The organism is Caballeronia glebae (genome assembly GCF_001545035.1).
GTDB classification, from domain to species: domain Bacteria; phylum Pseudomonadota; class Gammaproteobacteria; order Burkholderiales; family Burkholderiaceae; genus Caballeronia; species Caballeronia glebae.
The window spans coordinates 56250-112253 of sequence record NZ_FCOJ02000016.1 but is presented as its reverse complement, the minus strand read 5'-3'; the positions used below and the strand labels follow the sequence as shown (position 1 = coordinate 112253).

General features: G+C 61.0%; 56 protein-coding genes (2 of these 56 running past the window's edge). 27 read left to right on the top strand and 29 right to left on the bottom strand.

All coding sequences use genetic code 11. From position 1 onward, the window contains the following. Positions 1–173, bottom strand: the start of a protein-coding gene (locus tag AWB82_RS13720; protein ID WP_086967921.1) for a zinc-dependent alcohol dehydrogenase. Its footprint begins 1036 nt before the window's first position; the window shows 173 of its 1209 coding nt (coding positions 1–173); its start codon is at positions 171–173; its stop codon lies beyond the left edge, outside the window. A gap of 334 nt (positions 174–507) precedes the next feature. Between AWB82_RS13720 and AWB82_RS13715 the strand changes: the two genes are divergently transcribed. From AWB82_RS13715 to AWB82_RS37640, 7 genes are all read left to right on the top strand, one after another. Then, the gene (locus tag AWB82_RS13715) at positions 508–1311 is read left to right on the top strand and encodes an alpha/beta fold hydrolase (RefSeq protein ID WP_086967875.1); all 804 of its coding nucleotides are present in this window, start codon (positions 508–510) and stop codon (positions 1309–1311) included. Positions 1312–1321: 10 nt separating this feature from the next. Continuing rightward, on the top strand, positions 1322–2860 hold the full coding sequence (locus AWB82_RS13710) for a hybrid sensor histidine kinase/response regulator (protein ID WP_086967873.1): 1539 nt from the start codon (positions 1322–1324) through the stop codon (positions 2858–2860). Between the two features lie 508 nt (positions 2861–3368). Beyond that, a complete protein-coding gene (locus tag AWB82_RS13705; RefSeq protein ID WP_086967871.1) occupies positions 3369–3794 on the top strand; it encodes a response regulator in 426 nt (141 codons plus the stop codon). A gap of 1380 nt (positions 3795–5174) precedes the next feature. Next, complete coding sequence (locus AWB82_RS13700; RefSeq protein WP_086967869.1) at positions 5175–5891, top strand: YrzE family protein; 717 nt, start codon at positions 5175–5177, stop codon at positions 5889–5891. Positions 5892–5950: 59 nt separating this feature from the next. Then, the gene (locus tag AWB82_RS13695; RefSeq protein WP_235023276.1) at positions 5951–6397 is read left to right on the top strand and encodes a YsnF/AvaK domain-containing protein; all 447 of its coding nucleotides are present in this window, start codon (positions 5951–5953) and stop codon (positions 6395–6397) included. Positions 6398–6482: 85 nt separating this feature from the next. Beyond that, on the top strand, positions 6483–7349 hold the full coding sequence (locus AWB82_RS13690) for a YsnF/AvaK domain-containing protein (RefSeq protein WP_086967865.1): 867 nt from the start codon (positions 6483–6485) through the stop codon (positions 7347–7349). A 179-nt stretch (positions 7350–7528) separates the two neighbouring features. Next, a complete protein-coding gene (locus AWB82_RS37640; protein ID WP_159462587.1) occupies positions 7529–7687 on the top strand; it encodes a hypothetical protein in 159 nt (52 codons plus the stop codon). Positions 7688–8020: 333 nt separating this feature from the next. Here AWB82_RS37640 and AWB82_RS13680 read toward each other — a convergent pair whose 3' ends face one another. Both AWB82_RS13680 and AWB82_RS13675 read right to left on the bottom strand, forming a co-directional pair. Continuing rightward, positions 8021–8770 carry a glutathione S-transferase family protein gene (locus AWB82_RS13680; protein WP_086967919.1) on the bottom strand — a complete coding sequence of 250 codons (750 nt, stop codon included), beginning with the start codon at positions 8768–8770 and terminating at the stop codon, positions 8021–8023. A gap of 550 nt (positions 8771–9320) precedes the next feature. Continuing rightward, the gene (locus AWB82_RS13675; protein WP_086967863.1) at positions 9321–10433 is read right to left on the bottom strand and encodes a LacI family DNA-binding transcriptional regulator; all 1113 of its coding nucleotides are present in this window, start codon (positions 10431–10433) and stop codon (positions 9321–9323) included. 329 nt (positions 10434–10762) lie between these two features. Between AWB82_RS13675 and AWB82_RS13670 the strand changes: the two genes are divergently transcribed. Genes AWB82_RS13670 through AWB82_RS13655 form a run of 4 tightly spaced genes read left to right on the top strand, consistent with a single transcriptional unit; the run spans position 10763 to position 15208 of the window. Continuing rightward, on the top strand, positions 10763–12091 hold the full coding sequence (locus AWB82_RS13670) for an MFS transporter (protein WP_086967861.1): 1329 nt from the start codon (positions 10763–10765) through the stop codon (positions 12089–12091). 58 nt (positions 12092–12149) lie between these two features. Then, complete coding sequence (locus AWB82_RS13665; RefSeq protein WP_268811025.1) at positions 12150–13094, top strand: dihydrodipicolinate synthase family protein; 945 nt, start codon at positions 12150–12152, stop codon at positions 13092–13094. A gap of 54 nt (positions 13095–13148) precedes the next feature. Then, entirely contained in the window at positions 13149–14261 is a 1113-nt protein-coding gene (aroB, locus tag AWB82_RS13660) for a 3-dehydroquinate synthase (RefSeq protein WP_086967857.1), read from the top strand. A 14-nt stretch (positions 14262–14275) separates the two neighbouring features. Then, positions 14276–15208, top strand: coding sequence for a PfkB family carbohydrate kinase (locus AWB82_RS13655; protein ID WP_086967916.1), 933 nt, complete (start codon positions 14276–14278; stop codon positions 15206–15208). Here AWB82_RS13655 and tnpB read toward each other — a convergent pair. After that, positions 15163–15468, bottom strand: a complete 306-nt coding sequence (gene tnpB / locus AWB82_RS39170; RefSeq protein ID WP_096031431.1) for an IS66 family insertion sequence element accessory protein TnpB — start codon at positions 15466–15468, stop codon at positions 15163–15165. The genes AWB82_RS13655 and tnpB overlap by 46 nt on opposite strands. A gap of 157 nt (positions 15469–15625) precedes the next feature. Between tnpB and tcuC the strand changes: the two genes are divergently transcribed. Next, positions 15626–16924, top strand: a complete 1299-nt coding sequence (gene tcuC / locus AWB82_RS13645; protein WP_086967853.1) for an MFS transporter — start codon at positions 15626–15628, stop codon at positions 16922–16924. Between the two features lie 26 nt (positions 16925–16950). After that, a complete protein-coding gene (locus AWB82_RS13640; RefSeq protein WP_086967851.1) occupies positions 16951–17733 on the top strand; it encodes a substrate-binding domain-containing protein in 783 nt (260 codons plus the stop codon). Between the two features lie 3 nt (positions 17734–17736). On the opposite strand, the gene dctA is transcribed toward AWB82_RS13640, so the two are convergent. The 5 genes from dctA to AWB82_RS13615 form a co-directional block, all read right to left on the bottom strand. Next, positions 17737–19035 (bottom strand): C4-dicarboxylate transporter DctA, encoded by a 1299-nt coding sequence (dctA, locus tag AWB82_RS13635; protein ID WP_086967849.1) that lies wholly within the window; start codon positions 19033–19035, stop codon positions 17737–17739. Continuing rightward, positions 19032–19973, bottom strand: a complete 942-nt coding sequence (locus tag AWB82_RS13630; RefSeq protein WP_086967847.1) for a LysR family transcriptional regulator — start codon at positions 19971–19973, stop codon at positions 19032–19034. The genes dctA and AWB82_RS13630 overlap by 4 nt, the downstream gene beginning before the upstream one ends. A 241-nt stretch (positions 19974–20214) precedes the next feature. Beyond that, positions 20215–20463, bottom strand: coding sequence for a pentapeptide MXKDX repeat protein (locus tag AWB82_RS13625; RefSeq protein WP_086967845.1), 249 nt, complete (start codon positions 20461–20463; stop codon positions 20215–20217). A 66-nt stretch (positions 20464–20529) separates the two neighbouring features. Beyond that, entirely contained in the window at positions 20530–21306 is a 777-nt protein-coding gene (locus AWB82_RS13620) for a molybdopterin-dependent oxidoreductase (protein WP_086967843.1), read from the bottom strand. A gap of 19 nt (positions 21307–21325) precedes the next feature. Beyond that, positions 21326–21964 (bottom strand): cytochrome b/b6 domain-containing protein, encoded by a 639-nt coding sequence (locus tag AWB82_RS13615; protein ID WP_086967841.1) that lies wholly within the window; start codon positions 21962–21964, stop codon positions 21326–21328. 342 nt (positions 21965–22306) lie between these two features. On the opposite strand from AWB82_RS13615, the gene AWB82_RS13610 reads away from it, so the two are divergent. Both AWB82_RS13610 and AWB82_RS13605 read left to right on the top strand, forming a co-directional pair. After that, positions 22307–22855 (top strand): sigma-70 family RNA polymerase sigma factor, encoded by a 549-nt coding sequence (locus AWB82_RS13610; protein WP_086967839.1) that lies wholly within the window; start codon positions 22307–22309, stop codon positions 22853–22855. After that, positions 22852–23493 carry a DUF1109 domain-containing protein gene (locus AWB82_RS13605; protein WP_086967837.1) on the top strand — a complete coding sequence of 214 codons (642 nt, stop codon included), beginning with the start codon at positions 22852–22854 and terminating at the stop codon, positions 23491–23493. The genes AWB82_RS13610 and AWB82_RS13605 overlap by 4 nt, the downstream gene beginning before the upstream one ends. A 48-nt stretch (positions 23494–23541) precedes the next feature. Here the strand turns inward: AWB82_RS13605 and AWB82_RS37635 are convergent, their stop codons facing one another. Beyond that, the gene (locus tag AWB82_RS37635; protein WP_159462586.1) at positions 23542–23688 is read right to left on the bottom strand and encodes a hypothetical protein; all 147 of its coding nucleotides are present in this window, start codon (positions 23686–23688) and stop codon (positions 23542–23544) included. A gap of 329 nt (positions 23689–24017) precedes the next feature. On the opposite strand from AWB82_RS37635, the gene AWB82_RS13600 reads away from it, so the two are divergent. Beyond that, positions 24018–24293, top strand: coding sequence for a DUF3303 domain-containing protein (locus tag AWB82_RS13600; protein WP_086967914.1), 276 nt, complete (start codon positions 24018–24020; stop codon positions 24291–24293). Positions 24294–24313: 20 nt separating this feature from the next. On the opposite strand, the gene AWB82_RS13595 is transcribed toward AWB82_RS13600, so the two are convergent. After that, entirely contained in the window at positions 24314–24862 is a 549-nt protein-coding gene (locus AWB82_RS13595; protein WP_086967835.1) for an SRPBCC family protein, read from the bottom strand. 438 nt (positions 24863–25300) lie between these two features. On the opposite strand from AWB82_RS13595, the gene AWB82_RS13590 reads away from it, so the two are divergent. Continuing rightward, on the top strand, positions 25301–26776 hold the full coding sequence (locus AWB82_RS13590; protein ID WP_086967833.1) for an outer membrane protein assembly factor BamB family protein: 1476 nt from the start codon (positions 25301–25303) through the stop codon (positions 26774–26776). A gap of 46 nt (positions 26777–26822) precedes the next feature. Here AWB82_RS13590 and AWB82_RS13585 read toward each other — a convergent pair whose 3' ends face one another. Together AWB82_RS13585 and AWB82_RS37945 are read right to left on the bottom strand one after the other, a co-directional pair. Then, positions 26823–27869: an MBL fold metallo-hydrolase gene (locus AWB82_RS13585; protein ID WP_235023275.1), complete on the bottom strand. Its 1047-nt coding sequence runs from the start codon at positions 27867–27869 to the stop codon at positions 26823–26825. 25 nt (positions 27870–27894) lie between these two features. Then, complete coding sequence (locus AWB82_RS37945; protein WP_200818103.1) at positions 27895–28158, bottom strand: hypothetical protein; 264 nt, start codon at positions 28156–28158, stop codon at positions 27895–27897. 368 nt (positions 28159–28526) lie between these two features. On the opposite strand from AWB82_RS37945, the gene AWB82_RS13580 reads away from it, so the two are divergent. The 3 genes from AWB82_RS13580 to istB all read left to right on the top strand — a co-directional run bounded on the left by AWB82_RS13580 (position 28527) and on the right by istB (position 31356). Continuing rightward, positions 28527–28835, top strand: coding sequence for a hypothetical protein (locus AWB82_RS13580; protein ID WP_086967831.1), 309 nt, complete (start codon positions 28527–28529; stop codon positions 28833–28835). 196 nt (positions 28836–29031) lie between these two features. Beyond that, a complete protein-coding gene (gene istA / locus AWB82_RS13575; RefSeq protein WP_086967829.1) occupies positions 29032–30579 on the top strand; it encodes an IS21 family transposase in 1548 nt (515 codons plus the stop codon). A gap of 18 nt (positions 30580–30597) precedes the next feature. Continuing rightward, the gene (istB, locus tag AWB82_RS13570) at positions 30598–31356 is read left to right on the top strand and encodes an IS21-like element helper ATPase IstB (protein ID WP_086967827.1); all 759 of its coding nucleotides are present in this window, start codon (positions 30598–30600) and stop codon (positions 31354–31356) included. A gap of 701 nt (positions 31357–32057) precedes the next feature. On the opposite strand, the gene AWB82_RS37065 is transcribed toward istB, so the two are convergent. The 5 genes from AWB82_RS37065 to AWB82_RS39160 all read right to left on the bottom strand — a co-directional run bounded on the left by AWB82_RS37065 (position 32058) and on the right by AWB82_RS39160 (position 36966). Continuing rightward, on the bottom strand, positions 32058–32240 hold the full coding sequence (locus tag AWB82_RS37065) for a hypothetical protein (protein WP_143756719.1): 183 nt from the start codon (positions 32238–32240) through the stop codon (positions 32058–32060). A gap of 284 nt (positions 32241–32524) precedes the next feature. After that, positions 32525–34591 (bottom strand): PAS domain-containing hybrid sensor histidine kinase/response regulator, encoded by a 2067-nt coding sequence (locus AWB82_RS13565; protein ID WP_086967825.1) that lies wholly within the window; start codon positions 34589–34591, stop codon positions 32525–32527. Between the two features lies 1 nt (position 34592). Continuing rightward, positions 34593–36092, bottom strand: coding sequence for an ATPase domain-containing protein (locus tag AWB82_RS13560; RefSeq protein ID WP_086967823.1), 1500 nt, complete (start codon positions 36090–36092; stop codon positions 34593–34595). Then, positions 36073–36483 carry a HigA family addiction module antitoxin gene (locus tag AWB82_RS39165; protein WP_086967821.1) on the bottom strand — a complete coding sequence of 137 codons (411 nt, stop codon included), beginning with the start codon at positions 36481–36483 and terminating at the stop codon, positions 36073–36075. Before AWB82_RS39165 ends, AWB82_RS13560 begins: the two co-directional genes overlap by 20 nt. A 93-nt stretch (positions 36484–36576) precedes the next feature. After that, positions 36577–36966, bottom strand: a complete 390-nt coding sequence (locus tag AWB82_RS39160) for a response regulator transcription factor (RefSeq protein WP_086967820.1) — start codon at positions 36964–36966, stop codon at positions 36577–36579. A 942-nt stretch (positions 36967–37908) separates the two neighbouring features. Here AWB82_RS39160 and AWB82_RS13545 point away from each other — a divergent pair. Continuing rightward, positions 37909–38277 carry a DUF883 family protein gene (locus AWB82_RS13545; protein WP_159462585.1) on the top strand — a complete coding sequence of 123 codons (369 nt, stop codon included), beginning with the start codon at positions 37909–37911 and terminating at the stop codon, positions 38275–38277. A 319-nt stretch (positions 38278–38596) separates the two neighbouring features. Here AWB82_RS13545 and AWB82_RS13540 read toward each other — a convergent pair whose 3' ends face one another. The 4 genes from AWB82_RS13540 to AWB82_RS13525 form a co-directional block, all read right to left on the bottom strand. Beyond that, complete coding sequence (locus AWB82_RS13540; protein ID WP_143756717.1) at positions 38597–38815, bottom strand: hypothetical protein; 219 nt, start codon at positions 38813–38815, stop codon at positions 38597–38599. Positions 38816–38930: 115 nt separating this feature from the next. Then, entirely contained in the window at positions 38931–39275 is a 345-nt protein-coding gene (locus tag AWB82_RS13535; RefSeq protein WP_086967814.1) for a response regulator, read from the bottom strand. 89 nt (positions 39276–39364) lie between these two features. Then, entirely contained in the window at positions 39365–40396 is a 1032-nt protein-coding gene (locus AWB82_RS13530; protein ID WP_086967911.1) for an SDR family oxidoreductase, read from the bottom strand. Between the two features lie 328 nt (positions 40397–40724). After that, the gene (locus AWB82_RS13525; protein ID WP_086967812.1) at positions 40725–41837 is read right to left on the bottom strand and encodes a YihY/virulence factor BrkB family protein; all 1113 of its coding nucleotides are present in this window, start codon (positions 41835–41837) and stop codon (positions 40725–40727) included. Positions 41838–42272: 435 nt separating this feature from the next. Here AWB82_RS13525 and AWB82_RS13520 point away from each other — a divergent pair, with 435 nt between their 5' ends. Together AWB82_RS13520 and AWB82_RS38825 are read left to right on the top strand one after the other, a co-directional pair. Then, positions 42273–44078 (top strand): RecQ family ATP-dependent DNA helicase, encoded by a 1806-nt coding sequence (locus AWB82_RS13520; protein ID WP_086967810.1) that lies wholly within the window; start codon positions 42273–42275, stop codon positions 44076–44078. A 377-nt stretch (positions 44079–44455) separates the two neighbouring features. Beyond that, on the top strand, positions 44456–44641 hold the full coding sequence (locus tag AWB82_RS38825; protein WP_086967808.1) for a DUF2934 domain-containing protein: 186 nt from the start codon (positions 44456–44458) through the stop codon (positions 44639–44641). Positions 44642–44704: 63 nt separating this feature from the next. Here AWB82_RS38825 and AWB82_RS13510 read toward each other — a convergent pair whose 3' ends face one another. The 7 genes from AWB82_RS13510 to AWB82_RS37060 all read right to left on the bottom strand — a co-directional run bounded on the left by AWB82_RS13510 (position 44705) and on the right by AWB82_RS37060 (position 51424). Next, a complete protein-coding gene (locus AWB82_RS13510; RefSeq protein ID WP_086967806.1) occupies positions 44705–45940 on the bottom strand; it encodes a M20 family metallo-hydrolase in 1236 nt (411 codons plus the stop codon). Continuing rightward, complete coding sequence (locus AWB82_RS13505) at positions 45937–46818, bottom strand: alpha/beta fold hydrolase (protein ID WP_086967804.1); 882 nt, start codon at positions 46816–46818, stop codon at positions 45937–45939. Before AWB82_RS13505 ends, AWB82_RS13510 begins: the two co-directional genes overlap by 4 nt. A gap of 19 nt (positions 46819–46837) precedes the next feature. After that, positions 46838–47971, bottom strand: coding sequence for a pyridoxal phosphate-dependent aminotransferase (locus AWB82_RS13500; RefSeq protein ID WP_086967802.1), 1134 nt, complete (start codon positions 47969–47971; stop codon positions 46838–46840). A 13-nt stretch (positions 47972–47984) separates the two neighbouring features. Next, a complete protein-coding gene (locus AWB82_RS13495) occupies positions 47985–48770 on the bottom strand; it encodes a short-chain dehydrogenase/reductase (protein ID WP_086967800.1) in 786 nt (261 codons plus the stop codon). A 146-nt stretch (positions 48771–48916) separates the two neighbouring features. Continuing rightward, positions 48917–50233: an MFS transporter gene (locus AWB82_RS13490; protein ID WP_086967798.1), complete on the bottom strand. Its 1317-nt coding sequence runs from the start codon at positions 50231–50233 to the stop codon at positions 48917–48919. 197 nt (positions 50234–50430) lie between these two features. Then, complete coding sequence (locus tag AWB82_RS13485) at positions 50431–51093, bottom strand: GntR family transcriptional regulator (protein ID WP_086967796.1); 663 nt, start codon at positions 51091–51093, stop codon at positions 50431–50433. Continuing rightward, entirely contained in the window at positions 51074–51424 is a 351-nt protein-coding gene (locus tag AWB82_RS37060) for a hypothetical protein (RefSeq protein WP_143756715.1), read from the bottom strand. The genes AWB82_RS13485 and AWB82_RS37060 overlap by 20 nt, the downstream gene beginning before the upstream one ends. A 746-nt stretch (positions 51425–52170) precedes the next feature. Between AWB82_RS37060 and AWB82_RS13480 the strand changes: the two genes are divergently transcribed. The 4 genes from AWB82_RS13480 to mdcA form a co-directional block, all read left to right on the top strand. Next, positions 52171–52410, top strand: a complete 240-nt coding sequence (locus AWB82_RS13480) for a hypothetical protein (protein WP_086967793.1) — start codon at positions 52171–52173, stop codon at positions 52408–52410. A 53-nt stretch (positions 52411–52463) separates the two neighbouring features. After that, on the top strand, positions 52464–52826 hold the full coding sequence (locus tag AWB82_RS38270; protein WP_235023274.1) for a hypothetical protein: 363 nt from the start codon (positions 52464–52466) through the stop codon (positions 52824–52826). 244 nt (positions 52827–53070) lie between these two features. Beyond that, positions 53071–54198, top strand: coding sequence for an L-dopachrome tautomerase-related protein (locus AWB82_RS13470; RefSeq protein ID WP_086967907.1), 1128 nt, complete (start codon positions 53071–53073; stop codon positions 54196–54198). A 243-nt stretch (positions 54199–54441) separates the two neighbouring features. Next, positions 54442–56004, top strand: partial view of a malonate decarboxylase subunit alpha gene (gene mdcA, locus AWB82_RS13465; protein ID WP_086967791.1) — the 5' portion only. Its footprint extends 99 nt past the window's final position; only the first 1563 of its 1662 coding nucleotides appear in the window; the start codon lies at positions 54442–54444; its stop codon lies off the right edge, out of view.

The window sequence follows — 56004 nt, the reverse complement described above, 5'->3', positions numbered from 1 at the left end:
AGAATCGTTCCGGGAACCATTCCGGAGAGCGTGCCGCGCACCATGTGCAGATCGGTCCCGCAGATGGCACTCGCCGTCAGGCGAACGATGGCATCCTGATCGTGCTGGATTGCTGGGTCGGCTACGTTGTCGAGCGAGATGTTGCCGATGCCGTGAAAAACGACTGCTTTCATCGCGGGCTCCGTTTTGACATGGCGGAATGCATAGACAGCGAGCAATCGATGCGCCACCTATATAGCGAACCAGTTGATAGATTTGGATAATTGATGGCTGACTCGTCAATTCGGTCATTCGGAGGTGTGGCAATCACCGGCGTGCTTGTGGCTAATCGGCTCGGCGGGCGCTTCACCAATTTTTCACCCGCTTACCGTTGCCAACTTATGGTGTTCGGCTCGACGCCGGAAGACGCTTGCGCGACGTGCTTTTCTACCGCACACGAAGTAAGCCGCGCTCGCGAAAAACGGCCGTCCAAATATATGAAACAATGGGGTTTTATTGGTCCATCGCATGAGCGTCAGAACTCGGAATAACGTCCACATACAAGGCAATGGATCTTCGACGGTCGTGTTTGCCCACGGATTTGGCTGCGACCAAAATATGTGGCGCCTCTTTGCGCCAAGCTTTGCTGAGCGGTATCAGACGATCCTGTTCGACTTGGTCGGAGCCGGCGATTCCGATCTCACCGCTTACGACCGCGTGAAATATAGCTCGCTCCACGGTTACGCAGCAGACGTATTGGAGATCGTGGACGAGTTCGCCACCGGGCCGGTGATCTACGTGGGTCATTCCGTGAGCGCAATGATCGGCATGCTCGCGGCGATCAAGCATCCATGCCGATTTGCAGCCAACGTCATGATCGCCCCATCGCCCTTCTTCATCAACGACAGGCCTTACGAAGGCGGCTTTACCCGCGCGGACATCGACGAGATGCTGCGCACGCTTGAGAGCAACTATTTAGGGTGGTCGAGCGCAATGGCGCCGCCCATCATGGGGGCGCCAAATGGCCCCGAGTTGGGTGAAGAGCTTACCAACAGCTTCTGCCGCACTAACCCCGAGATTGCCAAGCACTTCGCGAGAGTGACATTCCTGGCGGACCACAGAGCGGACCTCGTGCAAGTCACCACGCCAACTTTAATTGTCCAGTCCGACGACGACGTTCTCGCACCGGTAGGGGTTGGGCATTACATGCATGCGCGGATGCCGACCAGCACCTTAGCCATTGTGAAGAACGTTGGTCATTGCCCGCACCTGACAGCGCCGGGACCGAGCAGACAGGCCACGGAAGCCTTCCTCGATAATCTCGGGCTGTGACGACGAAATTATGCAGGCATTCGACTCGAATACTGATGCTTACGATCGGGCCCCCTGCGGTCTCGTCACCACAAAGGTCGATGGAACGATCGTTCGCGCCAATACCACGTTTTACAGGTGGTGCGGGTTTGACGCCGCTGAACTGATCGGCGCTCGTCGGATTCAGGACTTACTCACGGTGGGCGGAAGAGTCTTCCATCAAACGCACTTGGCCCCTCTGTTGCTCATGCAACGCGCGGTGTCCGAGGTCAAACTTGATATTCGCCACAGGGCCGGTCACAAGGTGCCGATGTTGATCAATGCGATGCGCCACGGCGAAGGTGATGCGCAACTCGACGACTTCGCTTTTTTCATCGTCACCGACCGTGACAAATACGAGCAAGAGCTCCTAACAATGCGTCTGAGGGCTGAGGAGTCGCTCGAAGCCAAGCAACAGGCTGAGCTGGCGCTTCAAGCGATCGATCGTCGTAAGGACGAATTTCTTGCGACCCTCGCGCACGAACTGCGCAACCCACTTGCTCCTATCCAGGCGGTTGTAGCGTTACTCCGGAAGGAAGAATTGTTAAATCCTCAGGCGGTCTGGTCTCGCGGCGTGCTCGAACGCCAAGTCCGACAGATTGCGAGGCTCGTCGATGACTTGCTGGAAGTATCGCGCGTGGCCGAGGGAAAGCTCGAACTGCGACGGGAGCGCGTCGATCTGAATGCGGTGATCCGGCAGTCGATCGAGGGCTCGCGAAACCTCATTAACGCTTCATCGCATACGCTGCGGCTGACGTTGCCCGACAGCCCCATCCTGCTAACCGCCGACCCCGCGCGGCTGACCCAAGTCATTCAGAACCTGATCAACAATGCGGCCAAGTACACGCCAACGGGAGGCATGATCGAAGTCGCCGCTGCACGTCAAGGAGATGAGGCCTTGATCACCGTCCGAGACAATGGCATCGGGATTTCTGCCGAGCATCTGCCGACGATCTTTGGGATCTTTGCACAACTTGCGCCTGCGATATCGCGCGCCCAGGGAGGCCTGGGAATTGGACTGTCTTTGGTGCGCGCTTTGGTCGAGCGCCACCGGGGCACCGTTTCAGTGACAAGCGAAGGCATCGGTCAGGGAAGCGAATTTGTAGTCCGCCTCCCGATCTCGCTCGATCAAACCGATTACGCGCTTCCCTCCACAAGCCGTTCGGCCTCAGTTGTCCAAAGTCGCCGCATCTTGGTCATCGACGACAACGAAGATGCGGCTCTCAGCCTCGCCATGCTTTTGGACAGTGATGGCCATGACGTTCACACTGCACACGACGGCGCATCAGGACTCAAACAGCTGTTGGAGTCAGTCCCGGAAGTCGTTCTGCTCGACATCGGCCTCCCCGATGTCAATGGCTATGAATTAGCGAAGCGGATCCGCCAGCTTCCAGAGGGCCGCGATGCGCTCCTTATTGCATTGACAGGTTGGGGACAGGAGCAGGACAAGCTCGACGCTCTTGCGGCTGGCTTCGACAAGCATCTCATCAAGCCCGTCGACTATCCGATGTTGCTGGATTTTCTCCGTTAGCGGCGAACGCTTGCTGTGCGCTCGTGACGCGCCAGAGCCGCGAGGGACAAGCACACTGCCTCGAAGCGCGCGATATGCGGCTACCAGCGCGTTGATTTCGAAGGCGTGGCTGAGCCGGTCGTCCACATGGTGACGGGCGACTTCATTGAAGTTCGAATCGGCGTCAGGATGCTGGCCGACCGACTTCGCCTGTTGCTGTGCGCCGGACTGTGTCCCACGCATGTCGGCCGCGATGCCCCGAAGCAACTCGCGCGCTGAATTGCGCAACTTGTGCTCGGTGAGACGACTATCCGCTTCGCTAAGCACGCCCGCATACGGGGTCCAGTCGTTGATTATCAGGAAGGTTGGCTTCGATGAAATCCGACAGCGTCATATGTCCTCGCGACGCTGGTTCCCCAACGATGTCCGGCAATGGGCAGTGCCGCATTACGTTGTGTTCGTTGCGCCGCGAAGCGACTCCGGGAATACACGGTGCTGATAGATCGAAGCACAACATCGCGAAACGAACATGCCATTATCGCTCCACCACGCGCGCTGGACGTCACGCACGCTGCTTCCGCCGGCGAACGCCCGCCGCCGGCTCCTTGTCGTCGACGACTACCGCAGCGGCGCAGAAGCCATTTCTGATTTTCTCTCTCTGTCCGGCTACGACGCCCGTTTTGTGACGAGCGGCGCCGAAGTCTGGGGCGCAGTCACTGCCCATGTGCCCGAGATTGCAGTACTTGACATCAATATGCCTGGCATGGATGGATTCGCCGTTGCGCAACGCCTGCGTCGGGATCCGCGCACGCAGCTTATTGTGATTGTCGCCTTCACCGCTCAGGAGGAACTCGACGTTCGAAGAGACGGGATCGCGGCCGGTTTTGATGGCTACTGCAAGAAGCATGGTAATCCAGGGCTACTCCTCGATCTGCTCGTTCAAATGAACCAGTAAGCCTTGGTCGATTTTGCGTCGTCGCTTGTCGGCACGCAGAACCAATTCGTCGGTAACGGGTGTTGGCTAGCCGCGCGAGCTCGTCGGTGTTCAACTCGCGAACCGCCGCTTACCGAAATCCGCCCGCGCTGACAACAACAACCCCCACGTCGCCATTAGCGTCGGGCAACCGCGATACCGACCAGGGGCGTCTTCTGCCGCATCACGATGTCGCTGGGAGGCAGTCTCCATGAAAATGCGGTCACGATGAGGACGCTCACGGCCTTGGCCGACCGCCTTACTGGTCCTTCACTCGGAGGCCCGGAAGTCGGAACGGAACACGATCAATGCAGTGCCAATTGACGCTATCGGTATGCACCGGACGACTCTCCGCCGAGGCGTCTCCGCACAGACTCGGTCGGGATGGAGGCCGATTTCCTCGGCAAACTGCTCGACTTCTCGCACCGACTTAAATAGGCCGAAAACGATCTCCTCTGATCCGATACCCAGAACATTGCCCTTTAGACGCGCTGGTGATGCGTAACGTCTTCAGCTCTCTTTCCATCATTGCTGTCCTTGAACCCTTCGCTTCGGTGGACTTTCAACCAACCCGCATTATCGACACCGCGCGGCCAGCATCCAAACAGTAGCCCATCGTCTCGCGCGCGCCATTGCTTCTGGGGTCTTTGCGACCATGAAGCGCTCGATCGCGGAAATCATTCGACGCCTAGCGTACGCCTTAGCTTGCTCAGGAGTTTTCATAAGCCTCTGCTCGGCCAGATCGCGGAAGCAGGCCGAAAAATCGTCTTTACCTCGCGGTCCAGCTGAGGCATCGATTCCATATGCAGCAAAAACAAATCCTGGGCGCGCTCAAATAAGAGTCATTACTTTAACCGCCGGTTTTCAAATTCAAGGGGCGTACTACCCCCAGAATCAATGTCAGCGGTCGCGGCTCTTCAACACTACGAACGCATTTCGCGACTTATTCAAGCGCCCGCAAGCAACGCCGACCGGAGACCGTGGCTAACGCGGCGCACACCGCACATGCGCGACTGACGAATCGGAAGCAGCGCACGGCGTCGCGGCAGGCCATGGGCCATGCGGCCGGCTTGGCACGCGACGAAGTCGAGAGTTCATCCGAGGCGTTCGACATTGTGTTTTGTGTCGATTCCCTCGTCCGAACGACAACCGTACGACGATATTCCAAGGTTGACAACAACTTCGGTCTCCAATACATCCGATTTTCATTCACGCGAGCCGACGTGGAAGGTCCGCTTGAGACTTCATCTCGACGAAGCTCGAATCAGGTATCCCTAATCCCGACGACAGGCACAACGCTTGCGCTGGTTGCAAGGACGGCCGGGGGCGGCCGGACACGTTCTTTACTAATTGGATGACCCTATGAAACTTCTATCCACTCAAGATGGTCTCCCACGACTGTCATGGGCTTCGATAATCGCTGGCGTCATTATTTCGATGATCGTCTATCTGATCATGACCGTGCTCGGTACGGCCATTGGCACATCACTGCTGTCCCCTATGTCGAAGCCGGATCCGTTGCACGGGTTTGGCTTCGGGTCTGGGGTCTGGGTGATCGTTACCACCGTACTGGCGGTCTTCGTCGGCTCTTACTACGCAGGCCGCTGCGCACCGGTGCTCGGATGGCTTCACGGTCTCTTGTCGTGGGCCGTGATGACGCTGCTCGTCGTGTACGGCATGACCTCACTGATTACTGGCGCGGTGAGCACAGCGGGTAGTGTCGCGGCGACGACGGCGCAGGTAAGCGCGACCGCCGCAGATCGATCTGGCACGACCCCGTCGGTCGTTGACACCGCCAAGCAGCAATTACAGGCGGCGGCCGCATCAGCAGCGTCGGCCGCTTCAAGTCCGCAGGCCGAACAGACGGCGCGTGAGACGGCCGACACAGCCGCGCGGGGCGTGGCGCGTGCTAGCTGGTTCTCCTTTGCCGCGCTCATCGTGGGGGCAATCATCGCCATCGTCTCAGGCGGTGCCGGCTTTCGCCATCAGCCGCCAATCGAAGAAAGCGGGGGTACGGCAAACGGCGCCAATACGCCGCCGGTACGCAGCCGTGCAGCGCCTGCAGGCGGCCGTCTCTGAAGAGCGGCTTTCTGACAGCCGGCGCAGAACTGGCCAACGTGGTGATGAGGGAGGAACCAATGCGTGAGGAAAAGACTTCTGGTGCGATACCGGCGCCCGATCCGTCGGACGCCGTACGCGTGTCCGCGGTCAAGGAAGAGATGTCGGTCGGAATCACAACGGTGGAAACGGGCGCCGTGCGGGTGCGCAAAGTTATTCATGAAGAAATGCATCCTGTCTCGTTGCGCCTGCACTGCCAGCAGGTCGACGTGCAGCGCATACCAGTGAACCGGGCTGTTGAGGAGCGCGACGGGCCGCGGCGCGAGGGCGACACGCTCATCATTCCCGTCTACGAGTACGTCCCGGTGGTACGAATGCAACTGACTTTGAAGGAAGAAGTGCACGTCAAGACGACCGAGATGCAAAAAGATGTGACACATCGCGTGCTGACGAACTCGGAGGAGCTCGTCGTCGAGCGTCGCGAAGGCCCTGAGGGTCCCTGGAAGCAGGAGCCTGCCGCCGACTGACGCTCACGAGACGTCCGAACGCTCATTGAGTGACAGTTTGCGCAGCGTCCATCGATCCGTTTAACTTCATTTTGGAGAATCAAAAATGGTACAGACAGTCATCGGTGTGTTTAATTCGTTCGAAGACGCCGAGCGCGCTCGAAGCCGCCTGGAATCAGAAGGAATCTCCCGCTCGGACATCGAAGTTCATAGCTCTGGTCCCCGCGATGGCCTGGGACTGAGCGGCGATGCTACGGCGCGGTCCGCTACGCGCGAGACTGAAGTAGATCGTCCTCACGAAGGGCCGTTGGGCGGCATTGAACACTTCTTCAAAAGGTTGTTCGGGAGCAGCGACGAGCCTGAGGAGGTGGGTAACTATCATGAAGCGGTTCGTCGCGGGGGTGCGTTGCTCTCCGTCGACGTCGATGACGAGACCTCGATCGAGCGCGTCCGGGACGCACTGTATGCAGAAGGCGCCGTTGACATCGACTCGCGTGTGGCGCAGTGGCGCAGTGGCGGATACACAGGGTATGACCGAAATGCACCCGCCTATACTGCGGACGAGATAACCGCTGAACGCAAGGCGTTTCCGGTTGTTCAGGAATCGCTGGAAGTTGGCAAACGCGAGGTGCTGACGGGCGGCGTTCGCGTTTATTCACGCGTGACGGAAACGCCGGTCAGCGAATCCGTCAATCTGCGTGAAGAACACGCGACCATTGAGCGCAGAGTCGTGGACCGCCCGGCGACAGCGGTCGATCTGAAGGAAGGCTCTGTAGAGATCCGCGAGACCGCAGAAGAGCCCGTGATCGCGAAGACCGCGCGCGTCGTCGAAGAGGTGGTGGTCGGCAAGGAAGCATCTACCAAAACCCAGACCGTCAACGATACGGTACGTGGCACCGAAGTTGACGTCGAAAGAACGGCTGGAACCGGCGACAGTCCTGCTGCCCGAAGCGTCGATAAGCCGCCTCTTTAAAGCTATGGGGGTGGGGGCAACGCGACGGATCCGCACAGTCCCCCCTCGTTTGGTTCTCATCTGCACGATGCTCACGCTGCCTGATCGCGATTGCGGCGCGCAGCGGCCGTCGTGCTGGATCGATGACACAGCACGACTTGCTTGGCTTAGTTTCCGAACTCAACCTGTAGCAGGAACTCATGGCGAACACCGACGGTCTCGAACCGGTCAATTCCCTCATCACGGAGAAGGCTGACAATCCCTGTGAATTTCCCGCCAGCGCGAATCACGGCATTTCGGAAGAACAAACTAAGCCGCCCGCGACCGCCGGGGAAGGCGATTTTCGTAAAGCTTCTTAGTCGTGGGACACTAAATCATCCGGTGGTGACGCGCGCGCGAGCGCAAAAAGACTGACGCTAAACAATTTCGAGGTCTCGCTGACGGATTACGTCACGCCCGACTTGCTGCTCGGCGCGGCGTATATCTGCACGACGGGCCAGTACCATCCGCAGGACGCTTCGCCCGCGTGGCGCCAGGTCAACGCGGGCCTCAACTACTTTTCTGAGCGAGGGAACAGACCCGTTCCTCGTCGGGATCTATCAGCACGCGGCGAAGGATGCGCCGCATGCGCAGATCTTGCCCAACCGGTCCGGTTCAAGGGCTGAAGATTCGATCGCCCGTCGAAGCGTCACCTACCCCGCGGACTGCGATGCCCAGTCGCTGAAACCCGGCCCCTCGTAAATTGTTTTATGGCTGGCCCATTCCACTTCAGCGGCCGTTGCATACGTCACGCCTGGTTCCCACCAAAGCGCGCCCTCCTGCCGGAAAGACGGTCGTCTTTCCATTCGCGCCACCAACGACTCGAGCCTGGGTCGGCCTGGCGCCCGCCATGATAGTCGCAGTGGCCGACGCTCGATGAAGTGACAGAAACAAGCGAGCAGGATGTCCTGAGCGGAAACCACGCCGGGGACGAAAGCGCCGTCGGCACCGACGAGCTGAGCCTCAAACCAATCGAGAAGATGCTGATTGCGAATGGCACATCGCGCGGCATGTCCATTCTCCTCATGCCGGACTCCGGACCATTGCAGTTGCGATACCGTCGTCGTCGACACGCCGAAGGTTTGCAACGTCGCCAGGACGAGCTTGTCGTGCCAGATGTGGGTCGCGCGCACGTAGTCAGCCGCCAGCGGCGCCATGCCTTGTGGCGCAGGACAGCCTGCATAGCTGGACATGAGGTAGTCGATGATCACGGCGGAATCCCACAAGGTCATGCCGCCGTCAACCAGGGTAGGAACTTGCAGCGTGGGCGCCACCTTCGCACGCTCTTCGGCGCTGGGTGTCGTAAAGGTCTCCACGCGCTCGAAGTCGAGTCCTTTTTCGACAAGCACGATGCGTACGGCACGCGCGAATGGCGATCCTGTCGTGAAGAACAGCTTGCGCATGTTTTCCTCCATGACTGACGATCTCGTTGAACTCACCGACGGATGCCCTGCTCCTTCACGCCCGGCAACCGACTGATCGACGACCCAATTTCACGAGTCTGAACCTTTCGACGACAGCACACCACAGGCAAACAATAAATTTCGAACGTCTTGCGCGCCTCTCTTTGCGGCGGTTTTCCGGAGAAGAGGCGTTTGAGCGCCGCACCGGCCTTAACGCGTAAGAATCCGACCCAGCCGGCCAACCCCGTTTCGAGCTCGCGTCGAAGTGCGCCACGCGTACCCGCTGACGCGCCTATGACGGCGCGATGCCCTCGAGCAAGCCCCTCAACCGCCTCACCGCCTCGTCGGATTCGGATTGGATCGTGCCCTTCAGCAGGATCCAGTTCGAGAGCGCAACCATAGCGAGGGCGCGCGATAAGTGAACTCGCGAACGAAGCGTGTACCGTTCGCTTCCGGCGTGAGTGTATAGGTGACGGTGCCGGCGGCTCGGCCATCGATCAGCCCGTCGATCGACCAGGCTGCGGGATAGGTTGCCCTGCTTGCCGCGCATTCATTGAGTGGGTACAGGCCCGGTTGATTCCCGCTCAATCAGTGAGACATCGAGCATCGCCGGATACCCAGGAGATTTCCCAGCTATTCGATCGATGAGATATTCGGCGGCCAATTCACCCATCTCCCGGTCTGGAACCCGGATGGTGGTCAAGGGCGGCTGGAACTGCGCGGCAAGTTCGATGTCATCGCAGCCCGATATCGACACTACGCCAGGCACGTCCAGGCCCATCGCGTTTGCCTCAAGCAGCGCGCCAATCGCCAAGGTATCGTTTCCGCACATGATGGCCGTGGGGACAGGCGCCTCGCTCATCAACTGCCGGAAGGCCTTCCTTGCAAAGGGAATACGAACAATCGAGTTATCGGGAATGACGGCGAGATGCTGCGGTCGGATTGCGAAGCCATTTCTTGCGAGCGTCGCGTGGATCGCCTTCAGGCGTGCCTGCACGCGACTATTGTCCTTCTGCGATTGAAAGATCACGCCAAAGCGCTGGTGACCGAGCGCGAGCAAACGCTGCGTCATCAATTCATACGCGCGAGCATGTTCGATGCCGACGCAGGGATGATGACTGTCCTCGCGTTTGCCGAACGTGACCACATACGGAATACCCTTGGCCGCGAGCAGTTCGAACAGCGCATCAGGATAGTCGTCACCCACCAGCGCGAGCGCGTCGACGCCACGCGCGATCATTCCGCGCGCCTGCCGGTACCCTTCCGCGGGATCGTACGACGAACAGGCGACGAATACGGCCAGCCCTTCCACACCGAGACGCGACTGGAAAGCCTGAAGCTGCTGATGAAACTTCTCGTGTTCGAGCGTAGGCACGATTGCGCCAACTGCATATGACCTGCGCGAAACGAGCGAACGGGCTGCCGCATTTGGCACCCAGTCCAGTTGGTCGACTGCGGCCTGTACCTTCGCGCGCGTCCGCGCCGTGACCTTCGATGGCTCGTTCAAAAACCGGGACACGGTGGCAGTTGAAACGCCGGCCAGACGTGCCACGTCGGCGAGAAGCGGCTGTCCAGCGGATGCAATGTTCTCGAACGTCAATGGTTCAGATCGAGGCTCGTTGAAGGCAGTGGATTTGTCCGCTGCGCCATCGGAGGCTTCCATCGTTCTCGGATCTCAATGTAAGCGATACGCTTACGATAAGTGTTTCCCCTTAAAGACGCAACCGTCTAGCACGGTCATCATCCTTTCTAGGCCCAAAATGTAAGCGTTAATCATCGTATTAAACGTATTTAATTGGGCAATTTAACCGTTCCGCTGGCTCATCCCCGACCGATACGAAGTAACTTGATTTTCGCTTACATTTTTTCGTCGCGGCGCTGTTTGCTCGTTTGCAAGCGGTCTCGGCTGTCAAGAATCGCCCCTGCGGATGTCAGCGAAGTCATGCCAGACCTCGTCCCGACCGTTGCGCCACGTCATATAAGGAGACACACATGACCGATCAGCATTTACCGCTCATAGCGCCGCCGCGCATTCGACGTCAACAGAGCGTCGCGCTGGCCTTGCTCGTGTTGAGCGGCGTGATCAACTATCTGGACCGTGGAACGCTTGCCGTGGCCAATGAACTAGTCCGTGGAGATCTCGGGCTCACGATGGGGCAGATGGGCGTCTTGTTGTCGGCGTTTTCGTGGACCTACGCAGTCTGTCAACTCCCCGTTGGCGTGCTGGTCGACCGGATCGGGCCTCGCTGGCTTTTGGGGATCGGCCTTGTCGTCTGGTCGGTTTCTCAAGCTGCGGGCGGTTTCGCCTCGACGTTTGGTTACTTCGTAATCGCCCGGCTCGTACTCGGGATTGGCGAAGCGCCCCAGTTTCCTTCAGCGGCGAGAGTCGTCGGCAACTGGTTTCCGCCTGCGTCACGCGGCACGCCCACGGGAATCTTCAACTCGGCCTCGCCTCTTGGCATCGCACTGGCCCCATTGATCCTTTCGCCGCTGATCGCAGCATTCAACTGGCGCTCGGCGTTTTTCGTAACGGGTGCTGCCGGCCTTGTGGTCGCCATCATCTGGCTTGCGCTTTATCGGGATCCGGTGAAGTCGCGCATGACGACAGAAGAACGCGCCTACCTCGAATCCGGCGTCGATGTCTCCGCGAAGCCGCCTGCAAAAGTAAGCTTCGCGGAATGGCGGGCCCTGTTCTCCTATCCCGCCACCTGGGGCATGCTGATCGGCTTTTTCGGCTCGGTGTACCTCAACTGGGTCTATCTCACCTGGCTGCCGGGCTATCTGCGCACGGCGCGGCACATGAGCCTTACCAACACGGGCTTCGCCGCCGCGGTTCCGTTCTTCTGCGGGTTCCTGGGTGCGTTGGTGGCGGGCTGGGTATCGGACCGTATCGCGAGCAAGAGCGCGTCGCCCGTAGGAGGACGCCGGAACGCGATGGTCCTCGCGATGCTCGGCATGGTGGTCTTCACGGTGCCCGCTGCCTTTGTCGAGAGCAATACGATCGCTCTCGCATGCATCTCGTTCGTGATCTTTCTCGCTAACGCTTCGTCGGCGTGCGCGTGGTCGCTCGCAACGATCGTGGCGCCGCCCAGTCGCATCGCCTCGCTCGGCGCGATCCAGAATTTTGGCGGTTTCCTGGGCGGAGCGCTGGCGCCTCTGCTCACCGGATACATCGCACAAGGATGGTCATTCGTGCCGGCGCTTCTGACAGGCGCGGGCATTGCCTTCGTCGGAGCCATGTCTTACCTGTTCCTGGTCCGCAAGCCGATGGCCGAACAGGGTCCGGACGCCGGCCCGAACGCGTTGCACGCGTCCACCTGACTTCGCGCGGCAAGCGACAGCCAATGTTCACCAATCACTTCTACAAGGACCACGCATCGTGAATATCAACACTCCCGCAACGGTCATCCAAGGCATTGTCCCGGTGATGCTCACTCCGTTTCACGAAAGCGGCGAAGTGGACTACGCAGGTCTGGAGCGTCTGGTCGAATGGTACGTCCAGCATCGTTCGGACGCGCTGTTCGCCGTCGCGCAGTCGAGTGAGATGCAGTTCCTGAGCCTTGCGGAACGTGTCGCCATTGCGCGATTTGTCGTCGACAAGGTTGCCGGGCGTCTACCCGTCGTCGCATCCGGCCATATCAGCAATCCGATCGCCGATCAGATCGAAGAACTTCAGGCGGTTGCACGCACCGGGGTACAGGGTTTGGTGATGGTGACGAACAGACTCGATCCGGACAACGAAGGCACGCCGACGTTTCTCGCCAATCTCCATCGGCTGTTGTCCGCGCTCCCGTCCGACATGCCGCTTGGTCTGTACGAGTGCCCCGCGCCGTACCGCCGCCTGCTCACCGACGACGAACTGAAAGCGTGTATCGACACTGGACGATTCATGATGTTGAAGGACGTAAGCTGCGACCTCGGCACCATCGCCCGGCGAGTCGCACTGGCCGAAGGCTCACCCCTGAAGATCCTGAACGCCAACGCCGCCGTTGCGTGGGACGCGATGAAGGCAGGAGCCGCAGGATTCAACGGCGTGTTCAACAACTTCCATCCCGATCTTTATCAATGGCTGCGCAGCGACAGTGCAGCCCATCCCGCGCTTGCGGCCGAGCTGTCGACTTTTCTGGTGCTTGCGGCGGTCTCGGAGGCGCTCGGATATCCCGCGCTGGCGAAGATGTATCACCAGCGAATTGGCACGTTCTCGTCGATTCGTTGTCGAGCGATCGACTATGATGTCCGCGAGCGCTTCTGGGCTCTCGACGCCGTGCTGGACAAGATCGTCGACGGTACCGAACAGTTTCGCTCGAAGATCGCCGCGCTGTAGCGCCAGACGGTTTCAAAGTCGAGCGTCCCCACAGTGAGCTGGCAAAGGAAGGCAATGAGCGATGTCACCGCAGTACCGAAGCAAACCAGCAGACGCACTGTTGAAATCGAGTTGGGCGATCGCAGCTATCCGATCATCATCGGCCACGGCTTGTTCGACGATGGTTTCATCTGGTCGAGTGCGGGCGAAGGCGATTGCGCTGCGATCGTGACCAACACGACCGTTCGACCGCTCTACGCAGAAAGTCTCGCCAAAGCGATATCGAGCCGTTTCAAACGCGTGATCGTCATCGAACTGCAAGACGGCGAGGTTTATAAGGACGCCGCTTCGCTCAACCACATTTTTGACCGCCTGCTTACCGAACGAGCGGATCGAAAATGCGTCCTGTTTGCCTTGGGTGGCGGGGTGATCGGAGATATGACGGGCTTCGCGGCGGCATGCTACATGCGTGGCGTTCCTTTCGTGCAGATTCCGACAACGCTGCTCGCCCAGGTCGACTCGTCGGTAGGCGGCAAAACCGCAATCAATCATCCGCTTGGCAAAAATATGATTGGAGCGTTTTATCAGCCGCGCCTCGTCGTCGCGGACCTGGACACGTTGTCAACGCTTCCGGCTCGTCAGTTTTCCGCTGGACTCGCCGAGGTAATCAAATACGGGCCCATCCTTGATCTGCCGTTCTTCGACTGGATCGAGGCGAATATCGATGCACTGATTTCGCGCGATCCAGACGCGCTGGGCCATGCAATCCAGCGCTGTTGCGAACTCAAGGCCGCAGTCGTGGCGAAGGACGAACAAGAGTCAAGCGTGCGCGCCGTTCTCAACTTCGGACACACCTTCGGCCATGCCATCGAAACCGGCGCCGGGTATGGCGTGTGGCTGCACGGTGAGGCGGTCGGCTGCGGCATGGTGATGGGCGCCGACCTGTCGATGCGACTTGGATTGATCTCCGAAGCCTATGCGATGCGATTACGCAGGTTGATCGAGCGCGCCGGGCTTCCCATCGTCGGGCCGCGACTCGGCGCCGACCGCTATGTCGAATTGATGGGTCACGACAAGAAGTCCGAAGGTGGCGAGATTCGGTTCGTGCTGATCCACGATGATGGTCACGCAAGCATACGGACGGCCCCGGGCGCTATCGTGCGTCAGGTAATCGAAGCGAATTGCTGAACGAGGAACAGATCATGTCCGACAAGCACATCATCTGTCTTGGCTCCGCACTCTGGGACACCATTTTAAGTGTGGATCATATTCCGCCTCACGGTGGCAAGGTATTGCCGACGATCGCAATTCAAGCCGCCTCAGGGATGGCTACGGTTGCCGCAGTGACCATCGCAAGACTCGGCGGCCAGGTGAGCCTCTGGAGCCGGATCGGCGATGACCATACTGGCCAGATGTTCATCGAGGATCTTGCGCACGAAGGCGTCGACACGGATGCGGTTCGACGCGTGCCGAACGTACGCACACCGTTCTCGACAATCCTGGTCGACAGGAACGGGGAACGGCTGGTCGTGCCGTATTTCGACCCGGCGCTCGACACCGACGCCGGGTGGTTGCCGCTACATGAAATCGTCGACGCGGGAGCCGTCCTCTGCGACATGCGCTGGTTGCAGGGCGCCGAACTGTTGTTCTCGCAGGCAAAGCGATTAGGTATTCCAACTATTCTTGACGCCGATGTCGCTCCCGTTGAAGATCTCCGCGCCATGATGCCGCTGGCAGACCACGTGCTCCTTTCCGAGCCCGCTTTACACTCGCTCAGTGACGAACCTTCGCCAGAGGCGGCGCTCATGGAAGTCGCGTCAACGTTGAGCGCCCAGGTGATCGGCGTGACGCTCGGTGCGAAGGGGTCGATCATTTGGCAAAACAGCGGCGGAGCCGGTACGCTGCGTCACTTTCCCACTATCAGCGTCCTTGCCCGAGATACGCTCAATGCGGGCGACGTATGGCACGGCACATACGCTTACGGCGTTGCGCGCGGTTGGGATCTTGCGAGGACCGTGCACGCGGCGAGCGTTGCGGCTGCAATGAAATGCGAGCACTTCGGCGGTCGGGCCGGAGCGCCCCATCTGGCTCAGTTGCTGGAGAGACTGGAACAATGCGAATCGGCGGTCCGGTAATCGACCGCTATCGGGTCAAGCTTTATACCTTCGAGCCAGGCATTGAGCTCCGCGAGCGCGAAACCGCGTTGTGCCAGTGCCGCGGGCGATCGGAAATGTCCATGTTCAAATCGCTTGCACCAAAGCGCGAACCCGGTGCGATCTCGATATAGGCACTTCACCTTCGTTCGGTTCCGACCGACGAACACGAACAGGCTTACGGAAGCGGGTCCTGCATCCTGAACGCTTACCGCTTTTCCGACCGAAAACCCGGCTTCCATCGGCTGAATCCACGCGCCGCCCCGCGTTTCGATTGATAACCATAGAACATCAATCATTCACAAGTTTGCACTTATCGTTTCAGCCGATAAGCGCGACTATTCTTGAAACCAAAATTCGCGGATTCCGCGCATTTCCAAGGATTCAGGAGACACCTCGATGCACCCCTCATCCCCCTCCCGCTCGCCCGGGCAGTCGAAGGCCGCCGCGGTATTTCGCGTGACGGCCGGCAATTTCCTGGAGCAGTTCGACTTCTTTCTGTTCGGCTTCTACGCCACGCAGATCGCCAACGTGTTCTTTCCCGCCGCGAGCGAATTCGCCTCGCTGATGATGACCTTCGCGGTCTTCGGCGCGGGCTTTCTCATGCGTCCGCTCGGCGCGATCATTCTTGGCGCGTATATCGACGATGTGGGCCGCCGGAAGGGTCTCATCGTCACGCTCTCGATCATGGCGAGCGGCACCATCCTGATCGCATTCGTGCCGGGATACGCGACGATCGGCCTTCTCGCCCCTGCCCTCGTATTGCTGGGGCGGCTGTTGCAAGGCTTCTCCGCCGGCGCGGAACTGGGCGGCGTGTCGGTGTATCTTGCCGAGTTGGCCTCGCCCGGCCGCAAGGGTTTCTTCACGAGCTGGCAGTCCGCGAGCCAGCAGGTGGCGATCATCGTTGCCGCCGCACTGGGCTTCGCGCTCAATCAATGGCTGGACACGGCGGCCATCGCCGCGTGGGGATGGCGCGTGCCCTTCTTCGTCGGCTGCATGATCGTGCCGTTCATCTTCATGCTGCGTCGCAATCTCGAAGAAACGCAGGAATTCAAGGCGCGCCGGCATCGTCCGACGATGAAGGAAGTGTTCGCCACGCTGGCCCGGAACTGGACCGTCGTGATCGCCGGCGTAATGCTGGTGGCGATGACCACGACGAGCTTCTATCTCATCACGGTCTATGCGCCGACTTTCGGCAGGACGGTTCTGCATCTGAGCACCGCGGACAGCCTGCTCGTGACGCTGTGCGTCGGTGTGTCGAACTTCGTGTGGCTGCCGCTGGGCGGCGCGCTCTCCGACCGCATCGGCCGCCGTCCGCTGCTGCTCGGCATGACCGCGCTCGCGATCGTGACCGCGTATCCGGCGCTGTCTTTTCTCGCTCACGCGCCGAGCTTCGTGAACATGCTGGTCGTGCTGCTGTGGCTCTCGTTCATGTACGGCATGTACAACGGCGCGATGGTCGTCGCGCTGACGGAAGTGATGCCGGTCGAGGTGCGCGTCGCGGGTTTCTCGCTCGCCTACAGCCTCGCGACGGCCGTGTTCGGCGGCTTCACGCCGGTTATCTCGACGGCGCTGATTCACTTCACCGGCGACAAGGCCGCGCCCGGCATCTGGATGAGCTTCGCCGCCGCATGCGCGCTTTGCGCCACGTTCGCGCTCTACCGTCGCCGCGCGGCGACGCTGACGCCGGCTCACTGATCACGCAACAGAACATGTCCCTAACCATGAAAAACCTGCTTCTGAAACTTTGCAGCGCGGCGCTGGTCGCGGTGTCGGTCGCGTCGGCGAATGTGCAGGCCGCCGAGTTGCACGTGATGAGTTCGGGCGGCTTCACCGCCGCGTACAAACTGCTCGGGCCCGGATTCACGTCGGCGACGGGCAACACGCTCGACACGGCGCTCGGGCCGTCGATGGGCAAATCGCCCGAAGCCATTCCCAACCGGCTCGAACGCGGCGAGCCCGCCGACGCCGTCATCATGGTCGGCTATGCGCTCGACGAGCTGATCAAGACGGGCAAGGTCGTGCCCGGATCGCGGGTCGAGATGGCGGACTCGCGCATTGGCATGGTCGTGCGCGAAGGCGCGGCGAAGCCCGACATCGGCTCGGTCGACGCACTCAGACAGACCCTGCTTCATGCGAAATCGGTCGCCTATTCGGACAGCGCGAGCGGCGTTTATATCGAGCGCGAGTTGTTCGCGCGGCTCGGCATCGAGGAGCAGATGAAGCAGAAGGCGAAGATGATTCCGCGCATCCCCGTTGCGTCGGTGGTGGCGAACGGAGACTACGAAATCGGCTTCCAGCAGGTCAGCGAGCTATTGCCGGTGAAAGGCGCGACGTTCGTCGGCAAGATTCCCGAGTCCTTGCAGTCCGTCACGCGTTTCGCCGCAGGCATTCCCGTCGGCGCGCAGCATCCGAAGGAAGCGAAAGCGCTGCTCGACTATCTCGCTTCGCCGACAGTGCAGCCCGAAGTGAAGTCGACCGGTCTCGATTCCGTTACGGCGCATTGACCTTCAGCCGGGTGCGTCGGTGGCGGGCGCGTCGGCGTTGCGCGGCTCGGCGGCCCGCAACATCGTTGCGAGGCGCGGCCGGTCGCACGCACCTTCCCACATCGAAACGAAGATCACCGCGCACGCATTGCTGATCACGCTCGTCAATGCGCGCGCCTCCGACATGAACCGGTCGATGCCCACCAGCAGCGCTACGGCGGCGACGGGCAGATCCGGTATCACCATCAAGGTCGCCACGAGCGCGACCAGCCCGCTTCCGGACACGCCCGCCGCGCCCTTCGACGTCAGCAGCATAACGCCTAGCATCGTCGCGATCTGTCCTGCGGAAAGCGGCACGTCGCACGCCTGTGCGATAAACACCGAGGCGAGCGTCAGATAGATCGCGGTGCCGTCGAGATTGAACGAGTAGCCCGCGGGCAGCACGAGTCCGACGATTCCCCTGTCGCATCCGAGCGCTTCGAGCTTGCCGATCAGACGCGGCAGGACCGGCTCCGTCGAGGACGTCGCGAGGACGATCACCAGCTCCTCGCGCAAGTAGCGCAGCAGACGCCAGAGCGCGAACCCGTGCAGCCGGGCGAGCGGCGCGAGCACCAGCACGACGAACAACACGCACGCAACATAGAACGACACCATCAACATGCCGAGCGAGCCGATCGAGCGGATACCGAAGCGGCCCACGGTGAAGGCCATCGCGCCGAATGCGCCGATGGGGGCGAGCCGCATGACGAGCGCGAGGACGCGGAACAGCGCCTGCGCGATGCCGTCGATGAACTCAAGCACCGGCCTTCCCGCGCGCGGATGCGCGTTCAGCGCGAAGCCGAACAGCAGCGCCAGCAGCAGGACCGGAAGCACCTCGCCCTTCTCGAAGGCGCCGAGCATCGTCTCCGGGATCACGCCGAGCGCGAACTCGACGAGCCCGTGCGGTTGCGAACGCTTCACGTATTGCGAAAGGATGCTCGTATCCAGATGATGCACGTCGATATGCATGCCCGCGCCCGGACGTATGACGAACGCGGTCGCCAGGCCGAGCACGAGCGCCAGCGCCGTCAGGAAATAGAACAGGCTCAGCGCCTTCAGGATCGTGCGTCCAATGGTCGTGCCGCTCGCGAGCGACGTGATGCCCGAGACGATCGTGCAGAAGACGATCGGTGCGATCATCATCCGCACCAGCCCGATGAATGCGTCGCTCACCGGCTTGAGCATCGCGCCCGCTTGCGGCCACACATGACCGACCGTCACGCCGAGCAGCATTCCGAGCAGGACCTGCACATAGAGCAAACGAAGCGGCGAAGTCCAGCTCACGATGCGGCTGTCCCTGCCGACTTTGCTGGCGGGCTGGAGTCGTCGCCGCGCTTCAACTCGATGATCGTGCGGTGAAACTGCTGCGCGGCCGGCGTGAGCGCACGGCCGCGCCGCGTCACGATGCCCACGCGCCGCTTCACCACCGGATCGACCAGCGGCACGCTCGTGAGAACCGGGTGGTCGCGCCCGGGCATTGCCATCGAGGGCACCGCCGCCACGCCGAGACCCGCTTCGATCAGACCGAGCAGCGTCGTGACGTGACGCGTCTCGCAGACACTCGGCGCGCGCGGCGCGACGGCGGAGAGCGCCTGATCGAGCAGCAGGCGATTGCCCGAAGTCTTGTCGACGGACACGTACTCGTGCTCATAGAGCTCGTTCCAGGTGACGCGTTTCTTTTGCGCGAGCGGATGGTCGCGCCGGCACGCGGCAACGAAGCGCTCCTGCAACAACACCTTGAAATCGACTTCGGCCTCCTGGCTGCCGATAAAACTCACGCCGAAATCCGCCTCGCCGCTGATGACGCTGCTGAGCACCTCGTTGGCGCTGGAGTCGAGCAGCTTGACCCGGATGCGCGGATAGCGGCGGTGAAAGCTCGCGACCACGTTCGGCAGAAAGTAATAAGCGACCGAAGGCACGCAAGCGATGGTCACGTGACCCAGGCGGCTCGACGACACGTCGCGGATGCCGAGAAGCGCAACATCGAGATCGTCGAGCAGTTGCTCCGCGCTCGGCGCGAACACGCGGCCGACCGTGGTGAGCGTGACGCTGCGTGTCGTGCGTTCGAAAAGGCGCACGCCCAGCGCATCTTCGAGCTTTTCGATGCGCCGGCTCAACGCCGGCTGGGAAATGTTGACCGACTCGGCGGCCTTTCGGAAGCTGCCCAGTTCGACCACGGCTCGAAACGCCTGTAAGTCATTCAAATCGAAATTCACGCCCACGCGCCGCCCCTTCCCGCAGTCAGTTGGGCGTATTCTTGCATGAGTTCGGGGATGTGCTCGGGGGAAATGGAGTCTGTCGACACTCTGACGCGCGGCCATTGCGGGAGGCGTCAGGGAACGTATACGCAACGCGCTTTTTCTGCCGCCGACACTGCTCGCCGGCCTCTTCCAGATGATCTCCAGGCGCGGGCGTAAAACGAAATCCGGGCGTCTGCGCGCCCGGTTCCGATCTCCTCGCGCGTTATTGCGACATCGCGCCCGATGCCGGATGGTCCATGCCCATCGCATCGTGCTTCTTCATCTTGTCGCTCTTGCTCATCGAGTCGTGCGACATGGCGCCTTTGCTCATCGAATCGTTAGACATGTTGTCTTTCTTCATCGAGTCTTTCGACATGGCGTCGTTCGACATCGCGCCGCTTGCCTGCGCGAACACGGTCGATGCGCCCATCGACAGAGCCGCTACGAGTACTGCCGTCATCAATCGCTTCATTGCTTCTCTCCTTGGTGAGTCGGACATGGCATCCGGACGATCCGGAACCGGTGAATGGCGCGGCGCTCAGGAGCCGCCGAACCAGTTGTATCCCTGGTCGACCCAATAGCCGCCCGGATACGCATTGGTGACGAAAATCTCGACGATGTGCTTCGGATTCTTGTAGCCGAGCTTGGTCGGCATGCGCAGCTTCATCGGATAGCCGTATTTCGCGGGCAGACGCTGGCCGTCGTATTCGAACGTCAGAAGGGTCTGCGGATGCAGCGCCGTCGGCATGTCGATGCTTTCGTAGTAGTCGTCGGCGCAACGGAAGCCGACGTACTTCGCCGTCGTGTCCGCGCCCACGCGCCGCAGAAACTCGGAGAACGGCGTGCCGCCCCAGCGCCCGATCGCGCTCCAGCCTTCGACGCAGATGTGCCGCGTGATCTGCTCCGCGTGCGGCAGCGCATACAACTCCGGCAGGGTCCACACGCGCTGCCCTGTGACGAGACCGCTCACTTTCAGGCGATAGTCATCGCCGTTCACCTCCGGTACATCGTCGATTCCGTAGAACGCATTGAATGGAAACGGCCGCGTGAGCTGCGCCTCGGTGTAGGTCGGCGCGAGCTGCTTCGGATCGAAGAGCAGCGCCTGCGCGCGATCGTTCAGGCGCGAGACGGCGGTGAGGAATTTATTCACCGAGTCGCCGTCGGTGATCGAGCAACCCGTCAGGAGCGACAGGCCGCCCAGCGTCAGCATGCGCTTGCCGAAGAGCCGCCGCGAAGGATTGTCGAGTTCGCGGCGCGCGTCCGCCAGCACGGCTGCGCGATCCACCTTGATGATTCGCTTGTCGTCGGTTTTCATGGCGTGTTCCCAGCTTCAATCAGCGGCCGCGCAGCATCGTCAGCAGCGAGCGCGGCACGAGCGCGACCATCGCCACATGCACGACGACGAACGCCGCCATCACCGCCATCGCGCAGAAATGCACGATGCGCGCGTTGTCGTAGCCGCCCATCAGTTCGCGCAGCAACGGAAATTGCACCGACTTCCAGATCGCGAGCCCAGAGAGCACGAGCACGAACAGATCGGCGATGACCGCGAGATAAGCGAGCTTCTGCACCGCGTTGTACTGGCGCAAATCGGCGTGCGCGAGCTTGCCGCTCAATGCGGCGATGAGATCGCGCAACACGGCGCTCGGTGAAAGAGGAAAGAACTTCGAGAAGAAGCGGCCGCTCGCCACGTTCAGCGCGACATAGACGATGCCGTTGAAGACCAGCAGCCACATCGCCGCGAAATGCCACTGCAACGCGCCGCCGAGCCAGCCGCCGAGCGTGATCGACGGCGGGATGACGATCTGCCTGAACACCGGCGACGCGTCGTAGATGCGCCAGCCGGAAAACATCATGATCAGCGCGGCGAATGCATTGAGCCAGTGCGTGATGCGCAGCCACAGCGGATGAATCGGCGCATCGCGAGGCGAGCTTTCGTGCGCTGAGGCAAGTGGTGCTTTCATCGTTTCCATGTCAGTCACCCTGAAGGTCGGTTACTGGTTAATTCGTCGCGGACGCATCGCCGGTTACAGCCGTTCCGTGAAATCTGCGTCGTCGTCAGGTGAGTTCGCCAACTGCCCGAAAAAAGTTACAGGGCACGCTGTAACGCGCGACGGCGAAGCAGCGAACTAACGTAGAGCAGGAGGTGAACGACGACCATGGATCAGGAAGGCGCTATTGAGACGAATCACGGCTTCGGCTACCCTGAAGCGATCGAACCACGGCGCGGCGGCCGTGTCGCCCTTGCCGCTGCGGGCGCTTCGTCCGCTTCTTCGTCCCTTTCTTCGTCTCGTTGCACCGGACTCACAGGAACCATGTCGCAAGATGCGGAAAGCCGGCTGAAAGCGTTGTTCATCGGCGGACTCGATGGCGATCAGAACGCGTATCGCAGTTTCCTGCAGGCTCTCACGCGGCATTTGCGCGGCTATCTGCGAAAGCGCATCGCGCATCGTCCCGATGACATCGAGGATCTCGTCCAGGAAATTCTGCTGGCGGTTCATAACGCGCGTCACACTTATCGTCCGGATGAGCCGTTGACGGCCTGGCTGCACGCGATCGCCCGTTACAAACTCATGGATTTTTTCCGCGCGCATGCGCGTCGCGACTCGCTGAACGTACCCCTCGACGATCACGAAGAACTGCTCGCCGCCACCGACGACGAACCGGCTCAGGCGCGCCACGACGTCGGCAAGTTGCTCGAACATCTGCCGGACAAGCAGCGCCTGCCCATCGTTCATATGAAACTGGAGGGATTGTCAGTGACGGAGACCGCGCGGATCACGGGTCTTTCGGAATCGGCCGTGAAGGTGGGCGTGCATCGCGGTCTCAAGGCACTCGCCGCCAAAATCCGGGGACTTCGATGAAAACCGATGAACTCATCACCCTCCTTTCGAATCAGGTCACGCGCGTCGACCGAACGGTCGTTTCTCGCAGGTTCGTTCAGGCTCTGCTGCTCGGCGCGGCGGGCTCGCTTGTTTTGATGAGCATCGTGTTCGGCGTGCGTCACGATCTCGGCATCGTCGCCCGCACGGGCATCTTCTGGGCGAAGCTCGCGTTCCCGCTGGCCATTGGTATCGGCGCGATGCTCGCCGTCGACCGGATCGGCCGGCCCGGCGCGCGCGCGGGCTATTCCTGGATGATCGTCGCGTTGCCCTTCGCGGCGGTCTGGATTGCTGGCTGGCTGGTTCTGGACCGGGCGGATTCGACCGCACGCTGGGCGCTCGTGCTGGGTCATACGTGGCGCACCTGCCCGTTCAATATCCTGCTGCTCTCGATACCGACCTTTCCCGCCGCGATCTGGGCGATGCGATCTCTCGCGCCGACGCGCCTGCGGCTTGCCGGCGCCGCCGCCGGCTTGCTGGCAAGTTCGGTCGCGACGATCGTCTACTGCCTGCACTGCCCGGAGATGAGCCCCGCGTTTTGGGGCGTGTGGTACGCAATGGGCATGGTGATGCCGGCGCTCATCGGCGCATGGCTGGGCCCGCGGCTCTTGCGCTGGTAGCCGGATTCAGCGTGGACGAGTATGCGAAGACGCGCGCTCGCCCGGCGGTCAGTGTGTCTCCATCAGATCTCTAGCTCGTTTGATCGACGCCTTGTCGTCGACGAACTTGCGGTTCTGAATGTCCTCGGCATTCGTCACGGTCGTGTTGTACAGCGCGACATCTTCCATCAACACGCGCGTATCGACGCTTTGCATGAAGCGCGTGCCTCGCAGGTCGTGGAATGTCAGGCAATCGACTATCTCGATCCGAAGGACAACTACGGCCAAAACGCGACGAAACCGACAATCTGAACGATGGCAGCGGGTTGGTCGGCACCGGCTTCGTACAGAGCGACGATGTCAGTCTCATCTGGCTGCGCGATCGGCATCAGCTAGCGCAAGCCGTGAACGGCCGGTCGATGCCATTGGCTCGACGTCGACGTCCTCGCATTTGTGCCCGCCATCTCTCGCGTTGCTCCGCGCATCCATTGATCGGGTCCGCGCGTATACCGCATATCCATCACCGACGAGCCAGGAGGCACGCCATGAAATTCATGATGACATTCACGTGGACACCCGACGCGGAAACCCGTGCGGAAGCGATTGCGCGATTTCAAAACAAGGGTGGTGTGCCGCCTGACGGTGTCACGCTTCTTGGCCGCTGGACCAGTGCCGACCTCAGTTGTGGCTTCGGACTTTTCGAAACGGACGATCCCAGGAAGCTTGCCCAATTTGCGTACGCCTGGAATGACCTGATGCAACTCAGGCTCGCGCCAGTGCTCGACGACGAGGCGCTCGCCAGCGTCTTCGCCGCGGTGTAACGGGCGACGCATTGTCGAACCTAACGTGCGGGCATGCTTTCGAGCAAGCGCTTCAACCGCATCACCGCCTCGTCAGATTCGGACTGGATCGTGCCCTTCAGTACGATCCAGTTCAGGATAGCGAACCATACCGAAGGTGCGCGATATGTGAACTCGCGGATGAAGCGTGTCCCGTTCGTTCGCGGCGCGAGCATATAGGTGACAGTGCCGGCAGCGCGACCATCGATCACGCCGTCGATCGACCACCGCACCGGATACGTCTTGACGCTGACGGTCCAGACGACACGGCCGCGTCTGCCCGCCACGCGAAACTCCTCGGCCACCTGTTCTCCCACTTCAAGCGGATGGTCAGTCGTTCCTTGAACCGACAATGACGACGGATGCCATGCTGGCCAGTAAGCCGGCGTTGTGACGAATTCGAACACGGCGGAGGGCGCACGTTGAATCTCGACGATGCTGATAATCCGCGTCGCGGGCGAAGCATCGCGCGGCAATGGAATGAAGAATGCGGCGGCGATCGCAAGCAGCAACGCCGTCAGGGCGAGGACGGTTCTCGTTCGTGGCGTCATGATCGCTCGTGTCCTGGCTCGTGTCCTGTATACGCGTGGACCATTCCATTCTAAGTCGCCACCAGACAAGCACACGACGATACGCGGGCAGATAACAACAGCATGAGCGATGTGTTGGACGCTAACCGCCATTCCAATCTTTCTTGCCCGGCGCCGCGTAACTTCGGAGCAGAGGCTTATCCAGGGAAACGTCGCAAATTCAGGCGCTTACGCTACCCGGTTCGGACTCGATGCCCGATTGGCCCGGTCTGTGCATTTGACCGACCACGGAGAGTGCGTCGCCGTTTGCGCTCGGCAACGAAGGCAGAATCGCAAATGCTCATGCCAGTCGTCGAAGTGCCTGGCTGCAAGCGCTATGGCAAATGCCACTCGTGTGCTGATAACTTCAACGCGAGCCATTGATCTCCGCCCGGACAACACGTCATTCAAGGGGGCGCGATGGACATCAAACCAGTGCTATTTGTTGCCGGGCTCGCAGCCATCGCGAATGTCGGCTATGCCGAGTGGACGCATCCGCACGCCGACGCGTCGAACACCGGTTTCGCAAAGGTCGTCACGGCTCCCGCGACGAAGACGGTACGTGCCGCGACGATCGGCCCACTCGCTTCAGGCGCAGGCCCTGTCGTCGGCCCAGACGGGACTGTCTACATCGGCAACCTCAACGGACAGGTGCTCGCCTTTCACGCCGATGGCACGCCCGCCTGGAGCCGCCAGTTGCCAGCGGGACAATGGGTCACGTCCTCGCCTGTGGTCGGTGTGGACGGATCGGTGTACGTGGTAGCCGAGACGCGTGTTCTCGTCGCGGGAGAGACGAGCGTCTATCGTTACGAATCCACGCTGCACAAGTTCTCCGCCGGCGGAGGGTGGCTGTATCAGACGCCGTTCCCGCAGCGCTGGAGCGACACGAAATACAGCAGTCGCGGCGATGCCAACGCGCCGCCGAACATCTGGAGCAGCAACGGCGTCGAGTCCGTCATCGTGCCGGCGGTGTACTCCACACCGGTCTATACCTCGTTGCGCCTGGTCGCGTTCTCCACCAGCGGCGCAGTGCTCGGCGATACGCTCGTGGCCGAGCCCACGCCCGGCACGGTGTCGGGCAGCGCGAACTGGCACGATCTGCTCGACCTGTTGCCTCCATGGGGATTCGACGAGCCCTCCGCGCCGCCGTCATGCACGAACTTCGCCGCATGCCTGCCCGACGATACGACGTGGCCATTGTCCAACGTCGCGATCTGGCAGAGCGACAAGGGCGAGACACCGACCGTGATGATCTCCGACGCGAGGCAGGATCTCGTTGGCTACACGTTCGATCCCGCGCAGGGATTCACCGAGCGGTTTCGCGTGCACGACGCGAATCGTGTCGCATCGTCAGGGCCGCTCATCTTGCCCGACGGCCATACGGTCGTGGCGGCGAGCGGCGAAAAATCGAACCGGCTCACGTTCGCCGGGCCGAACTTTACGCCTTTGGCCGATTCCACCGGCAATCTCGGCGTCGTCGCCGCCGTGCCGACACGTCTGCCTGACGGCCGGTTGATCGTCGTGGAACAGAAAGGCGGGCTTGCGGGTTTTTCAGTTGCTAATGTGCTCGCAAATCATGTCGACCTGCCTGGCGAATCGATCGTCGCGGCAGCCGCGTCATGTAACCTCGTGTATGTCGCGACCGCGGGCGCTTTAACCACGCTCGACATCGTGACATTACAGCCCGTCGCCGAATTGAAGTGGCATGGCGGCGGGCGCTCCTCTCCGGTCATCAGCTCGACGGGATACGTGTATGCAACGGCCGCGACCGGCAGCGACTCGGCGAACTTCATGTTCGTGTTCCCGCCGCTCAATCCGCCTGCCACAAGTTTCCACGGCACCGCCTGCGAGGCAACGACGAAGACACTCGGCGGCTCCGCCACGAGACAACCATGACAGGCCTCTGTCCCGGCCGAGCGTCGCTCGGGCGCTTTCTCAACGATCAGCTCGCAAAGACGTAGCGGCTTCCCGTGTATGAGCGGATGAACTTGTCGGGCGCCTCTTTCTCCAAGATCTGAACGAACGTCTCGCCGGTGCAGTGCATGGGAATGACATAGTCCGGATCGAATTTCATCAACTCGGTGAAGGTCTGCCTGACATAGTCTTCCTTCTGCGGCGCAAGATGAAAGCCGCCGGCCACCGCATGCACTTTGCTGACGCCGGAGATTTCCAGCGCACGCGATACGGCATTCACCACGCCGCGGTGACTACAGGACGTGATCACGACGAGACCGCGTCCTTTCACGTTGAAGCACGTCGCCAGTTCGTGCTGGAAGTCGTCCGCGATGACCTGGACGCTCTGCTTTTCCGTGGCAAGCTTGTCGGGAAAGCATCCGATGCCATCCTTGATCCCGACGTGCATCCGGCTCGGAGACAGCACCTTCTCAAACGAGCGAGTCGGTATGTTTCCAGTGGTGAAGCCATGACCCGCGATTATCGACGGCGCTTCGGCCGTGACGATCCGGACCTTGGCGCCGGCCAGCGCGCTACGGTCGATATAACCGAAATCCTCGACCTTTCCCGCCGTCCACTCGCGGGTGCAAAAGGCCTCTTCGCCGCCGACATACAGCGGAACGTCGGGCCGCAGCCTGCGTCGATTGTGTTGCAGAAAACCGGCAAGGCCTCCGAAGTGATCGTAATGTCCGTGGCTCAGAACAAGCGCATCGATGCTCTCCGGTGCAATGCCCAACATCGACAGATTGTTTTCCAGCGTCTCGGAGGTAAATCCGAAGTCGATCAGCATGTTTCGCGTCTCTGCGCCGCGGCTGGATTCTGCGTGCATTGCCAGACCGAATTCTCCCAGCAACGATTTTCCCGCGGGAGGCATGCCGAAGCGGATGACATCGATACTCCCGATCCTTCCACTCGGCGCGATCGCCAGTTGGTAGCTGTCCGTTACGACGCGCAGCGCGAGACGATCGACAGTCGGTACATCTCCCGACACCTGTTCGGCCCGGGCGACAGATGATCCGCTCAGAATCGGCCCCATCAGAGCGCCGAAGGTCGCCGATGCGCTACAGCAAAGAAACATGCGGCGAGACGGCCGATGCGAACACATGCATTGGGGCATGATCGCCTCCTCCGTTGAAATCGACTTCGTTGCCAGATGCAGACGAGCAGGCTCCCTTTTCACCCTCGCGTCGACGCGAAACGTCCAGGACGGCGCGAACAAGGTCGTGATCGGATTCAACGGATTGAATGAGATTCGTCAGGAGGGCGGTCGCCTCGACTGCGGATGAATCGGTCATCCTGTCATGCTTCCGAAGGCTGATCGTCATGTCTACCTTAGTCCATGACACTGCTGTCATTCAAGCTGCCAGCGCTCGAATCGCGAGGTCTCACCGAGACAGGTCGCGAATGATTTGCTACTGGCGCGTCGCGGCGGTCTCGCATGGCCGGGCTCGCGCAGAACCGTCGACTGATGCCAGTTATTTTTTTGCGCGCGACGGATCGGCAACTCGTTACATAGCTATATGGAAGTGACCTCCCACGGCGCTAGTTTGGAAAGCACGTGGGCAAGCCGCATTCAGCAAGTCCGACGACAGTCGACAGCGAACGCGCGACCGGGACCGACTCATGCTTGATTGAGTCAGGTGCGGTCCGCCGATGCGCAAGGGCTGTACCCTCTATGGCACGGAGACGCCCCATGTCCTTCAATGTCAACACCAACGACATCATCTATACGAAAACCAGACTTGGCGTCAACGCTCGCGCGCCAATTCGCAATACAGAGGGCATCGAAGTGGGCGACGTCGACGACAGAGGCGAATCAATCGTCGCTCCGGTGCGCTTCATCACGCCCGAAGTGCGCGCCGAGTTCCTCAGAGAAGCCCGCGGCTTGATCCCCGAGTCACCGTTTGGGATCGGGAACGACGAATACCGGATATCGGAATACGCGCGCAAGCTTTTGGAAGACGCGGAGCAACGGGTCATCACTCGCCGCCAGTGCCACTGAGTGCTGTGCGTTGTGAATATTCCACGCCAAATCGAACGTAAATTCCACGCGAAAGCGAACATGAATTCCACGGCAAAACGAACGCCGATTCCACGGCAAAACGAACAGGGATTCCACGCGAAAGCGAACAGCAAGGTGCTGTAGCAGCGACGCGGGTCAACGATGGCACGCTCGACAATTTTGTCGGGAGTGCCGGATGGCAAACATCAGGTTGACCATGCGTAAAATTCGTGAAGTCCTTCGGCTGCACTTCGACTGCGACCGCACCCATCGGGAAATCGCCCAGGCCATCGGCACGTCGACCTCGACAGTGTGGCAATACCTGCACCGGGTGAAACTGGCCGGCCTACAGTGGCCGTTGCCAGCACAACTGGCGAGCGACGACGCGGCACTCGAAGCCCGGCTGTATCCACCGCCCGCGCCACGCGCGCTTCCGCGAGGCATGCCGCACTGGCCGACGATACATCGCGAGATCGGCAAGCCGGGCGTGACGCTGGAGCTGCTGTGGCAGGAATACAGGGCCCAGCATCCGGACGGATACGGCTATAGCTGGTTCTGCCGGGCCTATCAGGAATGGGCGCAGCGACTGCCGGTGACGATGCGACAAACGCACATGCCGGGGCAGAAGCTGTTCGTCGATTACTCCGGCAAGAAGCTCGGCATCATCAATCCGGACACGGGCGAGATCCGTGAAGCTGAGTTGTTCGTTGCGGCCCTCGGCGTGTCCGGCTACACATTCGCTGAGCTGACGTGGACGCAGAAACTGCCCGACTGGATCGGCTCGCATGTGCGCGCCTTTGCGTTTTACAACGGCGTAGTCGAGATTCTGGTCCCGGATAACCTGAAGTCGGGCGTGCTCAAGGCCAACTTCTACGAACCACAGATCAACGAGACCTACCAGGAGATGGCGAGGCATTACTCCACCGCCATCATCCCAGCGCGTCCAAGAAAGCCGCGTGACAAGCCGAAAGCCGAGCTCTCGGTACTCCTGGTCCAGCGATGGATTCTCGCGCGCTTGCGAAACCAGCGCTTCTTTAACCTCGATGAGGCCAACCGGGCCGTCGCCGTGTTGCTGGTGGATCTGAACAACCGGCCATTCAAGAAGCTGCCGGGCTCGCGCCGTAGCGTATTCGAGGAAATCGATCGGCCTGCGCTGCGCCCGCTTCCAGACACGCCCTACCAGTACGCAGATTGGATCGTCGCTCGCGTGGGGCCGGACTATCACGTCGAAGTGGACCAGCACTACTACTCCGTGTCGTACCGCTATGCACGCGAGCAGGTCGATGTGCGCGTCACGACCAATACCGTCGAGATCTTCCATCGCGGCCAGCGCATCGCCGCGCACGGCAAGAGTGCCCGCCGTCGCTTCCACACCACCATCGACGCGCACATGCCACCGGAACACCAGGCCGTCGTGAAGGGCTGTGACCCGCAACGGCTGGGCAACTGGGCCGCCGACATTGGCCCGCACACCTCCGCCGTCATCCAGCACCTGCTGGGCGCGCGCAAGCATCCGCAGCAGGCGTACCGCGCCTGTCTGGGTGTGCTGCGCATGGGCAAGGACTACGGGCGCGAACGGCTCGAGGCCGCCTGCCGCCGCGCCATCGACCTGAAAGCGCCGAACTACAAGTTCATTGCCTCGACGCTGAAGAACGGCCTGGACCGTGAGCCAGAACCGGCTACGCTCCAGGCCGACCTGCCGCTCATGCACGCCAACGTGCGCGGGCCATCCTACTATCACTGAAATCAGGAAGGAATCGTCATGCTTCATCATCCGACCGTCGACAAACTGCATGCGCTGCGCCTGAGCGGCATGGCCGCTGCCCTTGCCGAACAGCAGGCGCAGGAGGGCATTGATCGGCTTGGCTTCGAAGAGCGCCTGGGCCTTCTGGTCGAGCGCGAAGCCAGCCAGCGGGAATCGAGACAGACAACTGCGCGCTTGCGGCGCGCGAAGCTGAAGTTCTCCGGCGCCTCGCCGGAGGATATCGATTACCGCACTGCGCGCGGGCTGGATCGCGCGCTCACCGCTCGGCTGCTGACCTGTGAATGGATTCGGGAGCGCCAGAATCTCATCCTGGTCGCGCCGACCGGCCTTGGCAAGAGCTGGCTGGGTTGCGCCTTCGCAGTTCAGGCCTGCAGACAGGGCTTCTCGGCGTGTTATCTGCGCGTGCCGAAGCTCAGTGAAGAGTTGGCTATTGCGCACGGTAGTGGCCGCTACGCACGCTGGCTTGCGCAACTCGCCAAGACGGATCTCGTGATACTTGACGACCTTGCGATGACGCCGCTGAGCGACTCGGCGCGGCGTGACCTGCTTGAGGTTCTCGATGACCGACACGGCAACCGATCCACACTGGCCACAAGCCAGCTGGCCGTGGACCTCTGGCATGACGCGATTGGCGAACCGACGGTCGCGGACGCAATCCTCGACCGGCTGGTGCACAACGCTCATCGCATCACGCTTGCCGGCGAATCGATGCGCAAGACGCGAAGTCAGTTGACCGCGAAGTCGCAGTCCGAGTAAAAAGGCAAAACCCCCGTATCGCTGCATCCTGTTTGTTCGCGATGGCGCGAAATCGCTGTTCGCCTTGCAGTGGAATCAGCGTTCGCTTTACCGTGGAATGGCTGTTCGATTTGCTTGGAATACGCAGTGCGTTGTGTAAAATGACCACCCACGATATCCGGTACGAGGAGCACACGATGAGCAAGTCGCAGGACGCCAAGAAAGCGCAGAAGAAGGTTGCCACCAAGACGCCCAAGGAAAAGAAGGAAGCAAAAAAGCTGAAGAAGGACGCTGTGAAGCGTCAGTGATGTGAGCAGTCGCAGGCGGGCGCCCGTTTTTCAACTGAGGGGGCGCGAGCGATGAGCTTCGCACGAAACCCCAGTGGTGGCCGCCCTGCTTTTAACACCGATCGCCAAGCGCAGGAATGTCCCAAGCGGAGGAACTTCCCTTTACTCGGACCTTCCTGCAGATTGAGCGTCGCGCAATTGCGTGCTACTCGTGACCCTGCAACAGGGTATGCGCTTGCCGAACATCCGATTCGGTTGCGACCGTCTCCAGCACGCTATGGACCCGCGAGTGGGCATCCACGCCCACAGCGGCACTTCGTGCCGATGTGCCGCTCGTTATCTCTCTTTCTCCGATGCATCTCTGGGCCGCGCTGCTTCCCGGCGTTCTCCGGCGACGACGGCGCAGACTGAAAAACAACGCCAACGATCAGCTTTTCACGGTTTAGCGGGATAGCGCCACTTGTGCACGGTCGAATCGATAAGAGCAAAGCTGATTCGCCGCTGCTCTTCCCTGTTAGCGTCCGCGGTTTTGAGAATGAGAAGCTTTGCCCGACGATCCCGGTTGTAAGCATTCTCGTTTTCCGCAGGAGAAATGGCATTCTTGATTTCTACTCGCATGACTACCTCTGAAAGACCAGTCCCAATTTTGAGGACGGTCTGCTCACTGTAGACCGTTTTCGCTCGGCGGACTCCGTTTATTACGTTAACTTACGCGGTTAGCTGGTTAGCAAGGCGCAGGCTCTTGGCGGCGCGAAAAGTGCGGTGCCGGCACTGACGAGCTACAGGGCGAGCATCCGACGCGTAGAACTTGCTTGGTCATCGACCCCACGCGGTTCCGATTTGAGCCGGGAATTCAGTCGCGCTTCTGCCGGCCCCAACGCGTTCGGTTGAACCGTCCTTACCTAGCGCAAGTCGGACCTTTGCATGTTCGAGGGAACCACGGCTTTGGCGATCTCAGCAATCAGTTGGCTCCTTTGGTAGGGTTTCCTCAATTTCCGAACACCAGGCTGTGCGTCGGTCGGGAGCTCAGCGTAACCGGTTGCGAGCAAGACCGGCAGTCGGGGGAAGATAGCGCGGGCAGCCGCCACCAGTTCAATGCCAGTCATCCCCGGCATCGAATAATCGGTGATGATGAGATCTACGGCGCGCCCTGAGCGAAGGATCTGAAGTGCCCGATCTCCCGACTCTGCTTCGATCACGGAGTGCCCTAAGTCCTCTAGTAATGCGGCGGTGCTCCCGCCGACCAACGGATCGTCATCCACCACCAGAATGGTCAGATTCGCAGCTTGACCGGGCACGAAGTGCTCAGTAGGCGCCGTAGATGCCCTCTCCAGCTGATCAGTGACTGGAAGCCACAGCTCGGCACGGGTTCCCTTCTGAAGCTCGCTGTGGAGGCGTAACGCACCTTTCAATTGGCGCGCAAGACCGTGAACCATTGATAGGCCAAGTCCGGTTCCCTTTCCGACCTCTTTCGTGGAGAAAAAAGGCTCGGTGGCCTTCGCCAGCGTTGAAGCATCCATACCGGTACCGCTATCGGTTACGCGCACGCAGATGTAGGCTCCCCCGCGAAGGTCCGGGGAGTCTGCTATTGCAGCCGCTTCAGCGCTAATGTCAAGTTTTCCGCCCTCTGGCATCGCGTCACGCGCATTCACCACTAGATTCAACAGAGCCAGTTCCAGTTGATTGGCATCAACCAGCGCCCGCGGAAGGTCGGCAGGGAGATTGAGCGACAACTTTATGCGCGGAGTCGTGGATCGCTCGATTAGTGCGGTCATGCCGTGAACGAGTTTCGCCACGTTCACTGGCTCGACCGTCAGGTCTTGCCGTCGTGCGAACGCAAGCAGCCGTTGCGTCAGCGAGACGCCGCGGGTCGCTCCCTGCAGCGCACCGTCAATCAAACGGGTTGCGCGCGCGTCACCTTCGACGGACTTGCGCAACAAATCAAGGTTAGACAGGATTGCCATCAGCAGATTGTTGAAGTCATGAGCAACGCCTCCCGTCAACTGCCCGATCAATTCCATTTTCTGCGATTGCCGGAGCAAGTCTTCGGCGCGCTCGCGTTGAACCATCTCCTCGACAATCTTTTGATGCGCGCTTTCGAGCGCTGCGGTGCGCTCTGCTACTCGCGCCTCGAGATTACTATTGAGCCGTTGCAACGTTTCTTGAGCGGTCTTGGCGCCTGTAATGTCGCGCGACACACCAACCAATCGATGCCCCACCTCGGTTGCGTGAGAAACGATCACTTTGCGCGCGTGAATCTCGACCCAGTGAACCGAGCCTTCGGGCCATACCGTGCGGTACTGTCCTGTCCAGTCACCACCTTTTTCAGCGGTCGCAAGAAGCGCAGCCTGCATTGCGGCGTTGTCCGCCGGAAGAATGCTGGCGACCAGGTCGCCGTATGCAAATGTGTCTTCTGCCGCACGCCCGAAAGCCGCCTTGCAGGTAACCGAAGCCTGAAGAGTCCAGGCGTCCAGATCGAGCTCCCATGTGCCAAGTTGGCCCGCAAGCAGCGCTGTACGCAGGCGCTGTTCAGCTTCGCGCGCTTCTTCAATGCGGGCGCGCGCCTCGTACTGCCGAAGCCGCGCTTTCCTCGCCGAGCGAGCGACACTCACGAAGGTAGTTGGATGAAACGGTCTTTCAAGGAAGGTAACGTTGCCGAGCATGCCGGAAAGCGTCGACGCGACGTCGACCCGGTCCACATGACCCTCGCGGCCGGTCAGGACAATGAACGGCAAGTCTGACCAGCTCTGCTGCCCAGCCACCCACGAAAGCATGATCGAATTCGTGGTTTGCTGAAGGGACTCTTCAGTCACGACACAGAAGCAGATATCGTCGCTGAGTTCCGACTCTAGACAGGCAATGTCGGGACACGACCGGGACGTGATACCCATCTCATCGAGCAGCGCGCCGAGAATCCCGGCGTCGCGTCCGAAGGGTGCTACGACCAGGGCGTGACAGGGCTCTCCCATGTCACGCACGGCTCGCGCCGTCCCGGCTCAGCAATCGCTCGGCGTCTCCGACGAAGCTTGGCACGCCGCGTAACACGCCTTGAAGATTTTCGAGTGGCTGGCCAAGGAATAAACCGCTTGATCCAATTCCGAATTCGCGAATGGTTTGTTCATGCTCGCCTGTACGCTTTTTGATCACCGATACCGCGCGACGCACCTTTCCCACCGCTTCGAAATAGCGCAGCAGGATCACGGTGTCGGCGAGGTAAGTAAGGTCGACGGGCGTCTTCATCTCTCCTACCAACCCGTGCTGGGCGACGGTGAGAAACGTGGTGGCGCCTTGACGGTTGAGGTACTGCAGCAGTTCGTGGATGTGCAATATAAGCGCCTGTTCGTCGGGCATGGCGGCCTGATAACCGTTCAGGCTGTCGATGGCAACGATTTTGGCCTGCGCCTTGTCAACGCGCGCACGAACCCGATATGCAAATTCGCCGGGCGACAGTTCAGCGGCATCCAGTTGCTCGATGTGCAGCATGCCCTCATCGCGCATGCCTTCCAGGTCCAGACCCATCGCGCGCGTACGCTGGAACAGCAACCCGAGTTCCTCGTCGAATACAAACATCGCTGCGCGTTCGCCGCGCCGGACGGCGGCCGCGAGAAACTGAAATACGAAGGTGCTCTTCCCTGTACCAGCCGGGCCCAACACCAAAGTACTCGAACCTTGTTCGATGCCGCCGCCGAGCAAAGCGTCGAGTTCGGCAATATCTGTTTTTGCCTGGACACGCGCGAATCTCGTGCGATGCTCGGATGCGATGAGGCGGGGAAAGACCATGACTCCGCCGGGACGAATAATGAAATCGTGATACCCGCCTCGGTAAGCTCGACCGCGGTACTTTGTGATCCTGACGCGTCGCCGCTCAGCGCCGTACTCCGGCGCCGTCTCTTCGAGCTTGATCACGCCGTGCGCGATACTGTGGACAGTCTTGTCTTGAAACTCCGCGGTCAGATCATCAAGCAGCAGTACCGTCGCGCCATGGCGGGCGAAGTAATGTTTCAACGCGAGGATCTGCCGCCTGTACCGCAGCGAGCTTTGTGCAAGCAGGCGAATCTCAGAAAGACTATCGAGCACGATGCGACTCGGCTTGACCCGTTCAAAGATCTCGAAAAGCTGCCTGATCGTTTCGCCAAGCTCAAGATCAAACGAGTAGAGCAGGCTTTGTTGCTGGGTTCCGTCAAGGAGACTCTCAGGCGGCACCAGCTCGAAAACCGTTAGATTGTCTTTCAACGTCCATCCGTGCGACGCCGCGCCAGCGCGCAGTTCTTTCTCCGTCTCAGACAGCGTGACGTAGAGTCCGACCTCGTCGGGCTCAGCAAGAAGGAATTGGAGAGCAACAGTGGTTTTACCGGTGCCGGGGTGTCCTTCCAGAAGGAAGACGTGCCCGCGAGACAAACCACCGCCCAGGATGTCGTCCAAGCCCGGTATGCCGGTGGAAGCGATGCTGCTATTGGGCTCGTGAGTCATCCACCGCTCCTAAAAGTTCGATCACTTCGTGAGGCAACTTATGCCGCGGAATGCGCGAAAGCGCTCTCGCCTCATCGCGAAGCACGCGCGCAAGGTCGTACTCGCTTTGTCGAATGAGCCAGAAGGACGCGGAAATCGCACAATACCGCTCCAGTCGAGCAGCCATCGCGACGGATATGGCCATTTGCCCGGCGAGCACGCGGTGGAGTGTTTGACGGGAGATAGCGAGATCATTCGCGGCTTGCGTGACGGTGACGCCGAGCGACGGCAAGATGTAGTCACGCAGCAGTCCGCCCGGGTACGTGGCGGGCGATCGCGTGGAAGCTCTGCCGATATGAACCGTTTTCACTCGCGCAGTGTAACGCGAAACGCTACGCTGGGATGACACCATAGGACGGTGGCTGAAGACGATTAATGATTGCTCCGCAGTGGTCGGTAAAAGGCGACTTCGAAAGCCGATAAGAGAGTCACAAAAAGCCAAAAATTACCGAGGCGTGCGTCGGCGCAGCAGGTGGCGGATTTGCCTAATGAAAGCGTCAAAGTCCACAGGCTTTTCGAGGACAAGGTCAACTCGGCCGCCAGCTTGGATGCCTCTGGCAGCGGACCAGAGAATGAGCGCTGTGCCTTTGAGGTCTTTGTCCGCTCGGACAGCATCACAAACTTCTAACCCATTCATGCCGGGCATCATGTAGTCACACACAATTACGTCGGGGGCATGCGCCTGCGCGTGCGTCAAGCCATCCGCGCCGTCGCGCGCACTGCTCACCTCCATGCCCTCCGCCTCCAGCAGCATAGACCAGACGGTGCGAATGTCGGGCTCGTCATCGATGAGAAGTATGGAGGGCGCAGAAAGGCAGGGAGGGAGACGCGACATTGAAAGGGACCGGTCGAGGGTCTGTCATGGAACGCACGGCCTGTGCCCACGCTTTGAACACGCTTGTATCTCGAAGCGTTCGGCCGACGGCGGGTGTTCCAGAGCAGTCTAAAGAGCGAACACTCTATGAGCGTGCGTTGCGCACTGCTGTTCGACTTTGGTCGTCGCCCGTGCCGCCGTTCGTGGTCTAGCCTCGCCATCTGATCGGGCCGAATAAGTAAGTTCGGTCGATCAAGTTTTGCGAAACCCGCCGAACTTCCTGCGATCTGACCGCGATAACTCCCCGTGGGGAAGAGGTCCTTGCCACGGGAACGCAGAGAGCAGTGCCGATGCGCATGCTAAGCAAGCCGCATACTCCCAGCGCGCGGGAACGAGCAACTCGGCTGCATGCGCCTGAACAGCAGAACAGCGCCTTCGAATTGCCTAGTGCGACGTCGCCCCGTGATTTCCCCCTCCGGGAGTCGCAGGTTGCATCCCGCCTGCGGAACCGCGCGAACCGGCGTCACCGTTACTCGGCGAGCTGTCGGGTGCGCCGCCCGGTGTACTTGGCTGCATTCCGCCCGATGAGCCTTGACCACTGACCCGTCCGTCGCCCGGAGTTCGCTGCGTTTGCGTTTGCGATCCCGTATTGGCGGCGCCGGTCGGTTGAGCTCTCGCGGGAGCGCTGGCTCCCACGACCACGGCGAGAATTACCCCGCAAACAGGCAGCGCGCGGGGCACCCGGTTCAGTGCTTTCCGATTCATCGTGATGCTCCTGGTTCAGTGGCTCGTTCGTCATCCGGCAATCGTCGTGCCCCATCCGCCGTGCACTGCTCAGCCGACGGCACGGCAATTGCGATACTCGCATGCCGGATGCGCGGAAAGCATTCATGCCGACCCCTGCATCTTTCTCGGCGCGCCCGCGACCTCACCGTATCCACACAGTGCCCATTGGAGGCAACCATGGCTGACAACGACCGCGCTCACGAACCCATCGACGCTCTGGCGACTGAAAAAGCCGGCAGTGCCTATGAATTCCCAACGAGCGAAAAAATGGCTTCGCCGAGCGGAGACAACGAAACGTCCGCGAAAGCCGACAACAACGGCTTTCGCGAAGCATCTCAGTCGTGGGAGGGGAATAGCGGCGCTTCGCCGTCGAGTGATCTGCGCGCTAGTGCGAAAGAAAAGTTTGCCGACGTACAAGATGCGGTGACCAGAAAGTACAGGGCCGCCGCCGATACAACGGACGATTTCGTCCACGAGAATCCGTGGAAGGCAATCACGATGGCCACGCTGGTCGGCGTCGTGGTCGGGATGCTTGCCGCGCGTTGAGGCGGGCATGGTCGTGGATGGACAGCGGGACGACGCCAGACATGGCGGATCGCTCCGCTTCCGAGGTGCGACTCATGAACGTCCTGGCGACAGGACAGCAGATCCGTACACTCGCTTATTGGCTCTAGGAAGAAGCGGGCGGCCTTGAGGGCCGCTCGGGCGCTTTCCGGATCACGGCGCACCGACACCTGGCGATCGAGCCGGCCACGGGAAACAGCGCATCGCGGTAGCGCGGTCCAGTGTGGAAAGAACGGCAAAAGTAGCGTATGAGTCCGGACCGGCCCGACAGGACGCGAATCGGGCGACGTACCGCCGACCTCTAGCTGACAAAAACGATATCGTGGTCGGATGAACCTTCGCAAGAAAAATACGCGACGCGCCCAACCCGCAGATGCAGCAGTACCTGTTCGAGTCCATGGACTTCTCTGCCATCCTTAAGCCTGCCGACTACAGTCGCACGGGACGTTTCGGTTCCATCGCGCTTGATGGCGATGATGCGCCGGATGGCTCCTGGCCGATCGGTGAAGAATTGATTCATGAAAGCCCACCCACATTGTCCGGGCCAAGATCGTAGCGCCGCTTTCGTTAAGTCAAGCTTATCCAGGACACGCGGCAGCCCGATAGCCGAAAACATACGGCATTCGAGTGGCGCCTCAACAGCGCCGAATGGTCACGGTGAGATCGGATGCCGTAACCGGCTTGCGCAGACAGCCGTCGAATTGCACTGAAGACGATGCGTCGAACCCCTGATCGCCAGTTACCGCGACGATGCAGGCCTCGTTCGAGGCGCCGGCGAAACGAATGTATTCGCAAAGTTTACGGCCATCCATGTCAGGCAGGCCGATATCCAGGAAGACGGTGTCGTAGCGCGTCCCGGCCGCCATGCGAAGCGCCTCGCCGCCCGTGCGCGCAATGTCGGCATCATGCCCGAGCGACGCAGCCAGTTCTGCGAACGCAGCGGCAAGGTTTTCATCGTCTTCGACAAACAGAAACATCATCGTCGATTCCGGCCGATTACGGCACGGCCTCATGGCTAAGTGTCATTCATCTGGATGCGCCGGTCCTTTGGAGACACGGTGCGACGCGCTCATTGAAGCTGCTGCCGGCGCGTCGAGCGAACGTAGCGCCGGCCTGCCTCGAGTAGCAACAAAGCGGCCACGCCCATTGCCACGCCGCGCACACTGGGCGGATCGATACGCGCATCGGTGTACAGGCTTCGCTCGCGCACTTTGCCGTTGCGACCCGAGCGTTCGCGCAGGCTGCCGGCTCCCTCGTAGAGTGCATCGCCGTCGCCATGAAGCTGCCGCGTGAGCTGGGCTTTGACGCCGACGAGGCTCGCCAGCCTGTCGTACAGTCGCGGCGCACGCTGGCCGAACCAAGCCGTCGCGCGCGACGCGCCACCGACATAAACGTCGCGCTCGGGCACCACAGCGCAGTGCAGTATGGCCTTCGCCACCACTTCGGGCGCGTAGACCGGTTGCGGCAGCCTGGGCTCGTGTTGGAGGTAGTTTCTTGCATGCTCGACGAAGAGCGTATCGATTCCGGCAGGCTTGATCAGCGTGACGGACACGGGCGCACGTTCGTTTTCCAGTTCGATGCGCAGCGCATCGGTATACCCCTTGACGGCATGTTTCGACGCGACATAGGCGCCCTGCAGCGGAATCGCGACATCCGACAGCTCACTGCCGAGATTGATCAAAGCACCGCCGTGCTGACGCAGATATTTCAGCGCAATGAGCGAGCCATGCACGATGCCCCAGAAGTTGGTATCGAAGAGCTTGCGCTGGTCTTCCAGCGGGACATCGACACAACGGCCATAGAGCGACACGCCCGCATTGTTGATCCATGTGTCGAAGCGGCCGAATCGCGCGATGGTCGCATCGGCTGCCGCCTGCAACTGGGCCACATCGCCCACGTCGGCGACGGCGTAGGCGGCCTGCTGCTTGTCGCCTTGCGATAACTCTTCCGATAGCGCTTTTAGCGCCGCTTCATCGCGCGCCACGAGCATCAGGCGCGCGCCGCGTTTCGCAGCCGTTCTCGCGGTGACAAGTCCGATTCCGCTCGTCGCGCCGGTGATGACGATGACCTGTTCGCTGAGTGGTTTGAGCTTTATTCGCATGAGGATTTCGCCGGTCGTGTTGATCAAACCGAGAGAGCATGCTGCGTGCCGCGTGTCCCCAAGAGCGCGCCGGTCGCGCGAATGCGTCGGCCGAACGCCCGCCGAGCGTCCGGCGATGCGCTCGAATCGATCGGGACATGACTGCAGAACACGTCAACCTTGTCGCGTGAATCGTATTAATAGCAACTGCCGGCCAACCTGCCAAAAAAGGGCTAGTGGGTCGTCTTGATCGAAACGCTCCATGACGAGCAGGTGAACGGATCGCGCGCCTCGCACCTCTCCAAAATCGAACGGGAGAAGCCTTCGGCGGCGCGCCAGCAGACGATCTTCACGGTTTCCTGTCGGTCGGACGATGTGTGCTCCTCGTGAAAACAAAGAGGCCCGCGCCCGCCGCCGCGATAGCGAACCGGCTCGGATTGGCCTTCACGGCGTTGATGCCCTTCGCCAGAAGCTTCGTCCACATCGACCCGACCGGTTCGACGGAGCGCATGACCGGTGCAGGAACCACGGCGTCGTTGGCTGCGGGGATAACCTGCGCCCGCGTCGGTTTCGCCGGCATCGCGTCCGACGACGGTTCCGGCTCACGTTCCGCGCCCCCCTCGCGCGCTTCCACCCGCGAGGCCGCTGCTTCCGCGCCCAGCAGCAAGACGGCAGCGGCGAAATACAGCCACATCAGCAGGACAGCGAGCGAGCCTGCCGCGCCGAACGCGTTAGCCGTTCCCGCGTGTGTCAGATAAACGGCGAAGAGCTTCTTGCCTACGGAGAACAGCACGGCCGAGATGGCGCCACCGACCAGCGCATCGCGCCAGGGCACATGACCATCCGGCAGATATTTCAACAACGCCCCGAAAGCACCGCAAAGAATCACAAGCCCGAGCACGAACTGCACGATGTCGCCGACGATGACGAGCGGCGAATCGCCGAACACCCATTTCCCGGCGGCCTGCACGGCGGTGTCGAGCACCAGCGAGACGACCAAGAGGAACGCGACGCCCATGACGAGGCCGAAGGAGATCAGCCGGACCTTGACGAGCATGGCGACGCCCGATTCCTTCTTGGCGCCCTTCGGCCAGATTATCGACAGAGCAGTGTTCAACGAAGAAAACGTGGCGGAAGCCCCGACCGCCAGCAGCACGAACGAAAGCACCGCTGCGATGCCGCTTCCACCGCTCTGGTGCGCGTGCGCGACGATCGCCTGGACGCTTGCGGCTGCATCCTTGCCGAGCATGCCGCTGATCTGTTGAAAGAGCTGTCCGCGCGCCGCCTCGGCGCCGAACACGAGACCGGCCACGGCAATCACCATGACGAGAGTCGGCGCGAGCGAAAAAGCCGAATAGAACGCGATGCTCGCGGCCATGGGCGCACCGCGGTCCGCACCGAAGCGTTTGAAAGTGCGAACGGGCCAAGCGAAGGCACCGCCCATCACTGTGTTGACGTTCATAGCTGTCTCCCGGAGAGTCGTGCGGCTTATGAAGCATTGACAGTGCCCGCCGTCGGCTTCGTGTCAGCGCAGCTCGTGCCCGCACATTCCGCCGGCCACCGGGAGGACCCAATGTTCGCCTTGGGCGTACGTCACGACGCGCGCCCCCTCTTCCATGCGCGCTTGAGCAGATCACGAGAAAGGCGCTCACCGTGTTCGCGAGACGGAGCGAGAACGACCGGCGATTCCCGTTGCTTCTCTCGCTCGTCCACGCCGGGCGTCGAGCCGAAAAAGTAAGCAACGACGCGATGGCATAGCCGTTGCTTCGACATTGCGCCAAGACTTAGGGCGACAGGAGCTTAAGCGACGCTCCAGCGTCCCTCCCGGTCGTCCTCGTCGGCGGAACGCAGCTAGTTCCTCGATAGCGGCTTCGTGTAACTGCACCCTCTCGCAACTATGAACAACGATCAAAAGACGCTCAGGCGACCCCGCAGACCGCTAGACAAGGAAGTGGAGACTGCCCTACGGAGCGTGTTCGGCTTTCCGAGCCTACGGCCGGGGCAGGAAGAAGTCATTCGCAGTGTGCTCGAAGAGCACGACACGTTGGCAATCATGCCGACGGGCGCCGGGAAGTCACTCTGCTACCAGTTGCCTGCGTTGCACTTTGACGGGATGACGCTCGTCGTGTCGCCACTGATTTCGCTGATGCGCGATCAGGCCGCCAAGCTCACCGAAGCCGGGATTGCAACGAGGGTGCTCAACAGCACCCTATCGGCAAGCGAGGAGCAGGAGGCATTACGGGCCATCGGCGACGGCGCGATCCGCATCCTCTTCGTCACCCCCGAGCGCCTTGTAAGTGAAGAGTTCGGGTCGATGCTCACCTCTGAGGGCATGCCCGAGGTGCCGCTTGTCGTCATCGATGAAGCGCACTGCATCTCGCAATGGGGACATGACTTCCGGCCCGCGTACGTCGAATTGATTCACGCGGTGAAAGCCATCGGGCATCCTCCCGTGCTTGCGCTGACTGCAACAGCTACGCCTTCCGTCGCCGCCGACATCGTGCGCGAATTGCAAATGCGACAAGCGAGCGTCATTCATACCGGCGTGTATCGAGACAATCTGCAGTTTGCCGTCGAGCAGATGACCAATCTCGAAGATCGACGCAAGCGCGCGATCGAACTGGCGAGCACGATAGAAGGCAGCGGTATCATCTATTGCGCGACAGTGGCAGAGTGCGATGCACTGCATGCATTGCTCGTGGATGCGGGCGTGAGCGCCGAGCGGTATCACGGCAAACTGGCAGCGAATGCGCGCTCGGAGGCGCAGGATGCGTTCATGGGAGACCGCGCACGCGTGATGGTGGCGACCAACGCGTTTGGCATGGGCATCGACAAACAAGATATCCGCTTTGTCATTCATGCGCAGATGCCGGGGAGCCTCGACGCCTACTATCAGGAGGCGGGCCGTGGCGGGCGCGATGGAGAGGCGGCACGTTGCATTCTCCTGTTTGAACTGAAAGACAAACAGGTTCAGCAGTTCTTCCTTGGCGGACGCTATCCGACGGCTGAAACAATCCGACGCATAGCTGAAAAGGTGCAGGCACTTGCATCGGAAAGCGAGAGCAAGACACTGGAAAAACCCGTCGAGCGCTTGGGTGAAGCGTTGCCGAACGTGGGCATCAACAAGGTTCGCGTCGCGCTAACCCTACTCAACGATTTGGGCATGACCCGTCGCACGCGCAAAGGCCACCTGAAACTGATCGACGACGGCGCCGTAATTGCGAAGATCGAGGATGCTGCCGCGCAGTACGCGTCGCGCGCCCAGCGCGATCAAGCGGTGCTCGACCGCATGATCCGATATGCGCAAAGCGCCCAGTGCAGATGGCGAACGGTACTCGACTACTTTGCCCTGGACGTCGACGACGCCGGATCGCAGCAGTCATTGCGCGGGTCCTACACGTCATATCGGAAGCCGACCGACGAGCTCGGCGCGGCGCGCTGTGGCACGTGCGACAACTGCCTACATCCGCCGACAGTGCAGGACAGCTCGCTTGAAATCCAGATTCCTGCGCGTAAGGATAAAAAGGCGCCACTCTTCGGTGTCGGCGATATCGTTCGCATGCGCCGCTATGGCGAAGGCACGGTCGAGATGGTGAGCGGGGATCGTGTCGCCGTGCGCTGTGCGGATGACGAGACGCGCACGTTTATTTCTCGCTACGTGAAGCGTGTCTCGTCGCCGGAAACAGCCGGTGAACCTCGTTAGACCGGAAGGATCTTCGCCCTCAGCAACCTCATCGGGCTGGAACTAACGTTGTCGACTGCCGCGCGGGACTGCGCACTAGCTGGAACAACGACGATCGACGTGATCGAGGCATTCGTTCGGCGCGACAGCGACGCTTTTGACGACGGCGATCGGCGATGTGGTTGCGCCGCCCGGATGTCGTGCGCATCGTAATGCGCGAAGCAGTGCGTTCACGTGCGATGACTTCGCGCAGCGGCCCGCCCTGCACGTAGAGCGTCGTCGCGTACACGGAAAGCCGCTTGCATCGACAAGGCAGCGCTCGCCGCGGTGACGAGTGCTATTGGCAAAGATTAGTCGGGACGGTTTCAATAATTGACACCGCAGCAAGGAGATCGGCGATGCACATATTGGCCACGGAGGAGCAGATTCGCGCGCTTGCTTATCGGCTGTGGGCGGAAGCGGGCAGCCCGCAAGATCGCTCGGACGAATTCTGGCTTCTTGCGCAGCAGAGGCTTGCGAGCGAACCCGGAATGGGGATTCCAAAGGCAAGCGAGAGAGAAGACATGCCACCGGAATCAGTATGACCCTTGGTCGATGCCAAGAGTCGCCAGATCGATCGACTCTCGACGCGCCAAATCGAACGACCTCTAAACCGCAAGCTCGCTTAGCACATCCGCGAGCACCCTTGCGCCCGCTGCCAGATCGGATGACGACGTGTATTCGGTTTCGCAGTGAGTGCGGCCGAGATGCGACGGCACGAAAATCATCGCAGACGGGCACACGTAATGGAGATAGCGCGCATCGTGACCCGCCGTCGATAGAATGTCCCGATGCCGCAAATCCAAACGCAATGCCGCATTGCGTACCAGGGCGCGCATCGGCTCCGGAAAATCGAGCGACATCGCAGACGACAGCTCCGTCACGCGCACCGTGCACACGCCCGCGTGCGCCTCGCAGATCGGCGCGATCCGGTCGCCCAACGCGAGCAACACGTCGGAATCCGGATGACGCAAGTCGATGGAAAAATCGACCGAACTCGGCACGACAGACGGAGCACTCGGTTTCACGTCGAAGCGCCCGACCGTGAATTTCACGATGTCCTCGTCATCGCGCATCGCATCGGCGAGCGCCTGCACCATCGCGATGGCGGCGAGCAGCGCATCCCTGCGCTCGGCGCGCGTCGATGTCCCCGCGTGCGCAGCCTCGCCGTCCACACGCACCGTGAAGGTACGCTTGCCCTGAATGCCGCTCACCACGCCGATGGTGAGCCCCTCGTTCTCCAGATGCGGACCTTGTTCGATATGCGCCTCGACATACGCCGACACGCGCTCTCCCAGCGCACGTTCGGGCACGTCGCGCAGGCTCTCGCGTACCTCGGCGAGCGCTTGCTTCACGCTCACATTGTGTTTGTCGACGACGGCGAGCGTGGCATCGAGCGCGCGATTGCCGGCGAACACGGCCGAGCCCATCATGCCCGGCGCGAATCGCGATCCTTCCTCGTTCATCCACGCGACGATATCGATCGATACGCGCGGCTTCACGCCCGATGCGAGGATCGCTTCCACAGCTTCGAACGCCGCCAGCACGCCGAACACGCCGTCGAACTTGCCGCCGGTCGGCTGGCTGTCCAGATGCGAGCCGGACAGCACGGGCGGCGCGCCCGTGTCAGCGCCTTCGAGCCGCAGAAACAGATTGCCGATGGCATCGATCGACGGTTTCAGGCCGAGCGTCTCGCCCCACTGCACGAGCTGGCGCTGCGCCGCCGCATCCTCCGCCGACAGCGCCTGGCGATTCACGCCGCCGTTCTCCGTTGCGCCGATACGCGCCATCGCCGCGAGCCGTTGCGCAAGGCGTTTTTCATCGACGTACGTACTGGCGCTCATGACGTCTTCATGATTTGTGCCGCCACGGCGCGCGGATCGCGCGGCAGCCAGCGGTTCTGTTCGACCATCGCGAGAAATTCGGCGATGTGCTGATTGAAGAGCGCCGGCTCTTCGAGATTCAGCGTGTGGCCCGTCTTCGGCATGACGACGAGTCCGCTCGCGGGCACTGTGCGCTTCAGGAAGATGCCGGGCTGCAGACAGTGATCGTCCTCATCGCCGACGACGACGAGCGTGGGCACCGTCATCGCTTTCAGGCGCGCGTCGAGGTCGTAGATGGACGGACGTCGCGCCTGCACGCCCCGCATCGTCAGCGCGGAACCGCGCGCCGAATGCTCGCCGAGCATCGTCGCGAATTCGAGCCAGCCGCGCGGGTCCTTTACCTGAAACGCAATGCGCGATGCCGCGAGCGAATACGTCTTCGCGAACTGCGGCGCGCCTTGCGCTTCGAACTGCTTCGCGACTTCGAGCGACACTTCGCGGAAGTAGTCCTCGAACTCTTTTTCCGCGCCGTAGCCGGCGCCCGCGACCACCAGCGAACGCGCGCGATCCGCGTAGTCGAGCCCGAAATGCAGCGTCGCGAAACCGCCCATCGACAGGCCGACGATATGCGCGCGATCGATCTTCAGCGCGTCGAGCACGTCGCGGATATCGCGCGCGGCGATGGCCTGCGAATACTGCTCGATATCGTCGGGCACGTCGGACGGCGTATAGCCGCGCGCCGCGAACGCGATGCATCGATAGCGCCGGCTGAAGTAGCGCATCTGCGGTTCCCAACTGCGCAGATCGCCGCCGAATTCGTGTACGAACACGATCGGCGCGCCCTCGCCCGCTTCCTCGTAATACAGCTTCACCTCATCCGATGTCGTCAGATACGGCATGTCCAGTCCTCGTCGAAAGTCAGAATTGATTCGCCGGTTCCTTGATCGAACGCGCGCGCTCGACCATCGACGGCAGCAACTCGCAGAAGCAGTCCGCCCACGCTTCGGGCACCGTCAGGCTCACCTTGACGAAGCGATGCCCGAACTGCTTAGTGTGATACGCGCCCTGCCGGATCATCACGCGCTCTTTCTGGAACGCTTCGACGAGCGCTTCGGGCGTGATGCCCGCGCCGATCGTTTCCACCACGAGCAAGTTCGCCTGCGACGGAAACACCGGCACGCTCAGTCCTTCGACGTTTTTCGCCGCTTCGACGACAGCCGCCTGGTTGCGTCGCTGGCGCCGGTTGATCTCGGGAAACCATTCGCTCTTCGTGCGCAATCCGGCGATAGCCGCGCGCTGCGACAACACGTTGCTGCCGAGATTGTTCGGCGGCGCGGACGCGAACCGCTCGATCAGGTCCGGATGCGCGATCACCGCGCCGAGCCGCATGCCCGCGAGTCCCAGCCACTTCGAAAAGCTATACGTGACGATGGTCTTCTCGGGATAGAAGCGATACGCCGGCGTGAAGTTATCCGCGAATTGAAAGTACGTCGCATCGTGGATGAAGTACGCGCCGACCGAACGCGCGATCTCCGCGAATTCGCGAATCTCGTCTTCGGTATGGCAGGTGCCGAGCGGATTGTTCGGATCAACGAGATAGATAACGCCCGTGTTTTCGTTGACCGCCGCGCGCAATTGCGCCGGCGTGAGCTTGTAGTTCTGTTCCGGCGAATAGATCGGCAATTCGATCACGCGCGAACCGGCGCGCGCGGCGAACTGCATCGGCCACGCCCAGCTCGGATTCGTCGTGACGAAATCCTTGCCCGCTTCGCAGATGTTGCGGCACACGTTGTACAGCGCTTCGACGGCGCCGTCCGTAATCATCACGGAGGCATCGGGCAGGCCGATGTCCTCGCGGATCAACCGGCGCAATTCCTCGAAGCCGAGCGGCGGCGCGTAGGCGTGATACTCGCCGCCGTCGAGCGCGTCGATCACGGCCTGACGCACGGCCGGATGCGGCTCGAAGTGGTTGGTGTTCTGACCGAGCCACATCAGTCCTTCGCTGTTGCAGAGGCGGTCGAAATAGGCGTTGCGTTCCTCGAACTGGCGCATGTCGGCGGCTCCTTCAGATGATCGAACGGCGCGATGCAATGCCGCCGTCGATGGTGACGACCGTGCCCGTGATGTACGCCGCGCGCTCCGACGCGAGCCACACGATGAGATCCGCGACTTCCTCGGCCTTCGCCGCGCGCTTGCCCGGATATTTGTCGAAGAGTTCCTCCCAGCGGCTCTCGTCGTCGTACCAGTCGAGCGCTCGCCGCTTCATGAGCTTGACCATGCGATCGGTCGCGACCGGCCCCGGATTCACGCCGACCACGCGGATGCCGTCGTCCAGCGCCCAGCCGCCGATCGCGCGCGTGAAGGCCATCATCGCGGCATTGCCGGTTGAACCGATGATGTAGTTCGCGTCCCAGTTTTCGCCGGAATTGCCGATGTCGTTGACGATCACGCCGCTCCCGCGCTGCTTCATCGACGCATATAGTTCGCGCGTCAACGTCACGTAGGAAAAGATCTTCATGTCGAGGCTCGCGCGCCATTGCTCGTCCGTCATCTTGTCGAGCGGGCCGGGGCTGGAATCGGCAGCGTTGTTCACCAGGATGTCGGCGTTAGAACAGGCGCGCGCGAGATCGATGGCGTTCTGCGTGACGGACAGATCCGTCGCGTACACGTGCACGCGCGTGCCGTGCCGGGTCGCGATTTCGTCCTGCGCACGATGCAGCGCGTCGGCGGAGCGCGCCGCCAGATGCAGCTCCTCGATGCCCTCCGCAGCAAACGCCCACGCCGTCGCCAGCCCGATTCCCTTCGACGCGCCGGTGATCAGCGCCGACTTGCCCTTGAAGTTCAGTTCCATGTAACCCCCTTTTATGTATCTATAAAGTCACTGTACGAATACATAAAGTACCACGCAGAAATACAAAAAGACCATCTTCGCAAATAAAAAAACGGCATGCGTGGCGGCATGCCGTTTCCTTCTCGAACGATGAGAACGCGTTTGAATCAGCGATTCACGAGCTTGGCCGGTATCAACAGGATCATGGCCGCGCCGACGACCAGCACGCCGCCGGAGACGTACATCGCGATCACGGATGTATGCGTGAGGTCGCGCAGCCAGCCGATTAAATACGGACTGACGAATCCCGCGAGGCCGGCGAAAGCGTTGATCGCCGCGATGCCCGCCGCCGCGCCGGTTCCCGCGAGAATTGCGGACGGCAGCGCCCAGAACAGCGGCCCAGGCGTGAGCACGCCCGCCGCCGCGAGCGACAGGCCGACGAGCGCCAGCGGCACGTTCGACCCCGACGACGCCGTGATCGCGTAGCCGGCTGCGCCGATCAACATGGGCACGATCAGATGCCAGCGGCGCTCGCCGGTACGGTCCGAGTTGCGCCCGAACGAGACCATCGCGACGGCGCCGACCGCGAAAGGAATGGCCGACAGTACGCCGATTTTCAGCGCGCCCGACACGCCGGACGCCTTGATGAGCGTGGGCATCCAGAACGTCAGACCGTACTGACCCATGATCACGCAAAAGTAGATCAGCGCCATTAGCAGCATGCGCGGATCGCGGAACACCTGGCCGACTGTTTCGGAAATGCGCGCGTGGCGGTTGCCGGGCGTATCGAGCGCATCCGAAATCAAACGGGCCTCCTCACGCGTGAGCCAGTTCGCATCGGAGGGCCGGTTCTTCAGATAGAAGAACGCCACGATACCGAGCACGAGCGACGGCACCGCTTCGATGAGAAACAGCCAGCGCCAGCCGGAATGCCCGTGCGCACCGCTGAACGCCTCCAGAATCCAGCCCGACAACGGCCCGCCGATGATGCCCGCGAGCGGAATGCCGACCATGAAAATGGCGAGCACATGTGAGCGGCGCCGCGCCGGATACCACTGCATCAGATACAACACGACGCCCGGATAGAAGCCCGCTTCGGCCGAACCGAGCAGAAACCGCAGCACGTAGAACTGCGTCGGTGTCTGCACGAAGAAGAACGCGCCCGAGATGAGCGCCCACGTCACCATGATCCGCGCGATCCACGCCTTCGCGCCGACACGCTGCATCATCAGATTGCTGGGCACCTCGAACAGAAAATAGCCGATGAAGAATACGCCCGCGCCCAGTCCGTAGATGGTTTCGCTGAATTGCAGGTCGCTCAGCATCTGCAGCTTCGCAAATCCGATATTCACGCGATCCAGATACGCGGCGACGTAGCAGAGAATCAGGAAAGGGATGAGCCGCAGCGTGACTTTCCGGTACATGCGGTCTTCGATTTTTTGCGCTTGCCCTACGTCGCTCGCGGCATGCAGCGTGTCGCTCATCGCCTGCTCCTTGCGTTGGCTTCGGCCGGTTTTGTCGGTGGAAACCCGGCTTTTTGTATTTCGAGTCCGGGTTCTTTGTATCCAGATAATACCGATCCAAAATACAATGCAAGGATATTTTCAAAAAGCGGAGGTGCGAGGGCGCGCCGTGCGGTGACGGCGAGCGGCGCTTAACGGTTCAGGTGGACGAGCCGCGCCTATTCGATGACCTCGGCCGGTTCAGGGAACAGGGCGATGAAATCGAGCATTTGCTCGCCGAGCAGATTGACGTGCGCGGACATAGCCTTGGCGGCCGTGTCGCCGTCGCCGCGCTCGATGGCGGCGATCACCTGCTCGTGTTCGTCGACCGTATCCAGACGACGCCGAACCTTTTGCGTGACCATCTTGCGATAGATCGACACGCGGTTACGCAGGCCGCGCGTCTGGTCTGCGAGGAATTCGTTCTGGCTCGCCTCATAGACGAGTTCGTGAAAGCGGCGATTGATCTCGTAGAAGCTGTCGACCTGGTCGGCATCGAGCGCGCCGCGCAGTTCGACCTGCGTATCGCGCAGCCGCGCTATTTGCTGCGGCGTTGCACGGCGCGCGGCGAGGCGCGCACACAGGCCTTCGAGTTCGGCCATGACCTGAAACATTTCGAGCAGCTTGCGTGCCGAAAGTGCGGCGACCGTTGCCGGCTGGCGCGGACGCATGGTGACGAGCGCTTCGGACGCAAGTTGGCGCAGCGCTTCGCGAATCGGCGTGCGCGAGCATGCGAAGCGCTCCGAGAGTTCCGTTTCCTCCAGCCGCGAGCCGGGCGGCAGACGGCCAGAAAGAATTTCGCTCTCAAGCGTCGTCAGAATTTCATCCGCTCGCGTGGTCATGTGTATCTCCCGGCCCGATGCTTGTATTTTCTAAGGCGACAATTGTCGCATGGGTCAGGCGGGGCTCGACGTTGGAACGGATGTGTTCCAGCGCGTCAAGAATGATGTCTTCGAGTTCGTGTTCCTGCGCACGGGTAAGCGGCGCGTATCGAAACGAGGCATGTGACGAGCGTCGCAAGCCCAACGGGGTATCTGTCGCTGCGCCGATAATCTGTCCTGTGCCGTGGCTTTTGGATACTCCAAACATGCGTCGATGGCTGGCGGCTTTACGTATGAAAATATTGAAAGACGCAACCGCGCTCTCCCGATTCTCCGTTACTCCTAGGTTCATTCTTTTCTTTCTAAATAAGAACCTTTTCGAAACTGACGGCGAAAACCGTCGAAGCTCAGTATTCCGTATCGCGAATAATCAGCATCGACGCGAAAACCGCGCGACTGAAACCGGCTAACTCGTAAGTAATCTCTACCTAAAATAACTCGAACGATCGGATTTAATCGAGCGATCTGCTGTAAACCCTCATTAATATGCGAACGACTGGCATGTTTCAATAGTGCAAAGGCTGGACACGCAGCGCGGAGGCCCGAAGGTCCCGAGGATGAAGAGCACTACACCGCGGCGCCCGCGCTTGCGCCGGCATCAACGCACTCTGCACCGGCTAAGAGAAAAGCGGTGTGCGCCAAAGCAATCGCAATAGACGACTTTCTAGCTTATTGGCGATTCAGCCCATGAACGTATATGAGTTACAGCGAAAAGAGCTTTTACACCTTGAGGCGGTTGTGGCCCATCTCGAAACGTTGAGAAACGATGGTCCATTCGACGCCGGTGGCATTATTTATAGTGCCGCATATTGGAGATCGCGGGTGTTCGCGGTTTGCGGCTCGAATCCTGAGCCCGATATCGAAGCGAGAACGCGCAGACTTTTAGCGCGTTTACCAGTGCTTGTTGCCGATTGAAAAATCACCCGTCGGCCAAGAAAACCTGAGAGAACGATGAATAGTGAGAACAACATCCGTCTTGGACGAAACGCACCAAATGCGACTACTCGGTCGGAAACACAACCCTTTTGGCATAAATCGATGACCACTAGCATCTTTTATCACCGCGGGGCAGCGTTCGAGCCTCTTTGTACTCGCGTGGGCAGGGCCTACGTTGCGACCGCCTCGATTCTCGAAGAGGACGGCAATTCGACGTCGCTCGGCGAACTCGGCGTGTTTGCGAATAAAGATGGCGCATTGAATTTCGCCGTTCGATGCGCTACCGCATTCATTGATGGCGACGACATGCCGTTGCCACCGTTTCAGATCGCTTCTCATTAGGCGGTTTGCTGCGCCCGCGCGTCCTCGGCGTCGCCTTACCAACGAATTAGCGAATGGAACGGCTTCCAAAAAGGCATTTGCAATCGCCGACGAATGCGTTGGAAGTTCGAAACCCGACTGCTTGTCCGGCAGGTGTATTCCGATTGAAGAAGGGAGGTCTCGTGCTTCGTCCGACGACGTACAAACTGAAATACAAGCGCCGACAAGGTTTGCAGCGCACGTACGATATAACGGTCACTGTCGTTCAATACGAATCGGGAGTTTTCAGGTACCAGTCGTGGGTGCATTTTGCCCGTGAATTCAAGGGCAACGGTCTCGTGTATCCGCTGAGCGCGAGAACGCCCGAGCTGGCAGCAGCCGAAGCGCGAGCACGAATCGAAGGCCACATCGAGACCCTCGCCGGGCTCAAGGAGTAAGGAGCGCCTGCTTCGGACTCCAATGCCGCGAACTACCGTGCTGTTGCAACGCGTGTGTGAACGGGTGCTCGACGCGTTTCGGCATGCGTCCACACATGTGGCCGTAGGCGCTCGCCGCGACGCGATCAGCGCCGCGCAAAGGCGCGATCCGACGAAACCCGAAGGCATGACGCGCGACACTGCCTGACCGGTCGCCACGGCATCGCAATTGCTGAGATCGCACATCGCCATCTCGGAGCCGATCATGAGACCGCTCGCCAGGACCATCCTCGCCTTGAGCCTCGCCGCCTTTACGCAGTCGTGCGTCGCACAGGAGAGCGCCAGCAAGTCCAATCGACAGGGCGATGGCGCGAAACTTCAACTCATCGCGACGTTCGAACATCAGGTCACCGGCGTCACTGTGACGCCAGACGGCCGCACGTTCGTCAACTTTCCGCGCTGGACGGAGGATGCGCCGATATCGGTCGCCGAGCTGGGCAGCGCTGGCGATCTGCGGCCTTACCCCGATGTCGATTGGAATAGCTGGCGCAACGCCCGCCGCGACGAAGTCACGCCGCAGGATCATTGGGTGTGCGTTCAATCCGTCGTCGCCGACAAGCGCGGCAACCTCTGGGTGATCGATCCCGGTGCGCCTGCCCAATCGCTCGTCGTGCCCGGTGCGCCGAAGCTCGTGCAAATCGATCTGGCATCGAACCATGTTGCACACGTCTATGCGTTCGATGAAACCATCGCGCCACAGGGCAGCTATCTCAACGACGTGCGCATCAGTCCCGATGGCCGCTTTGTATACATCACCGATTCCGGCGTGCGTGGCGCGATCGTCGTTGTCGATACGACATCGGGCGCCGCGCGGCGCGTGCTCGACGGCGACCAGAGCACGCAGGCCGACAAGAGCGTCACGGTGAAGGTCGACGGCAAGCCGCTGCAACAGACGGACGGCCGGCGCGTGAGCTTCTCGGCGGACGGCATTGCGCTGACGCCGGATGGGCGCTATTTGTACTGGCAGGCGGTCAAGGGCAAGACGCTCTATCGCATCGCGACCGACGCGCTGCAGAACGCGCAACTGAGCGCGCAGCAGGTTTCGGCGCGCGTTGAACCGGTGGGTATCGATGGTCCCGCGGACGGCCTCTTGTTTGACGAGCGCGGGCGGCTTTATGTGTCGTCGGTAGAACATCACGCGATCCGCGTGCGCGATGGCGAGCGCATTTCCACACTCTTGCGCGATAAGCAACTCGTCTGGCCGGACACATTCTCGCAAGGAGCGGACGGCACGATCTACGTCACCGATTCGCGGATTCCCGATATGAGCTGGTTCGACCCGCAAAGCCCCATCGCGCTGCCGACACGACTCTACGCAATCAGGGGACGTTAGGCGCAGGACGACGCGGATGGGCCAAACGCTTTCTCGCCTTAAATCGGTGTTAACACGCATCCGCGCGGCGACGAGGGAAAACCCCCGGCGGCCGGATTTCGGCGCCATTGCCCCGTCCGGCGCGGCAGACGGGCATTCCCTTCGACAGTTCGTTACCCTGGTGATAACGATTGCATCCTCAAGGTGATTGAAGGCACGTCCCCCGCTCCCTAGACTCGCCTCAAGTCCTGAGCGAGAGTCCACATGTCCAGTCAAAGTCAGTCCTCATCCCGTTGGGCCACGCGCCGCGCGGACAAACATCGCCGGCTTGCGCGAGTCGCATCGATCGCGGATGGCATGGTGCTGCCCACCGAGCGCATCGTCGATGTCCTGCAAGCGCTCGTCGCCCCGGGCGATCGCGTGGTCGTCGAGGGGAACAACCAGAAGCAGGCGGATTTTCTTTCGCGTTCGCTCGCGAAAGTCGATCCGGAAATCGTCCACGACCTGCATCTCATCATTCCGAGCGTGAGCCGCGCGGAGCATCTCGATCTCTTCGAACGCGGCATCGCGCGCAAGCTCGACTTCGCGTTTGCCGGCGCGCAAAGCCTGCGCATCTCGCAGTTCCTTCAGGACGGCATCCTTGAGATCGGCGCGATTCATACCTACATCGAACTGTATGCGCGGCTCTATGTGGACCTGACGCCGAACGTCGTGCTGTGCGCGGGCTACAAGGCGGATCGCGAAGGCAATCTTTATACCGGTCCGAGCACCGAGGACACGCCCTCGCTCGTCGAAGCCGCGGCGTTTCGCGACGGCATCGTGATCGCGCAGGTCAACGAGATCGTCGACGATCCGAAAGACCTGCCGCGCGTCGATATCCCCGGTTCGTGGATCGATTTCGTGGTGCAGGCCGACAAGCCGTTCTTCATCGAGCCGCTTTTCACGCGCGATCCGCGCCTCATCACGCCGATCCAGGTGCTGATGGCGATGATGGCGATTCGCGGCATCTACGAAAAGCATCAGGTGCAGTCGCTCAATCACGGCATCGGCTTCAACACCGCCGCAATCGAACTGATCCTGCCGACCTACGGCGAGAAGCTCGGTCTCAAGGGCAAGATCTGCCGGCACTGGACGCTCAATCCGCATCCGACGCTGATCCCCGCGATCGAAACCGGCTGGGTCGAGAGCGTGCATTGCTTCGGCGGCGAGCTCGGCATGGAAGCGTATGTCGCGCAACGTCCCGACATCTTCTTCACCGGCCGCGACGGTTCGATGCGCTCCAATCGCACGATGTGCCAGCTCGCCGGGCAATACGCGGTGGACATGTTCATCGGCTCGACGCTGCAAATGGACGGCGTCGGCAATTCCTCGACGGTCACGCACGGGCGGCTCACCGGCTTCGGCGGCGCGCCGAACATGGGCCACGATCCGCACGGCCGGCGGCACGCCACGCCCGCATGGCTCGATCTGCTGCAAACGGACAGCCCGCTCGAACGCGGCCGCAAGCTCGTCGTGCAGATGGTCGAGACGTTCCAGGCGGGCGGGCAGCCGACCATCGTCGAATCGATCGATGCCGTCGAAGTCGGCCGCGAGTCCGGCATGCCGCTCGCGCCCGTCATGATCTATGGCGACGACGTCACGCATGTGCTGACCGAGGAAGGCATCGCGTATCTCTACAAAGCGCGTTCGCTCGAACATCGCAAGGAGATGATCGCGGCCGTCGCGGGCGTCACGCCGATCGGACTGAAAAGTGACGCGAGCAAGCTCGCCGCGCTGCGTCGCGATGGCTTCGTCGCGCTGCCTGAAGACCTCGGCATCCATCGCAGC

Coding starts and splice junctions, on each gene's coding strand:
- AWB82_RS13540 (WP_143756717.1), bottom strand. CDS start 38,815: ATGAATCAATTCTTCACCGATCGGCCAGGAGCCATCCGGCGCATCATC.
- tnpB (WP_096031431.1), bottom strand. CDS start 15,468: ATGGAAGCCGGGTTTTCGGTCGGAAAAGCGGTAAGCGTTCAGGATGCA.
- tcuC (WP_086967853.1), top strand. CDS start 15,626: ATGCACCCCTCATCCCCCTCCCGCTCGCCCGGGCAGTCGAAGGCCGCC.
- AWB82_RS13600 (WP_086967914.1), top strand. CDS start 24,018: ATGAAATTCATGATGACATTCACGTGGACACCCGACGCGGAAACCCGT.
- AWB82_RS13715 (WP_086967875.1), top strand. CDS start 508: ATGAGCGTCAGAACTCGGAATAACGTCCACATACAAGGCAATGGATCT.
- AWB82_RS13535 (WP_086967814.1), bottom strand. CDS start 39,275: ATGATGTTTCTGTTTGTCGAAGACGATGAAAACCTTGCCGCTGCGTTC.
- AWB82_RS13470 (WP_086967907.1), top strand. CDS start 53,071: ATGAGACCGCTCGCCAGGACCATCCTCGCCTTGAGCCTCGCCGCCTTT.
- AWB82_RS13655 (WP_086967916.1), top strand. CDS start 14,276: ATGTCCGACAAGCACATCATCTGTCTTGGCTCCGCACTCTGGGACACC.
- AWB82_RS37945 (WP_200818103.1), bottom strand. CDS start 28,158: ATGACGATCAGCCTTCGGAAGCATGACAGGATGACCGATTCATCCGCA.
- AWB82_RS13560 (WP_086967823.1), bottom strand. CDS start 36,092: ATGACTCACGAGCCCAATAGCAGCATCGCTTCCACCGGCATACCGGGC.
- AWB82_RS38270 (WP_235023274.1), top strand. CDS start 52,464: ATGGAACGGCTTCCAAAAAGGCATTTGCAATCGCCGACGAATGCGTTG.
- AWB82_RS13590 (WP_086967833.1), top strand. CDS start 25,301: ATGGACATCAAACCAGTGCTATTTGTTGCCGGGCTCGCAGCCATCGCG.
- AWB82_RS13615 (WP_086967841.1), bottom strand. CDS start 21,964: ATGGAAACGATGAAAGCACCACTTGCCTCAGCGCACGAAAGCTCGCCT.
- AWB82_RS13505 (WP_086967804.1), bottom strand. CDS start 46,818: ATGCCGTATCTGACGACATCGGATGAGGTGAAGCTGTATTACGAGGAA.
- AWB82_RS13625 (WP_086967845.1), bottom strand. CDS start 20,463: ATGAAGCGATTGATGACGGCAGTACTCGTAGCGGCTCTGTCGATGGGC.
- AWB82_RS13530 (WP_086967911.1), bottom strand. CDS start 40,396: ATGCGAATAAAGCTCAAACCACTCAGCGAACAGGTCATCGTCATCACC.
- AWB82_RS13480 (WP_086967793.1), top strand. CDS start 52,171: ATGACCACTAGCATCTTTTATCACCGCGGGGCAGCGTTCGAGCCTCTT.
- AWB82_RS13695 (WP_235023276.1), top strand. CDS start 5,951: ATGCGTGAGGAAAAGACTTCTGGTGCGATACCGGCGCCCGATCCGTCG.
- istB (WP_086967827.1), top strand. CDS start 30,598: ATGCTTCATCATCCGACCGTCGACAAACTGCATGCGCTGCGCCTGAGC.
- AWB82_RS13525 (WP_086967812.1), bottom strand. CDS start 41,837: ATGAACGTCAACACAGTGATGGGCGGTGCCTTCGCTTGGCCCGTTCGC.
- AWB82_RS13620 (WP_086967843.1), bottom strand. CDS start 21,306: ATGAAAACCGACGACAAGCGAATCATCAAGGTGGATCGCGCAGCCGTG.
- AWB82_RS13580 (WP_086967831.1), top strand. CDS start 28,527: ATGTCCTTCAATGTCAACACCAACGACATCATCTATACGAAAACCAGA.
- AWB82_RS13485 (WP_086967796.1), bottom strand. CDS start 51,093: ATGACCACGCGAGCGGATGAAATTCTGACGACGCTTGAGAGCGAAATT.
- AWB82_RS13565 (WP_086967825.1), bottom strand. CDS start 34,591: ATGGGAGAGCCCTGTCACGCCCTGGTCGTAGCACCCTTCGGACGCGAC.
- AWB82_RS13520 (WP_086967810.1), top strand. CDS start 42,273: ATGAACAACGATCAAAAGACGCTCAGGCGACCCCGCAGACCGCTAGAC.
- AWB82_RS37635 (WP_159462586.1), bottom strand. CDS start 23,688: ATGCAAAGCGTCGATACGCGCGTGTTGATGGAAGATGTCGCGCTGTAC.
- AWB82_RS39160 (WP_086967820.1), bottom strand. CDS start 36,966: ATGTCGCGTCTCCCTCCCTGCCTTTCTGCGCCCTCCATACTTCTCATC.
- AWB82_RS13640 (WP_086967851.1), top strand. CDS start 16,951: ATGAAAAACCTGCTTCTGAAACTTTGCAGCGCGGCGCTGGTCGCGGTG.
- AWB82_RS13705 (WP_086967871.1), top strand. CDS start 3,369: ATGCCATTATCGCTCCACCACGCGCGCTGGACGTCACGCACGCTGCTT.
- AWB82_RS13680 (WP_086967919.1), bottom strand. CDS start 8,770: ATGCGCAAGCTGTTCTTCACGACAGGATCGCCATTCGCGCGTGCCGTA.
- AWB82_RS13585 (WP_235023275.1), bottom strand. CDS start 27,869: ATGGGGCCGATTCTGAGCGGATCATCTGTCGCCCGGGCCGAACAGGTG.
- AWB82_RS13710 (WP_086967873.1), top strand. CDS start 1,322: ATGCAGGCATTCGACTCGAATACTGATGCTTACGATCGGGCCCCCTGC.
- AWB82_RS13610 (WP_086967839.1), top strand. CDS start 22,307: ATGTCGCAAGATGCGGAAAGCCGGCTGAAAGCGTTGTTCATCGGCGGA.
- AWB82_RS13490 (WP_086967798.1), bottom strand. CDS start 50,233: ATGAGCGACACGCTGCATGCCGCGAGCGACGTAGGGCAAGCGCAAAAA.
- AWB82_RS13670 (WP_086967861.1), top strand. CDS start 10,763: ATGACCGATCAGCATTTACCGCTCATAGCGCCGCCGCGCATTCGACGT.
- AWB82_RS13675 (WP_086967863.1), bottom strand. CDS start 10,433: ATGGAAGCCTCCGATGGCGCAGCGGACAAATCCACTGCCTTCAACGAG.
- AWB82_RS13595 (WP_086967835.1), bottom strand. CDS start 24,862: ATGACGCCACGAACGAGAACCGTCCTCGCCCTGACGGCGTTGCTGCTT.
- AWB82_RS13545 (WP_159462585.1), top strand. CDS start 37,909: ATGGCTGACAACGACCGCGCTCACGAACCCATCGACGCTCTGGCGACT.
- AWB82_RS13500 (WP_086967802.1), bottom strand. CDS start 47,971: ATGCGCCAGTTCGAGGAACGCAACGCCTATTTCGACCGCCTCTGCAAC.
- AWB82_RS13510 (WP_086967806.1), bottom strand. CDS start 45,940: ATGAGCGCCAGTACGTACGTCGATGAAAAACGCCTTGCGCAACGGCTC.
- AWB82_RS39165 (WP_086967821.1), bottom strand. CDS start 36,483: ATGGTGTCATCCCAGCGTAGCGTTTCGCGTTACACTGCGCGAGTGAAA.
- AWB82_RS37060 (WP_143756715.1), bottom strand. CDS start 51,424: ATGAACCTAGGAGTAACGGAGAATCGGGAGAGCGCGGTTGCGTCTTTC.
- AWB82_RS13495 (WP_086967800.1), bottom strand. CDS start 48,770: ATGGAACTGAACTTCAAGGGCAAGTCGGCGCTGATCACCGGCGCGTCG.
- AWB82_RS38825 (WP_086967808.1), top strand. CDS start 44,456: ATGCACATATTGGCCACGGAGGAGCAGATTCGCGCGCTTGCTTATCGG.
- AWB82_RS13605 (WP_086967837.1), top strand. CDS start 22,852: ATGAAAACCGATGAACTCATCACCCTCCTTTCGAATCAGGTCACGCGC.
- AWB82_RS13700 (WP_086967869.1), top strand. CDS start 5,175: ATGAAACTTCTATCCACTCAAGATGGTCTCCCACGACTGTCATGGGCT.
- istA (WP_086967829.1), top strand. CDS start 29,032: ATGGCAAACATCAGGTTGACCATGCGTAAAATTCGTGAAGTCCTTCGG.
- AWB82_RS13690 (WP_086967865.1), top strand. CDS start 6,483: ATGGTACAGACAGTCATCGGTGTGTTTAATTCGTTCGAAGACGCCGAG.
- AWB82_RS37640 (WP_159462587.1), top strand. CDS start 7,529: ATGGCGAACACCGACGGTCTCGAACCGGTCAATTCCCTCATCACGGAG.
- AWB82_RS37065 (WP_143756719.1), bottom strand. CDS start 32,240: ATGCGAGTAGAAATCAAGAATGCCATTTCTCCTGCGGAAAACGAGAAT.
- aroB (WP_086967857.1), top strand. CDS start 13,149: ATGAGCGATGTCACCGCAGTACCGAAGCAAACCAGCAGACGCACTGTT.